Source organism: Rhodoferax sp. (genome assembly GCF_025354435.1).
Taxonomy (GTDB): Bacteria; Pseudomonadota; Gammaproteobacteria; order Burkholderiales; family Burkholderiaceae_C; genus Rhodoferax_B.
The window spans coordinates 1-56,017 of the sequence record NZ_JANXMU010000051.1; the positions used below are offsets into that span (position 1 = coordinate 1).

Below are 56,017 nucleotides of genomic sequence, written 5' to 3' on the forward strand. Positions count from 1 at the left end.
GGGGTGTACCGTCCAAATGAACAACTTTGGGAATCTGTCGCAAGCTGTGGATAACTGGTGGCTTATGCAAAAACTATCCACAGGCTTTGCCGGGCGCGGCCATTCCTGGGCTGCGCTATGCTGCGTTTTTTATCTGGAGGTGGCCTGATGCCCCGTTCGATCCTGGAAGAAGCCCACATCCACCCAGCAATCCGCGATAAGGTCACCACATCGCAGCGCAGCATCGTGCAAGAGGTACAGGCGGCAGTGGCGGCCCATATGGTGGTGGTGGTGGGGATGCGGGCCAATCCGTTTCCGCGTAAGGCCCGCAAAGCGCTGGATGCGGCGCAGGTGCCGCACCATTACCTGGAGTACGGCAGCTACCTGGGCATGTGGCGTGAGCGCGGCGCTCTGAAGATGTGGACCGGCTGGCCCACCTTGCCCATGGTGTTTGTGCGGGGCACACTGGTGGGCGGGTTCACCGATCTGGAAAAGCTCATCCAGACCGGCGAGCTGGCCAAGCTCTTGGCCCGCTGACGGTTACGTCCTGAAGGCTATAAAAATCAGCCCTTGTGCGGAGGGCGGCCATCGGGACCGCCGCCAGGGCCACCGCGCATGTGGGGCATGGCGTGCGCGTCAAACACTTTTTGCTGCTCGGGGCTGAGCGCGGCGTAGAAGACCTTGGTGGCATCGGCGCGTTTGTCCATTTCAGCATCGCGCTCGGTCCGCATGGCGCGCATTTTGTCGATGCGTTCGGGCGTGGTCAGCTTCTCAAAGTCGGCCTTGTCGGGCCGTGGGCCTTTGGCGGGCGGCTGCATGCTGGTGGTGAAGCTGGTCCACGCGCCCTCTTGGGCGGCTGTAATTTTCAGCTGCGCCTTCAACGCCGCCTGGCGCTTGAGCATGTGCTCTTGCATTTTGGCCGGATCGTGCTGGGCCATGCCGGCTGGCGGTGGTGGCGGTTCAGTGGCGGCGGCAAAAGCCATGCCGCCCAGGGAGGCCAACAGACCGGCTAAAACAAGACTTTTGAAAGGTGTACGGGGGGATGGCATGTGCGAACTCCTGAAAAATAATAAGGACTTTCGCCTGCTGCCGGGATTGGCGACAGGTTAGAGACGAGTGTGGATTCCTTATGTAAAGCCGCCATTGCCCCGGAATAGGCCTTTGTAAAGATGCACACCCCCAGGCTTGCCCACTGCGTGTAGCAGCGCCAACCCCCTTGCAGGGGGCAACACCAGCAGCTTGGCAAAGCCAGTTCTGCGGTGTTTCTAAAGGACGTGCATTCTGCCTATTGGCCTCAGGCATGAAAAGAACCTCGCCCCTGTAACGGCGACAATCACGGGCTCTTGTGAATCAACGCAGAAAGAATTCCCGTGTTTAAAAATGTGATGGTGTACCGCATTGGCCCTGGCTGGGCCGCTGACCTGCTGGCGATTGAAACTGCGCTGGACAAAGACCGTTTTGTGGAATGTGGCGCAAGCCAGGAAATGTCGGTCGGCTGGACCGAGCCGCGTGGCGCGGCGAATGGCCCGCTGCTGGAGTCGGTGGGTGGCCAGCTGATTTTGAAGCTGATGTTTGAAAGCAAGGCCGTGCCCAGTTCGGTGATCAAACGCAAGCTAGAAGAGCGCCTGGCCCAAATCGAGGCCACCACCGGCCGCAAACCTGGCAAAAAAGAGCGCAAAGAGATCAGCGAAGACGTGAAACTGTCGCTGCTACCCATGGCCTTTACCAAGCGCGGCGCAGTGCTGGTGTGGATCGACCCCGCCGCCCTGGTGCTGGTGGTGGATGCCGGTAGCCAGGGCCGCGCCGACGAGGTGATCACTGCGCTGGTCAAGGCGATTGACGGCTTTGCCGTGCTGCAAATCAACACCAGCCTGTCGCCCGCCACCGCAATGGCCAACTGGCTGACCACGCAGGAGCCGCCCGCCGGTTTCAGCATCGACCGCGAGTGCGAACTCAAGGCCGCCGACGAATCCAAATCGGTCGTCAAGTACGCCCGCCACGCGCTGGACATCGACGAGGTGCGCCAGCACGTGGCCGACGGCAAGCTGCCCACCAAGCTGGCTATGACCTGGGAGGGCCGAGTGTCCTTTGTGCTCACCGAGAGCCTGCAGGTCAAAAAGGTGACCTTCCTGGACGGCGTGTTCGACGGTACTTCGCAGGAAAAAGAAGACGGCTTCGATGCCGATGCGGCCATCGCCACCGGCGAAATGCGCCAGATGATCCCCGACCTGCTGATCGCCTTGGGTGGCGAAATGGCGTTGGGCGAGGCTGGCACCAAGCCGGATGCTGCACCGCTGCAGCCGGTGAACCTAGCCGAATCGCCTTTTTAAGCGTGATAATGTCTTATCCGCCGGTCGAATAAGCACGAGTAGCTATTATTTATATAGCATTGATGGCCTTTTTCACACACCGACCCGGGTTAGCAAAAGGACACCACGACTCCCAAGACGATTTTTATCACCGGCACCAATTCTAGCTTTGGCAAAGCCACTGTGGAGCGATTTGCCCAGGCAGGCTGAAGGGTGGCCGTGACTGTCAGAGACTTGGGCGCACCCCCCGGTCTGTTCAAGGACCTGCCCAGCGTCACGCTGTTTGCCTTGGATGTGACCGATTTTGCCCAGGTGCAAGCCGTGGCCAAGGAGGCCGTCCGCCAGTTCGGCAGCATTGACGTGGTGGTCAACTATGCCGGTTACTGCCTGATGGGGCCCACCGAGACCACCAGCATGGAACAAATCCAGTAGCAGTACGCCACCAATGTGTTTGGCGTATTTGCGGTGACCAAGGCCTTCACACCGCACTTTCGCGCCAACAACCAGGGCCGCTTCATCAACATCGCATCCGCCAGCGCGCAGTTCAAATACCCGTTTATTGCTGCCTAAGGCAGCAGCAAATGGGCGGTGCGCGGTATGACGGAAAGCCAGGACATCGAGCTGGCCCCCTACAACATCGAGGTCAAGACCATCTACCCCGGCCTGCATGCCACAAAGATATTTACCAAGCTCGACAGCGCCTCGGATGCCCACCACCCGGCCATGCGGTTCTATCAAAAATATTTCGATACCTTCAACTCCGCCCAGACTGCGCTGACCCACGCCACCGCGCCCAGCAACATCGCCAACGCGGTTTTTACCACTGCAACGATATCCCGGGGCCCGCTGCACATCGTCTTTGGCGGTGATGCCAAGCTGTATGCTTTCTTCAAGAAAATACTGTCACAACGCGCCTTCCAAAGCATTCAAACCCGCAGCACCCTGCAACCCTTGTCGAAGCTGGAAATCGCGTTCGCCAAATGGATGTTTGGCTCCAATACCCGCCCGCTTGAAGTGGTGCTGGACACCCCCGCGTAACACATGGCCATGGTGGCTGACAGAATCCCGCTCCCCTGCATCGGCTTGGCCCGGGTGGCCTACCTGGGGTTGAACGTAGACCAGGTTTTGCGCCTGGTCCATATCCCGCACAGCGTGCGCCAGCAAGCCCGGATGGCGCTGACCACCCGCCAACACTTCGCGCTGTGAAGCGCCATCGAAATGCTGGCGAGCGATGCCTTGGTGGGCCTGCGCATCGGTGGCCATGCCCGGCCCGACCAGTTCGACCCGGCCTCTTTCGCCGCCTTGCACTCGGCCAACTTTGGCGAGGCCTTGCAACGGCTGGCGCGCTATAAACGCCTGTCGTGCCCGGAAGACATCTGCATGGTGCAAACCGGCAACCAGATGACTATTTCCTTTCATTGGCTACGCGCACAGGGCCAGGCACCCTGGTGTTGACGGACGCTGCCTTTGTCGCCATCCAATTGCTCCTGCACAGCGGCACCGGCCAAGCGCTAGCGCCGCTGTGGCTAGAGTTGAGCCACCCGCCGGGCGACACGTCTGCCGACGCCCAGCACTATGCCCGGTACTTTGGCTGCGAGGTCCGCATGGGTGCGGTGCAAGACGTGCTGGTGTACCCCCGGGCTACGCTGGACAACACCCTTTGCCACGGGTAATCCTGATCTTGTGGCGGCCCTGCTGCCGGGTTTGGACCAGCAGTTGGATGCCGCCGCACCCCAGGCCTTGGACCAGCAGGTCAAGTCGGTGCTGGCCCAGATGATGCACGGCGAACGCCCCAGTATCGAGGCCACTGCCCGCCACCTGTGCCTGAGCCCGCGCACCCTGCAACGCCGCCTGACGGAGATGCACACCAGCTACCAACCCATCCTCGACGAGGTCCGCCTGGACGTAGCCCAAAGCTGTTGGCCCACACCCCGATGGACCCCGGAGAAATTGCCTTCTATCTCGGCTTTGAAGAGGTCAATTCTTTTCAGCGCGCCTTCCACAAGTGGCAGTGGATGACACCCACATAGTGGCGCATGGCGGTGCATAACCCCTGATGGAACAGTTTTAAATTCCAAGGAGAAATAGGACTTTGGAGCAAGCACTACATTTGCTAACAGCATTATTTACGATGGTGACTCGAGAATTCCCTCATTTTTAAGCTTCGACATAGATTGCGCGAAAGTCGTTGATGTTGGTGAAAGTGGGGCCAGTTAAAACCAGGCCTTCAATCGCAGCAAAAAAGCTGCCACTGTCGTTGTCGCATAGGGCGCTGTGTGGATCCAGGCCGCGTCTTCTTGCGCGGGCCAAACTGTCAGGTGCTACCCATGCGCCAGCAGCTCCAGCATTGCCGTCAAGGCCGTCTGTGCCCGCTGAAAGCGCGTGGATTCTTGGGTGACCATCGAGTGCGATTGCCAATGCCAGGGCAAATTCGGTATTGCGACCACCGCGACCCTTGCCTGTGACGGTCACGGTGGCTTCGCCGCCAGACAAAATCAGGCAGGGTGGTTTGAAAGGGTGGCCACGCTCCGCTACGCTCAGCGCAATAGCGGCGTGGGCTAAGGCCAGTTCGCGGGCTTCGCCCTCCATGGCATCAGATAGCACGTGACAGGGCACCTTGTGCTGCGTCGCCAATAAGCTAGCCGCAGCGAGTCCATCCCAGGCACAACTGACCAGATGACAGGTATGGCCTGACAGTCGTGGGTCTTCAGGTTTGATGGATTCCCAGTCGGCAGCCTCCAGGGCGCTACGGAGTTCGGTCGGTATTTCGATGCCGTAATGCACCAGCAAGGCCAATGCATCGTGGCAGGTGCTGGAGTCTGCCAACGTGGGGCCAGAGGCGACCAGGGCTGGATCGTCCCCCGGAATGTCGGAGATGACCAGTGACACTACCTTTGCGGGATAAGCCTGTGCCGCCAACCGTCCGCCCTTGATGGCCGAGAGGTGCCGTCGTACGGTGTTGATCTCACGGATTGGTGCACCTTTAAGCAGTAATGCACGCGTGATACGCTGCTTTTCTTGCAATAACAGGCCTGCCGTCGGCAAACAGCACAAAGCCGATCCTCCCCCTGAAACCAAGGCGATCACCAGATCATCTTTGGTTAAACCCGAGATCGCTTGAAGTAGTTGCTCTGCGGCCTGTATGCTGCTTGCATCGGGTACCGGGTGGCTGCCTTCGATGCACCGGATGTGGTTTAGCGGCAAAGATGCGCCTGTGGGCACTACCACTACGCCTTCAAGCGGCTTCGGGTAGTGCAGTTCAACCGCATGCGCCATGGCGGCGGCGGCCTTGCCAAGGCCCACCACCACGATGCGGCCCGATGGCGCGCTAGGTAAATATGCAGGAACGACTTTCAATGGATTGGCAGCAGCCAGTGCGGCTTGGTACAACTGAAGCTGCAATTCAATTTGGGACGGTATCTGTACAGGTGAAGTCATAGACTTTGCTGTTTGGAGGGAGTTGTGACCAAGTCGTTTAGGCCGATTAGCGCTCGCCAAACATCGTAGCAAGCGCCCATGTTGTGGTAATCGACCTTGCCCGCAGGACTCTTCTCGCGCGTAAGGTTGAAGTTCTCACCCGTCAAGATGCGAAACCACGCACCCTGTTGGTGGTCCACAAAATGTTGCCAGCAGTAATCCCAGATGCGCTCGTACCAAGTCCAGTACATCGGGTCTCCAGTGCGTAGCGCCAGGAGGGCGGCGGCGGCTATGGATTCGGCTTGTACCCAATGGTATTTAGCGGGGTCGCAAATGGCACCATCTGGAGCAAAGCCGTAATGGATGCCGCCATGCACGCCATCCCAGGCGGTGTGCATGGCGCGGTCAAACAGTTCGCGTGCTTTGGGGATGTGCCATGGACGGGGCATATGAACATCCAATTGGCATAGTAGCTTGCTCCACTCGGTGAAATGGCCCGGCTGGTATCCCCAGGGGCGAAAGATGTTGGAGCGGTCTTCCCGGTTGTAGTCCCAATCGGGTGACCAGTCTGCCCGGTAATGTTCCCAAACACCGCCGTCAGCCAGCGCAGCCTGCCGGACGGTGATGTTGTGCGCCAGCAATTCGGCCCGTGCCAGATAGTGTGGTTCACGGGTAGTTTCAAAGGCGGCAATGAGCGCTTCGCAGGTATGCATATTGGCGTTCTGGCCGCGGTAGCCGGACAGCACCCCGGCTGGCGAGGCGTCGTCTGCGTATAGCCCGGCATGCGCATCGAAAAACTGCTGCTCTGCCAGTGCGTAAGTGGACTGCAGCAACTCTGCCGCGCCCCCGATCCCTATGCGTTGGGCACGCGCCGCCGCCAACATGACAAAGGCCAGACCGTACATGTGGCGGGTTCGGTCGAGCGGCGCGGCTTGCCCATGGTCCCAACGGAGGGTCCAGTGGAAGCCTGGAGATTCGGCATCTCTGAATGCATTCTCCAAAAATTGCAAGGCGTGTGCGGCCCGTTCCTTGTACTCCGGTTTGCCACCGAGTTCAAAAGCCGTGGCGCAGGTGATGACAAAGCGTGTGGCACTGACAAGATGGCGCGTGGTACGGTCGTAGACCGTGCCATCGTCCAGATAGAAGTGGTACATGCCACCGCTGGGGTCAACAGACTGTGGACCATAAAACGACATGACATCCAGTACATGGGAACGCAGAAAATCCGGCGATCGGAAATCAGGGTGTGTGGTCATGGTTGCTGGGTTTTCTGGGTTTCGAACAAGATGAGCGCAATAGCGGCGGTCCAGGAGAAATCAGGGCCACCCAAGCCCTCACCGGTATTCGGGCAAAAGTACTCGAATGGTCCCGATTGCTGGATCAGCCGCAAGCAATCTGTGCGCAGACGTTGAGCCTGCGCTGCATGGCCGCATTCGGCCAGTCCCTCAGCCACCAGCCAATTGATATGCGGCCAAACCGCACCACGCCAATAGCGCCGGGGGTCCCAGCCTGGCTCACTCGGGTGGGTCGATGTCAGGCTGAAAAGGCTGGCATCTACATGCGCATCCAGGTGCTGCAGCAAAATGGCTGATTTTTGGGTATCGGCATCTCCGGTAAATACCTGGCCATACCAGGCCAAAAATGCCGCATGTGTTTTCTGCTCCAGACGCTGACCACTGCGCGTGTCCAGGCTGACGTGCCGCCCCAGGGGCGTTGACCACAAACGGTCGATGGCGATGCAACCACGTGCATGCCAGCCACGCAGTTCTTGCGCTTCATCTGCCAAGCCCAGCACGTCACACAGGTGTGCCAGATCCACATTGGCGCGCAGCAAAATGGCATTCAATGCAAAGTCAACAATACGCAGCGGACATTCATCGTAGATCTTTCGGGCATCGAATTTGCATTCGCGGAAGAAGTCCAGCAAGTACACAAAACGGTCGTACTCTGCCTTGTGCGGCCGCATGCTGGCATCGACGACACCGGTGTCACGGCGCTGGTAGGCGCGGGTAGCGGCGGGTACCGCAGCCAATGCCGCATCCCAGGCGGGAGAGTTGTCGCTACCGGTTTCCCAGGGGTGGTAGCTGACCACCAGGCCTGTGTTTTCGGGGTCGCGGTCGCGGTACCACCATCGGTGCCACGCCATGAGTTGGGGCACGATGGTGCGGATATGTTGGTCGGCCTCCCCAGTGCGACTACGCTCGTACATTTTGCGCACCATGGTGGCCAGCAACGGTGGCTGGGAGATGCTGGTTGTGGGGGGCGACAAGTGGCTGCCACCCCATTCCTTGGGACCGGGGAAGTAGGAGTCTGCGGGCTTGTGGAAGACAATGCTGGGTACCAGGCCATTGTCCCATTGGCCTGACAGCAGTAATTCGACTTCCTGCCAGGCGCGTGGCTCGTCAAAAGTTTGCCAGCCTACGGCGTTGATAGCGGCGTCCCAGTTCCACTGGAACGGATAGAGGCGCGCAGACGGCACGGTGTAACCACCACGGTCATTGTTGCGCAGGATCTGTTGGTATTGCGCGGCCAGCGATGCTTCTTCTGAAGTACGCGCAGGATTGGAAGCGGAAATTGGCGTGTTCATGGTGTGGGTCAATACAGGTTCTGGGTGCTAGTGGTGCGTTGCAGGTGTTGCAAGTAACTGGTCCTGAGCGTCATACCAACGCACATGTTCTGGCGCGACGGAAACGGGCAACAAGTCGCCTGCGCAGATGCGGTGGTGGTTGGGCAGGGACAGGCGTATTTTTTCGCCACCCAGCTCGCCATTGATTTGTTGTTTTTCACCCAGTGCCTCCACCACGCGGACCTTCACGCTGACTTGGCTTTGACCAGGTATGAAGTATTCAGGTCGAATACCTGCGCGCACTGCCTGGGCGGGGGCCGCGGTGGATGAGAGCGATACAGCTACATCGACTGGCATGAAGTTCATTGGCGGGTTGCCGATAAAGCTGCCGACGAAAGCCGTTTTGGGGTATTCATATACCTCCATAGGCGAGGCAAACTGCACGATTTCTCCGGCATGCATAACGGCGATGCGGTCGGCCAGACTCATGGCTTCGACCTGGTCATGGGTGACGTAGATGGTCGTGGTCTTGGTTTCTTGCAGCAGTGCCTTCAACTCGGTGCGCATCTCCAGACGCAGCAGGGCATCCAGGTTAGACAATGGTTCATCCATAAGCAGTACGTCGGGCGACATGGCCAGGGCACGGGCTACCGCTACGCGCTGGCGCTGGCCACCAGATAGCTGGCCGGCATAGCGGCCAAGCAGGTGTTCAATGTGCATCAGCTTGGCGGCCCGCTGAACCTGTACATCAATGTTGGCTGCCGATTCTTTTGCCATTTTCAACCCGAAACCGATGTTCTGGCCGATGGTCATGTGCGGGAATACCGCGTAGTTTTGAAACACCATGGCAATCTTGCGCTTGCCTGGCGACAAACCATTGACGCGGCGATCGCCGATCATGAGCTCCCCGGCCGATTCGGTTTCCAGCCCTGCCAGGATGCGCAGCAGCGTTGTCTTGCCGCAGCCCGAGGGGCCAAGCAAAACGCAAAATTCCTGGTCGCGTACATCGAGCGAAACGGATTTGAGGATGTGTGTGCTCATGAAATCTTTTTTCACGGCATTGATGGAAATGCGAGACATAAGCTCTGTCCTTGGAAATAGCGTTGTACGTTGGGACTAGGCCTGCGGGTCACCGGCCTGTTGCGATGCGGCAAGCCTTATCGGTTGCTGATGCCCCACATGCTGAAGAGGTACTTGCGCACCAAAAAGATAAACACGATCGGCGGCACGATCATCAAAAAAGCACCGGCAAACCGGAAATGCAGCGGTGCTTCCTCCAAGGTGGTGAACAGGAACGCTGTGAGCGTGCGTTCATGCAAGGTCAGCAGCGTGGCCGCAAAAACCTCATTCCACGAAATCACGAACGAGAAGATCATCGTGGCCACAATCCCTGGTAGCGCTAAAGGTACAACGATGCGGGCGAATGCCCCTAGCGAAGAGCATCCCAGGGTTAAGGCCGCTTCCTCCAGTTCACGTGGAATCCCCATGAACAGGCTGGATGTCACCAAGATCGCAAAAGGCAGAGCCAATGCGGTGTGTACCACCGCCACACCAAACACAGTGTCGTAAATGCCCCATTCAATAAAGCGGGTGATCAGCGGTAAAGCCAAGATCGCCAAGGGGAATGCCCGTGTCATCACGATGATCAAACGGTAGAGCTGGTCACCGCGAAACAAGTAGCGCGCCAGCGCATAGCCAGCAGGTGCACCCAGCAAGGTGGCCATCACCATAGTAAGGCTGGCGACTTTGACGCTGTTAAGCAACGCGGGCCACACACCTGCAAACCCAATGAAATACTTCAAGGTATCCAGTGTGTAAGCATCCGTGGCAAAAAAGCTTTTGGGCCATGACAGGATTTGCGCCTTGGTAGACAGTGCCGACAGCGCGATCAATACCACAGGCAGCAGCCACAGTGCTGTAAACAGAACTGCACCCAGCGTAAGCCATGAGGCCCGTCCGCCTGGCACCAGCACGGGTTTGGTCGGCAATGATGCGGTGCTCATGACAGGGTCTCCCGGCGTACGTTCAAGGTTTTCATAAACACCAACGTGGCAGCGATCGATAGACCCAGAATCACCATCGCATAAGCTGCGGCCACATGGCTGTTCTGGTAGGCGTTTTGCCACTGGTAGGCCTCGCCCACCAGGACCGAGTAGTCGCGCCCTGCAAGTGCAAAGACCACGGCGAAAACTTCAAAAGCCATCACCGTGCGCAAGATCAACGCGGTCTGCAAACTGGGTTTTATCAACGGCAGCGTAACGTGCCAGAAACGCTGCCATGCTGTCGCGCCGAAGACGCGGGCTGCCTCGTCATACTCTTTGGGAATCACCTGCAGGCCCGACACAATGATGATCAGCACGATAGGTGTGGCGCGCCAGACTTCGGCCACCACAATGGCAATAAACAAGGTCGTGGGCGACAGGTAGGACAGCATATCCAAAGGGCCAGTGGTGAGGCCTATTCCATTCAAAAAACTCGGTAAAAAGCCGCGTTGTGTAAGGATGGCTAGCCACACCAGGCCGGCGGCTAGGTCAGAGATACCCAGTGGCAAGGCCCAGGCATACAAAAATCCTTGGCGACCAAAAGGCAGCTTGCCCAGCATGTAGCCGAGCCCCAGAGAGAGGCTGATTTGCAAAGGCACTACCACCGCGACTAAGCTTAGCGTGTTGCGCATGGAGAGCGAAAAATTCGCATCGGTAGCCATTTTGGTCAGGAACGACAGTGTCCAGCCGCCATCGTCACCGCGCAGAGCAATCAGCACGGTTTCTGCCAGCGGCCATACCAGCACCAGCACGAGAAATAGTGCGCTGGGCAAAATCAGCGCATAGGGGGTGAATGAACGGTTCATAGCATTGCCATTCAGTCCACCGAGCAATGCGTGCCCTGTGTCTTGTCAGGTGCCCAGCAAGGAATTTTCACTTCGTCCAGCAACGCCTTCATCGCTTCACCCTGGGCCTTCAAGACACCCGCAATGTCTTCGCGGCGCAGCACGATGCGCTGGAAAGCGTCCAGGTAAATCTTGTTGAATTCACCTCCCTTCGCACCCAAGCCCACAGGCACCGTGGCGGCCCTAGCGTCCTTGGCGCCGGATTGTTGCTCCAGCGCATTAGCAACCATCGCAATACCTTCACCAAGTTTCACTTCTGTGGTTTTCACCACCGGATAAAAGCCGGTTTCTGCCAGGGTGATAGCCTGAGTGGTGGATCTCGTCAGGTGGTCAATGAGCCGGCCAGCAGCCTCCTTGTCGGGCGCAGACTTGGGGATCGACAGGCCCGCCAACACCAACATATAGCCACGTCCACGTGGTCCAGCGGGTGCGGGAAAAGCCACAAAATCACCGGGTTTTTCCTTCAAAGCAGGCAGTAGCCGCGCTGCATGGTCAAAGGCAATCCACACTTCGCCGCTGGCCATAGGTTCTTCCATGAAGCCGTAGGCGGTTGACCTTGCATTGGTGTATTGCCACAGATCCCTAAAGTCCGCCCACATCTTTTGCGCATCAACCGAGCGGAAAGTGCGTGCCATACCCCCCGTGTAGCTGGGGTATAGATAGCCCTGGAAGAAGCGGTGCATCAAACCCTTGGGGCCTGCGGGGAAACCCAGCTTGGCCTCACCCGTTGCATCCTTGATGGCTTTCGCCCATTGCTTGAGCTGGTCGTATGTCAAGGCGTTGATATCAGCACCCTTTGGCAGGTAGGGCAAAGCTTTTTTGTTGGCCATCATGATGTAGCTGCTGTACATCCAGGGAACCATCCGTTGGCGCTCGCCGCCGAAGGTGCCAACGCTGGTGAATGCACTGTTGAAGCTGCGGGTTTTGGCCAGACTGGCATACAACGCATCCAGATCGGAAAGTGCGCCTTTGTCATTCAGCGTTGCCAGGCTACTATCAAGAGCCCCCGCCACGCCAACCTGCCCTTTGCCGGCCGCCACTTCGGCAAGCAAGCGAGTCAGGAACGGCCCGTCGTCCTCTGGCGTGAACTTCACGGTATCGGACATGCCCTTGAGAATGACGTTGCGTACCTTGTCGGCCTCATCTACTGGCCTGAGTTGCGTGGATACAAAATTGACCTCTGCGGCCCAGGTAGGCTTGGCCACCGTACCGCAAAGAAGACTGACCGCCCATGCGCAGGCGATGACGTAGTTGCTAAATTTTTTCATAGCTGTCGCCGTATGGTTGTGTTGGATTAAAAAATGTAGATGGCACCAACACTGATGCCTCGCAGATCATTGCCTGGCTTGAGAACGCCATAGCCATTGGTGCCGAAGTTGTAGTTGGCGTTGGCTCCGTTACGCAGTTGGGTCATGAAGCCGTAGACCGAAAACTGTTTGTCAACGGCGTAGTCGTAACCCAGAACCAGTTGGCGGGCACCGCTATCGGGTCCCTTGACCAGGGCCAGCGTGCCACTGCAGGAGTTGAAAGTTGCGGAAGCGTTGGGTGTTCCGCAGACCACGGTGCCGTTCGGTGCGCTGCCTCCCACATTGCCTGCGTGGCCATAGCGCATCACTACTTTTCCAGAGCCTACATAGACGTTGCCCGTGATGGTTGCAAATGGTCGCGTCACCGTACTCCCTCCGGCCGCTTCATAGCGGAAGACATTGGCGCCAGCACCGATGTCACCAATTCCTTCAAACACGTATTTGGCGCCCAGACGGATGGCGCTGTCTCCTAGCCCTGTTGTGCCTGAATAACGCACATTCTGGTGAAGCTCATAACCCAAGCCTGCAGAAAACGGTCCCTTTGCGTAGGTTAGCGCAGTAGAAATGACCCGCCCCTTGCGCGCTGAGTTGGCAGGGGCATCACTCCCTACCGAGCCGTCTGCGTTCGGTAAGCCAAGTTGTACGGCCACACCAAAACCGGACATATTGGGACTGTCGTATCGCAACGACTTTTGCTGGCGCCGGGTGAAACCGATTAGTTTGTCTTCCCCACCCATCATCTGAATTTCACCGTCATCGGCAATCCCCGTGGCATAGAAGACATCGGTGTAAGAACCCATTTGCTTCACCGGCGTATCGATGCGTCCAGCCCGCAGTCGGCCAAACGCTCCCGTAGCGCCAAGCCAGTTTTCCCTGCCTGCCAGGTTGCCAGATCCGGCTGTAGGGTTCAGGCTGGAATCAATAAACACCTCACCCGTAATGCCGTTGGGCAACAGGCGACTGAAAGTGAAATTAATACGGGATGCATTAGCACCGAAGACGCGGTCTACGGAGCCAGCCAAACCAGGGTCGTTGGCCCCGCCAGGCGTGTAGCCGGACACGCTGGTGTGGTCGTACGACACATTCAAACGCCCACCGATCTGTAGCGTATTTCCCGCGTACTCCAATTTGAACTGGGCCTGGGCAAGCGCCGAGGCTGCTGCGAGTGCTACGCCAAAGGCGGATTGAATTTTTAGTTTGTTGAAAAAGTGCATTTTCTGGTCTCCTGTTGGATTTTTAACGTGTTTACAAAAACGTTTTTGGAATGAGGTGTATTGCACCTTTTTTGCTTATTTTTGTCATCCCCGTAAAAACCCGGGGATAGCGCCCCTCATACCAGCCGGAAGCAGTCTGTTCACCTCAACAGTCCCTTGCCCAGGCACTGCGTAAAATCCAAAAAGGTTTTTATTCTTCAGCCACCCACCACATTCATGTCCATCGTTCTACTCGCCAAGGCCCTAAATTTGTCGGTATCTACCGTCTCGCGGGCGCTGAATGGCTATGACGACGTTGCCGCCGATACACGCCAGCGCGTGGTAGCCATGGCCAAGGAGATGAACTACCGGCCCAATCCGGGAGCGCGGCGGCTGGTGTCAGGCACGACCCGGGCCATCGGTGTCACATTGCCGATGCTGGAGGCGGGCGACGAGTTCATTGACTGGATGTACTCGGGCCTGCTCGCTGGTGTATCAGCCGCACTGGATGGTTCTGGCTACTACCTGTTTGCCACCAGCGCGGGGAGCCGGGGCATGGAGAGTGAAATGGCGCTGTACCGCAACTTCATCGAAGGCCGCTGGGCAGATGCATTACTGTTTGTTCGAACCCACACCAATGACCCGCGCGTCAAACTGGCGCAGGAAGCAGATATCCCTTTTGTGACCTACGGGCGCACCGAAAGTACCGAGCCGTATACCTGGATCGATACTGACAACGAAGGCGCATTTGCTATGGCCGTCAACCGCCAGCTAGGTTTTGGGCACCGGCGCATCGCTTTGCTGAACGGGCCATCAGAATACTATTTTGCACACCTGCGTGCGTTGGGCTATAGCCGCACGTTACAGGCTGCTGGGGTTGAAGTGGACCCTTTACTTATCAAGGAAGGGCAATTAACAGTCCAAAGTGGCTACAACCTTACGATGCAGTTGCTCAACCACCCTAATCGGCCAACCTCCATCGTGTGCGCAGTGGACAGCATGGCCTTTGGGGCTATGGCAGCGTGCCGAGAAAGCGGGTTGGTGGTGGGGCGCGATATCTCCATCATTGGCTATAGCAACTCGCCCATATCGCCATTTTGCGACCCCCCTTTGACTACGATCGAACACCGAGTATTTGAAAATGGTCGACATGTCGGCGATGCCTTGCTCCGGCTTTTGAACGGTAACACTCAGGTAGCGAGCGGCTATTTGGAACGCGTAACCTTGGTTCCCAGGGCATCCGATGGGCCACGAAACAACGTACAAAAATAAGGCTCTAGCGTATGTACTACCTGCGCTAGTAGCTATATAAATAATAGCAATCCGGTTCAGCGCCCTGACAGCGCCATCAGCGCGGGTGACAGGCCGACCCACGCACCGGGCAAGCCGGTATCGGTGGGCATGCCATCAACCCACATCTGTGCCTGGCGGGCACCGGCCAGCACGCTGTCGATGACCGGCACGCTGACTTCGCTTTGGATCTGGGCGGCCATACCCGCCAGACCGGCACCGCCCAGAATCACGGCTTGCACACCGTGCTGCTCGGCCACCGTGCGGCAGGCGGTGGCCAGCAGGGCGCGGGCGGCGACCGGGTCGGCCGCCAGTTCGGCACCGGTGGCTTCGACCGTGTGGATGTGGACCAGTTGCTCGCCATAGCCCAGGCTGTGGGCCAGGCGCTGCAGCATCGGCTTCCAGGCCACACCGCCGGTAACCACGGCAAAGCGGCCATGCTGTGCGGCCTCGAAAAATGCGGCCTCGGCCAGGCCGGTAATCGGGGCGGCGCTGCATTCGCGCAAGGCCAGCAAACCCGGGTCGCCAAAACAGCCGATCAGCACCGCGTCGGGGGTCGGGCCGCCGTCCGCCCGCCACGCCGCCCAGGCATCCAGCGTGGCGTGTGCGGCAATGGCGTAGCTGGCCTCAGAGGAGATATAGCGGGCACCGAAACGTGCAGTCACCATGTGCACCGCCACATCCGGGCCGCTGGCCTGCAGGATGTGGGTGCGCAGCAGCGCGGTGACGCTGTCGCTGGTATTGGGGTTGATGACCAGCAGGTGGCGCATGGGGTCAAGCGGCCTTTCCAAACAACTCGATCAGGTCGGGGGAGGTGGTGGCGACCGCACCAAAATGCACCTGCGCCTCCAGGTGCGCCAGGTGTTCGCGCATCAAACGGGTGGCGGCTTCCACGTCGCGCAGGCGGATGGCATCCAGCACCGAGCGGTGTTCGCGGCAGCCGCAGCCACCGGCCCAGCTGTTCGGGTCGGCCACGCTGACCGGGCCCCAGGTCATCAAAATCAGCGAGGTGCGCGACACCAGTTCGCGCAGGATACGGCCCAGGGTTTGCTGCCCGGCGCGCTCGGCAATCGTCAGGTGAAAGTCGCCCGACATGCGGATGGCGTGGCGCATATCGCCCTTGGCCCGGGCGGCCTCTTCTTCGGCAATGAAATGGGCCAGCACGGCGATGTCGGCCGGGGTGGCGATGGCCATGAAGCGCTCCAGCAGCGGCGGCTCGACCAGGCGGCGGGCTTCAAAGACTTCACGGGCTTCCTGCTCGGTGGGCTGGGCCACGCAGGCCCCGCGGTTGGGGGTAAGGGTCACGATCTGCTCGTTGGCCAGCCGCACCAGCACCGGCCGGATGCGGGTGCGCGACACGCCGAAGGCGGTGCCGAGTTTGTCTTCCACCAGCTTGGTGCCGGGCTGGAGCCGGTGGTCCAGGATGGCGGAGACGATGCGCTCGTAAATTTCACTGTCGCTGAGCGTGGGAACGGGGGCTGTGGACACTATGAACGGCCTTTTTGTTTGCGTCCCAAGAACTTTACCAGCAGCAAGGTGATGCCCATCACGATGAGCGACACCACGGTGGTGACGGTGCCGATGGCGTAGATCGACGGCGTGGTGACGGTGGTGGTCAGGCCTTGCAGCTCCAGCGGCAAGGTGTTGACATCGCCAATCGCCTGCGAGGTGCGGGCAATTTCGTCCCAGCTCAGGGTGAAGCCGAACATGCCGATGCCGACCACCGAAGGCGCAATCAGCGGCAGCACCACGTGCTTGAAGCTCTGCCACGGCGTGGCACCCAGGTCGCGGGCGGCCTCCTCGTAGGCCGGGTTAAAGCGGTTGAAGATGGCAAACATGATCAGCAGGCCGAAGGGCAGGGTCCAGGTGAGGTGCGCGCCCAGCGCCGAGGTGAACAGGCCCAGGGCGGTGCCGTAATTGTCCAGCGTGTCCTGCATGCCCAAAAATTCCAGCGCGTGCTTGATGCCGCCGTCGAGCAGGCGGAACTCCAGCCCGATCCCTAACGAGACGATGATGGACGGCATGATCAGGCTGGCAATCACGATGAAAAACAGCGTATTGCCGCCGGCCAATTTTTTGCGGAAGGCCAGGCCGGCCAGCACCGAGAACACCACCGTGCAGGCCATCACCGCCAGGCCCAGGCCCAGCGAGCGGCGCAGAGCCGCGCCAATGTCCACCACGCCCAGGCCTTCGGCCAGCTTGGCAAACCAGTGCAGCGACAGGCCGCGCAGCGGAAAGGTCAAACCCCCTTCGGGGCCCTGGAAGCTGAGGATGAAGATGACGAACATCGGGCCGTACATGAACAGCACGAAAAAGGCGAAAACAAAGGCCAAAGGCACAAAACCGGGTGCGCGTTTCATCTCATAGCTCCTTACGGATATCGACCAGCCGGGTCAGCGCCCAGATGATCATCAACACGATGGCCAGCAGGATCACCGCATTGGCGGCGGCCAGGGGAAATTGCAGGTACGAGGTTTGCACCTGGATGATCTTGCCGATGGAGGCGATCTGCTGGCCGCCCATCACGCCTACGGTGACGAAGTCGCCCATCACAATGGTGATGACGAAGATGGAGCCGATGATGATGCCGGTGCGCGACAGCGGCACGATCACATTCCACAGGGTTTGCCAGCCGCTGGCACCGCTGTCGTTGGCGGCCTCCAGCAGGTTGCGGTCGATGCGCATCATGCTGTTGAAGATGGGCACGATCATGAACATGGTGTAGAGGTGCACAAAGGCCAGCGTGACCGAAAAGTCCGAAAACAGCAGCCACTCGATCGGCTGGTCGACCAGCCCGGCCCCCACCAGCCCTTGGTTCACCAAGCCGTTGCGTCCCAGCAGCGGCACCCAGGAGATCATGCGGATCACGTTGGAGGTCCAGAACGGAATGGTGCACAGCACAAACAGCAGCGTCTGCGTGCCCGAGGACTGGATGTGGAAAGCCAGAAAGTACGACACCGCAAAGCCCAGCACCAGGGTGATGAGCCAGACCATGAAGCAAAATTTGAAGGTGGACAAATACGTCTTCAGGGTGACGCACATCTCGCTGGTGTTGCCACAGCCGTCAAAAATCGAGATGTAGTTTTTGAAGGTAAAGCCGGGCAGCAACTCGTATTCGTTGAAGTCCCAAAAGCTGACCATGAGGATCAGCGCCAGCGGCACCAGAAAGAATACCGCAAACACCGCCGTCAGCGGCGTGGCCTGCCACCAGGCGGACAGGCTGCGGCCAGGCGCGGGGGTCGGTGAAGGAAGTGGGGCGCTAGGTGTGCTCATGGATGGTGGTCCGCGTTAACTATCAAAATCATAGCTAATGGCGTAGGTGGAACATATGCTAGAGGCCAATTTCTTATAAATCTTACCGGGGCGAATAAATACCCCGGTTTTCCTAAGGCAAGCGCAGCGATGCCCCTTCGCAAACAACCGCGGAACCGGCTTTGCCGGGCCGCTGGTTGTGCCCCCTCACAGGGGGTGGGCGCAGCGCAGCACAGCCTGGGGGTCGAATTTGTCTACGGCCTTCAGGCTGCGACAAATTCATTCCACTTTTGCACCATGTAGTTGTTCTCGTCCATCAGCGCGTTCCAGCAGGCGATGCCACCCATGCGGGCTTCGTAGCTGCCGCCATCGCGGATCGCGCCGGTCTTGGCCAGCACGTCGCCGTTCGGGCTCTTGATGTCCTGGGTGGCAGGCTTGCCTTCCATCCAGTAGGCCCACTCGTAGGCTTCCATCTTGGACTTGGCGGTGTCCAGCACGGCGCTGTAGTAGCCCTGGCGGTTCAGGTAGGCACCGGCCCAGCCGTCGAGGAACCAGTTGATGAACTCGTAAGCGCCGTCCAGGGTCTTGCCCTTCAAGGTGGCGGGCAGGCCGAAACCGGCAGCCCAGGCGCGGTACCCTTCCTTCAGCGGCTGGAAGGTGCAGGCGATGCCCTTGGTACGCACGGCGGTGACGGCAGGCGACCACATCGACTGGATCACCACTTCGCCGGACGACATCAGATTGACGGACTCGTTGAAATCCTTCCACAGCGCACGGAACTGGCCTTGCTTTTTGGCTTCGATCAGGGTCTTGATGGTCAGGTCAATTTCCTTCTTGGTCATGTTGCCTTTGTCCGGGTATTTGTAGATGCCCATGGCTTCGACCACCATCGCCGCGTCCATGATGCCGATGGAGGGGATGTTCAAAATCGCGGCCTTGCCCTTGAATTCGGGGTTCAGCAGTTCGGCCCAGGAGGTGATAGGGCGCTTGATCAGATCCGGGCGGATGCCCAGCGTGTCGGCGTTGTACACGGTAGGGATCAGCGACATAAACTGCGTCGGGGTCTTGGAGAACACCTTGGACTTTTCGCCCTCCAGATAGATCACCTTCTTGGGAGCCGTGCCCTGGTCGCCCACGACCTTGCCGTTGACCATGCCGGTGGTGAACAGGGTGGTGATCTTGTCAGCGTTTTTGATGCGCTTGACGTCGATGCCCTTGAGGTTGCCGGTGGGCACGATCTTCTTCAGCGAGAAGTATTCGGTGTCGATCAGGTCGAAGCTATTGGGTGCAGTCACGGCGCGTTTGGTCACGTCGTCGGTGGTCACGGCCACGTACTGGATGGTGATGCCGGTGTCGGCCTTGAATTTTTCGGCAATGGCTTTGTCCTGGTTCACCGCGGTGCCCAGGTAGCGCAAAACGATGGGTTCGGCAGAGTGCACGGCGGGGAAGATGCCGGTGGCCAAAATGCCTGCCGTGCCTTTGAGCAGCGAGCGGCGCTGCATGGTGGCCTTCAGGGCATTGGTCGTTTCTGGAAGTACGTCGGACATGGTCAAAACTCCTAAGGACAGCGGTTGAAAAGGAAAAAGGGAGCGCCTGAAACCGTCAGGCAGCGGTGAGAACGGGAATACGCTCGCCCAACGGGTGGGCGGCATCGGCAGCCCAGGCCAGTTGCACGGGCTCGGCAACGCGGTAGGGGCGGGCGGCAAACTGGGCTTCGGACACCATCACCGAGAACTCGGCGGTGGAGCTGGCGGTTTGCGCCACGCCGGGTTTTTGCAGGCCCAGCAGCACGTAGGTGCCCTGGTACTCCACATCGCTGATCACAGCGCGGATATTGTTGGGGCCGTCGTGCAGGGCGGCTTCGGCGGGGATGATCTGCATGTGGTCGGTGCGCACACCGATCTTGCCGCGCGGCGTGTCCAGCACGTTGTGTCCGCCCATGAAGCGCGCCACAAATTCGCTGGCCGGACGGTTATAGATCTCATGTGGGCTGCCCACTTGCTCGATCAGCCCGTGGTTCATCACCACCATGGTGTCGGCCAGGGCCATGGCTTCTTCTTGCGAATGGGTGACGTGGATGAACGTCAGGCCCAGCTCCTTTTGCCAGCGGCGCAACTCGGCACGCATTTGGATCCGCAAGAAGGGGTCGAGGGCCGACAGGGGTTCGTCCAGCAGCAACACTTTGGGCTGGGTGATCAAGGCGCGGGCCAGGGCCACGCGCTGTTGCTGGCCACCGGACAGCTCGCTGGGCGTGCGTTCGGCCAGGTGGCCCATGGCCACGCGGTCCAGCAGGTCTTTGGCCTTGGCATGGCGCTCGGCCTTGTCCATGCCCTTCATTTTTAAGCTGAAGGCCACATTGTCCAGCGCGCTCAGGTGCGGGAACAGTGCAAAGCTCTGGAACATCATGGCCGTGCCACGCGCGGCGGCGGGCAGATCGGTGATGTTGCGGTTTTCCAGCAAGATGTCGCCGCTGCTGACGGACTCGTGTCCGGCCACCATGCGCAGCGTAGTGCTTTTGCCGCAGCCGGACGGCCCCAGCAAACAGCAGTAGCTACCGCTGGCAATACGCAGGTTGATGCTGTCGACAGCGGGCTTGGCCGATCCATAGCGCTTGGTCAGCGCGATGATTTCGATGGCCGAAGGTGCGGGGTAGGGGGTATTTGCGGACATGCCGCTGCCTTATGCATAGATCGTGCCAGCTTTGTTGGCAATTTGGCTGATTTCCGTATACAAAATGGCACCGGCGCTGTAAGGCGACCCCAAAGCCGGTTTATTTTGGTGCGTGGCGGCCCTGTGCTGGCTTGTTTCTACCCCGGGCAACACCGTGTTCTCTAGAACTGCGCCAGATACGCCAGCAGCGATGCCTCGATGGCCGAGGGCTCCAGCCCGTGGACGATAAAAACCAGGCGCGACTGCCGGTCGTCGTCGGGCCAGCGGTCCAGATGGGTGGGCGGATACACCATTTTCTGCACCCCGTGCAAGACCACCGGCGTGTCCGCGCCTTCCACATTCAGCAGGCCTTTAACCCGCAGGACTTTGTCGCCGTGGGCATGGAGTAACAGCGACAGCCACACGCCAAAGACCGTCCAGTTGATGGCCTCGGGCAGGCTCAACACAAACGACTGGATGCCCCGCGGGTGCATAACGGGTTCGGCCAGGTCTTGAGACGGCGTTCGCCCTGCATTTCCTATGGCCAGGTACTGGCGCTGGTGTGCAAACTGCAGCCAGCGACCGACTTCCTGGCTCTGGATGGCACTGTCAAACACATTGTCTCCCAGCAGCTGGGCCGCGCTCAGGTCCACATTGTCGGCTCTGACGGTGTCCGCGGTGGGGTTGACGGCGTGCAGCTGCTGCACCAGTGCGTCCACCGCCTCCGGGGCGGCTAGGTCCAGCTTGGTCAATACCAGCCTATCGGCCACGGCGGCCTGTTTCAGGCATTCCGGGTACTGCGCCAGATTGCGGCTGCCGTTGAGCGCATCCACAGTGGTGACCACATTGCCCATGCGAAAGTGGTGTTGCAAAACCCGGTCATACAGGATGGTGGCGACCACCGGTACCGGATCGGCCAAGCCCGTGGTTTCGATCACCACGCGAATGAACGGGGGCACCAGACCGCTTTCACGCCGCTCAAACAGGCCGCGCAGGGCACTGGCCAGGTCGCCCCGGATGGTGCAGCAAATGCAGCCGGATGCCAGCAGCACCATGTCGCCGTCGATGCGATCCACCAGATGGTGGTCGATGCCGATGGCGCCAAACTCATTGATCAGCACCGCACACTGGCTGAACAAGGGGTCGCGCAGCAAGCGGTTGAGCAAGCTGGTTTTGCCCGAGCCCAAAAAGCCGGTGAGGACGTTGACCGGGATCGCGCTTGTCACCCGACAGCACCCGGTACCGGCAGGACCAAGGGGTCGATGCCGCGCCCGGTCATCTCCTGCACGGCTTGCCAAATGTGCGGCAGGCTGTCCACCACCTGCTGCTTTCCTGTGGGGCCCAGCACCAGAAAGAAGCGCCCTTGCCAGTCGCTGACGGTCACCCGGGTGGGGCGCAACACTTGGTTAATGACCTTGATGCGCTGGGCCCGTTCAGCGCGCCGGGTGGGTGCAGAAGCGGTATGGATGCGGCCCGTGCCACTGCTCCAATGCTCTTCACCGCCCAAAGACCCACAGATGCCGCACATATCGCTTTGGCCTCGCCTTACCTCGCCAGCATCAGGCTTTGCTGCGGGGGAAGCGCGCCGCAAAGTCGTCGGCCATGGTGTCCATGGTGACAAAACGCACGCCGGGATGCGACTTGATGTACGCAAACAGCCGCTCCAGCATCAACAACACCTGCGGCCGACCCGCCACATCGGGGTGGATGGTGATGGGGAACACGGCGTAGTCGCATTCGCGGTAGACCCAGTCAAACTGGTCGCGCCACATTTGCTCGATGTCGCGCGGGTTCACAAAGCCATGGCTGTTGGGCGATTTTTTGATGAACATCATGGGCGGCAAATCATCCAGGTACCAGTTGGCCGGGATCTCGATCAGGTCGGTCTCGACCCCGCGCTGCAGCGGCACCATCCATTCATACGGCTTTTTGCCATAGTCAATCGGGGTCCAACTGTCACCTACCCGCACGTAGTAGGGGTGGAAGTCGTTGTGCATCAGCGAATGGTCGTATTTGATGCCCTTCTTGACCAGCAACTCGTTGGTCACTTTGGAAAACTCCCACCAGGGCGCCACATAGCCCGTGGGGCGGCGGCCAGACAGCTTTTCCACCAGGTCTATGCATTTGTCCAGCACGACTTCTTCCTGCGCGGGGGTCATGGCAATTGGGTTTTCGTGGGAATAGCCGTGGATACCGATCTCGTGCCCGGCATCGGCCACCGCCTGCATTTGCGCCGGAAAAGTCTCGATCGAATGGCCTGGAATAAACCAGGTGGTCTTGATATCCATGCGCTCAAAAAGCTTCAGCAGCCGGGGTGAACCCACTTCGCCCGCAAACAGCCCGCGTGAAATGTCATCGGGTGAATCCTCCCCGCCGTAAGAGCCCAACCAGCCCGCTACCGCGTCTACATCCACACCAAAACCACACAAAATGTCTTTTGCCATTGCGCTTATCTCCTTGCGTTTGCCTGAAACAACGGCCCCAGCAGGGGCCGGACGAAAAACGGGCCGACAGAGAATGCCGCCATACAGGCTACTAAGCATAGCCTGTGCCAGGCAAGACGCTAAGCCTTGTTAAATTGCGTACAAAAATGCACCTGTAATGTGCGCAAAATTAAGCCGCGCGTGGATTCGGCTCAGGTTTGGTGCAAATGTGCGGGTCAAGCTGCCGCGATTTGCCGCAATGCCTGCTCAAACACCTCGGGCGGCTGACCGCCGGAGATCAGGTGCCGGTCATTGATGATGATGGCGGGTACCGAGTGGATACCTTGGCTGGTGTAGAACTGCTCGCGTTCACGCACGGCATCGGCAAATTCATTAGATTCCAGAATGGCCTGTGCCCGCACTGGGTCCAGCCCCACTTGTTCGGCCACCTGCACCAGCAAGGTATGGTCGCTGGGGTTTTGGCCCAGGGTGAAGTACGCATCGAATAACGCCTGCTTCAAAGCGTGCTGGTGGCCTTCAAGCTCGGCCCAGTGCAGCAATCGGTGTGCATCGAAGGTGTTGTAGATGCGGTTGCGCTGGCCCAGGTTGAACGTAAAGCCCAACTCGGCCCCACGGGCCCGGATGTTTTCTTTGTTGGCGGCCGCCTGCGCTGGGGTGGAGCCGTATTTGCGCGCCAAGTGCTCGGTGGTGTCTTCGCCTTCAGGGGCCATCTGGGGGTTGAGTTCAAACGGCTGGAAGTGCAATTCGGCCGTAATGCTGTCACCCACACGCGCCAGCGCCTGCTCTAGCGACTTCAAACCCACCACACACCAGGGGCAGGACACATCCGAGACGAAATCAATTTTGAGTGAAGTAGCCATATTTTTTCCTTGTCTTGAAAAGCTGTGGATAGAGCTGGCATAACCAGGCAGTTATCCACAGGCAACGCGATAACTTAAAAGTTGTTCATTTTGGCGTGACACCAGAAAAGCAGGGTCACGCACACCTGGCAACACGGGATAAGCTGTTGATTAAAAAGGATAAAACAGGCTTACCCACAGAAGAGCCGTGTGCTTACTACTACTACTATGTATTAATAGAACCATTAGAAGAATAGCCAAACACAAAGTCCGTTGGGATTCAGTGGATTTTTAGCTTACCCAATGTAGTTTTCAGGCCCCTTTCTTTGCAAAACAGGAAAGTCGCGGCCGCCATTCCATCTCGTACGGCTTTGTGCACCTGTTGGTACATACTTTTGCACGCCCTTGATTTGGGGTTAAGAGCTTTTTTTTGTAAATTGTTGATATAAAACAACAAATTAGTACAAATACTTAGTTCAGCTAAGTAACTAAATTACTACAGTTCTTTTTGTCCGAAAGTGCTCCACAAACCGCATATAAAGCGAATTTTGTGAGTGAAAGAGGCGGGGATTTCTGCGTTCTCCTGTTTCGTCTTGTTTCTTTCAAGAACGTAAAAACTGTACGTACGATGAAATTTTTGTAACAAACTTACATAATCTTCAAAGAAATTTACAGAGCGTTTACACAACCAGTCTGAAAGACCTTGTGGTGAGAAAGTAGGTGGCAGCGGGGATTGGTTTTGTGCCACGAAGGGCAAAAGCAAAGGGTGCAGTTCAGTAAGCCTGAATTTTCAGGATTTCGTGGCTGGGGGTTTCCTCCGGTCAACTTTAGCCACACCCAGTTGGGTGTTCAAAGTCGTTACTTAAAAGACCAACGGAGATAACAAAGATGAAGTTCTTTACATTACGTGCCACCGTCGCCGCAGCGTCGTTGTTGGCGGCAGGTGGCCATGCTTTTGCCCAGGCGGCGAACGATGTGCCTGTGGATGCCACGCTGGAAAAGCAGATCACCCAGGTGGTCAAGAAGGTCACGGACGCCACGGGTCTGGAATTCACCGGCTACTTGCGCAGCGGTTTTTATTCGTCTGCCAATGGCCAGGCCAAAGGCCAGTACCAACTGGGCGGCAGCTTGAGCCACTACCGCTTGGGCAATGAAGGCGACAACTACTTTGAAGTCTTGATCGGCAAAAACTGGGATCTGGGCGGAGGCGTGAAGTGGGGTGTCCATTGGATGCCCAACTACTACAACGGCACCACCGGTACGCCGCAAATCTATTCTGACATCACCGGCCTGAGCTTTGCGCCGAACGTCAGCTTTTGGGCTGGTCAGCGTTTCCACCGTGTCCAGGACATCCACATCATCGACCAATGGCTGATGCAGGATGGTGACAACTACGGTGCGGGTGCCGACGGTATTGATGTCGGTTTTGGCAAGCTGAACCTCGCGGTGTACAGCGATGGCAACTCTGACAACAAAAACAACACCACCAACAATGCCCGCCGTGCCAACTTCCAGTGGCGCGATCTGCCGGTTAATCCCGGTGGCAAGCTGACCCTGACCGGCGGCATTGTGAACGGTACGTTTGCCCAGGGCTCCAACGGTGGCGCATTGGGCCTGTTGCATAACCAAGCCGACTTCATTGTTCCGGGTCTGACCAACTCCTTCTTCTTGCAGGGATCGACTGGCCATGCGGACATTGATGGCAAGTTCTACAACCTGGACACTGCCGGTGTGCCTGCCCTGGGTGCCAAACAAAGCCGTATCATTGAATCCATCAATTGGCAAAGCGGTGTATTTGGTGGCCAGGCTCTGGTGGGTTATCAAACCATCAAGCCCGACAACGGCGTAACCACCAAAGACGTATCTTTGGGTGGACGTGTGTCCTACGGCGTGGCCAAGAACGTCAAGCTCTTGGGTGAACTGGGTCTGACCCAGCGCAAGATTGACGGGCAAGACAAACAAAACCTGACCAAGGGTACGTTTGCCGTGGCCTTCTCGCCCAATACCGACTTCTGGACCCGTCCTGAGTTCCGTATCTACGCTACCCGTGCCAACTGGAACGATGCAGCCGCTGCTGCGGCACCCACCGGTGGTGCTCTCTTTGGCCGTACCAAGGCCACTACGGTTGGCGTGCAAGTGGAAGCTTGGTGGTAAGCCCTTAGTTTTGTGAGAAGCTGAGTCGGGCCCAGGTGCATGCTGTTGGAATCAACGGTGTCCACCTGGGCTTTTTTGTGTGTGCCGGGACTGATGTAAGTCCCGAGTGAAATGGAACCTATGAGAAAAGCCAAGCAATGGATCGCCACGGCGGTCTGCGCCGCAAGCCTGGTGGCTGCGTCCGGTGCCAATGCGGGTCTGTTCGATGGGCTGTTTGGTGGCGGTAAGGCCGGTGATGCCAGCCAGCCAGACCAGCGGACCGTCTGGAACATCCACGACTTCTCCAGCATCCAGCTGGTGGCACGCGAAGCCGGTGCCCCCGACAATCGGCATCCAGCGGTGATGGACACCAGAACCCTGCAGCAATTGCTGGAGTCGGTCCGTATTCCGGGTGCCAAGGTCCCTGTGGAGCTGGTGACGGGCTCCGAGGCCGAGCAACTTGCCGAACCCCTGTCGCAGGCCCTGGCCAGTGCTACGCCGGGCCAGGACGTGTTGCTGGTCAGCAGCGAGCGCCGCGTCCGTAACTCGATTGAACCTCCTACGGCAGTTACTGCCCGCATTTTTGTCAATGCCGAGGGTTTGCAACTTGTGGTGCGCGACGCGCGGTTCAATTTTTATGACAACTGGCGCGGTACCGGCGTGACGCCGACCTTCCGTTACGGTTCGCGCAATGGCGCGGGTTCTGCCCAGCTGCAAAGCGTGCTGGCGACCAGCCACCGTGCCGACTGGCTGACGTTCCCGCTCACTGCGGGCATGACATCGGCCATTGCCCCCACCCTGGTGAAAGCTGCCGCGCCTGTAGTCGCTGTGGCCCCAGTACCCGTTGTGCGCAACGCGTCTTTCTTTGATGCACAAGAACTGCGCCTGCAGAAACTGAAAAGCCTGCGCGAAAAAGACCTGATCACCGACCAGGAATACCAGCAAAAGCGCCAGGAAATCCTGAAAGACATGTGAACCTGACTGCTATTTTTTATATAGCTACTAGTGCAGGTGGAACATGCGCTAGCAGCCTAAAAAGCAATAGAAGTCCAGGTTAAATGGATTCAGGTTGGGTCGCGATTTCCAGTTGCGTCAGGTAGTGCATGGCGTGAAGGTTGCTGCTGCCACACATGTCTTGCGCGGGCTGCAGCTGGCCGCATACCGCCGGGCGCTCTGGCTGGCCAAAAATACGGCACAGGTTGGTCGCGTCGAGTTGCACGCAGCGCACCCCGGCCGGTTTGCTGATGCCATTGACTACCGGCATGCCGGGGATGGGCGAGCTGATGCTGGGGGCAATGCAGCAGGCACCGCAGCCTAGTCTGCATTCCATGGGGTTACTCTATATTTGATAGCCGCTTGTGCTGATTGGACCAGCGCAAGAAGCTTATTCGGCTTGAAACTTACGGGCGGCCCACAGGACCTGGTCGATCACGGCTTGCACGCTGGCGCGATGGGCTTCCTGCTTTAAATTGCCGTCTTCGGCAAACGCATCGAACGCCCGGCCCAGCGCGAATTGCTTGGGGGCCACCCAGCATTGCATATTGGCCATCAGCGGCGACAGGTGGGTTAGCGAGCGCAAACCCCCCAGCCCGCCCGGCGAGGCGCTCAACAGGCCCAACACCTTGCCAGTGAAGGAGCGGAAACCGTCTTTCCACACCGGGTCGGTCTTGACAGGACTGGAGGCCCAGTCGATGGTGTTCTTCAGCAGCGCGGGATAGCTGCCGTTGTACTCAGGCGCGCAAATGATCCAGGCCGGGTGCGCGAACATGATTTCTTTCAGGCGCAGCACGTCGGCGGGCGTGCCCTCGGCCTCCAGGTCGGCGTTGTACATGGGGATGTCGAAGTCGGCCAGCTCGATGTGGGTGACCTCGGCACCCGCTGTCGTGGCGATGCGGGCGGTGGCCTGGGCCAGTTGGCGGTTGTACGACTGTTTGCGGGTGCTGCCCGCGAATAGGAGTGTTTTCATACAGCAGATTGCACCATAGTTCGGGCCAAACCCTGCAACGCCGGGCTGACCTGCGGGTGCTCGGCCAGCAGCGACCAGAACTGCTGGGCAGCGGCCATGGCGTTAGCATTGGCCCAAAAGCCATCGGTGGCAAACGCGGCGTAGTCCAGAGCGCCGGTCTGGGCATCGGGCTGGTAGCGCATGGGCAGCATGCCGTAGACCGGGGCCAGGGCGAAGCGGCCTTTGGCGATGTCTTTCAAGCTATCGCCAAGGGCCAACAGGCCCAGGTTGCCGGCATGCATAGCGGTATTGCCGACCAAGCGGCCAAATTGCAGCCGGAACAGCGCCTGCAGCGCATCGTCTGCCGACAGCCGCCCTTGCCGCGCCAACGCATCGCAGGTGGCGGCCCAGTGCTGGTAGCCGCCGGGCACAAAGGCCGCGTGCGCCGCACCCACCGAAACCACATGCTGGCGGCCCGCGCTGCCGATGCGGTCAAACCTTTGGCTGACCAAATAAGTGCGGTTGTGGCTGTGCACCACCTCGCAGGCCGCCACCTGCTGGCCGTAGCTTTGCAGTACCTGCAGACACAGGGCTTCGGCATGCAGCAGGTCGTGCCAGCGCTCGCCAAACGGCGTGCCACGCGGGGGCGAGAACTTCACCAGCACCGGTGTGCCGAGGTGGTTGGTGGCCAAAAATTTGGGTTGACCGCCCGCTATGGACGAGCCCGCAGGCAAGGTATGGGCGATGCTGTGGGCCAGCGCGTCCAGCGCCAGGCCCAGGTCGGGCCCGGGTGGGGGCAGGGCAGGCAAAGCGGTGGCTGCGTGCAGGTGCCCCAGCACCAGGGCCCCTGGCGCGTCGTGTAAATGCAAGGCGGCGGTCAGCGTGGCCTGCAGGTCCCAGTGGTCGGGGTTGCCGGGCACGCCGTAGCCCGTCAGGCTCTGCGCCAGCAGGCGGCCTAAAAACCCCTGCGCTTGCAGTGGCAACAGGTACCACGGCAAGCCGGTGGTGGACAGCACGTCCAGCCCAGGTGCCTCGATATGGATATGGTCCCGGGCCAGCAGGCTCAAATGCCCCAAGGGTTGGGCCCGGCCTGCGCTGTCCACCCGCCACAGCGGTTGCTGTGCGGCACTGCCTGCAATCGGCTGAGGTAGAGCGTAGCGGGCGCTTTTGCCCTGGCCTAGGGTGAGCACCTGGCCCGGTAACTGGCCCAGCAGGCGCGACACCGTGGACTGGCTTTTGCCCAAGGCCTTCTGGAGATCCGCCGAGCGGGACGCGCCATGGCTTTGCAAATGCAATAAAAGTGCTTCGGTATCGGCTGACATGATAAATAAAAAAATCGTATGAATTATCTTTTTAATCAACAGGTTACACGTATTTTAACTACCAAGTAAATAGTATTTGATAGGATAAACAGGATTGTCACGCCCTTGCCGGTAGCCCTTGGGCGTCTGCCCGTACTGCGCCCTAAAGCTATGGATAAAGTAGCTGGGGTTGGCGTAACCGCAGGCCCAGGCCACCTCTTTCACCGCCAGCGCGCTCTCGGCCAGCAGGCGGGCGGCGCGGGCCATGCGCATGCGGTTGATGTAGGCCACCAGGGCTTCCTGCGTCTGTTGGCGGAACAGGTGTGACAAATAGTCTGCCGTGCAGCCGCATTGCTGGGCCAGGCCGCGCACGCTCAAATCCGCATCGCCCAGTTGGTTTTGCACCAGTACCCGCACCTTGGTGACCCAGGCGGATTCGGGGGCGGTGTGCGGGTCGATATCGGCCAGCGCGCGCAGCACCCCGGCAGTGGCTGCGGCCACCAGGGCGCGGATTTGCAGCGTGGCCCATTCGGGCTGCATGTTCTGGCCCAGCCGGGCCGCGTCGGCCAGCCAGTCGTGGATGTGGCGGGCCTGCGGGTGTTGGCGCATCTCTAGGTGGCGTATGCCGGGCTTGCCGGTGTGGATTTCTTGCGCCAGATGGCAGGTGAGGGCGTGGGCCTCGGCGTAGACCACCAGGTTGGCAAACGGCTGGGCGGGCGCGGCGCGCACCTGCTCGGCATGCAGCAACTGCGGCGGCATCAGCAGCGCCTCACCGGGGCCCAGGGTCAGCGTGCCGTGCGGCAGGCAAAAGTCGGTCCAGCCGCCGGTTTGCAGGAACAGCTCGGGGCCGACGTGGAAGTGGCCCTCGCCGCGCTCCACTGGGGCCCCCCCGGGCAGGTGCACCACCAGGCTGCCCACCATGGCGCGCCTTAAGAAGTCGCCCAGGTGCTGGCGCATGGCCACTGCGTCCTGTGCCGCAGATGCTGCCGGGGCGGCGGCATACAGGGGCGAGTCGACTTGCAGTCTATGTTCCATGTTTTTTGCTATTCATTGCGGATTTTTGGCAGCATTTTGGCTGGCAGCAGGGTGCTGGCAGGCTTAGAGTCTAGGCCACACAACCCATTACCCCACGCCAGGAGCACCCTAGTGAAAACCCGTATTTCTGTTATTGTCTGGAACGAATTCCGCCACGAACGCGAAAACGCCGCCGTCGGTGCTATCTATCCCGAAGGTCTGCACACCACCATTGCCAACGCACTGGCCGCCACCCCCGGCCTGAACCCCGGTGCCCTGCCGCTGGACACCAGTACCGCCACGCTGGATGAGGCCGAGCACGGCCTGAGCGAAGCCCGCCTGGCCAGCTGTGACGTGCTGATTTGGTGGGGCCACAAGGTGCACAATCTGGTGGACGATGCGGTGGTCGACCAGGTGCAAAAGCGCGTGCTGGAAGGCATGGGTTTGATCGTGCTGCATTCCGGCCATTTCAGCAAAATCTTCCGCCGCATGATGGGCACCAACTGCTCGCTGAAATGGCGCGAGGCGCACGAAAAAGAACGTCTGTGGGTGGTCGAACCCTCGCACCCTATCGCCGCCGGTCTGGGCGAATATTTCGAGTTGCCCAATGAAGAGATGTACGGCGAGCGCTTCGACATTCCGCAGCCCGACAGCACGGTGTTCATCTCGTGGTTCGAGGGTGGCGAGGTGTTCCGCTCCGGCTGCTGCTGGGAGCGCGGCCATGGCCGCATCTTCTACTTCCGCCCTGGCCACGAGGCCTACCCCACCTACCACGACAAAAACGTGCAGCGCGTGATCGCCAACGCCGTGCAGTGGGCCGCGCCCCGCGTCAACATCGTGGACGTGTGCCCTAATGCTGCGCCGCTGGAGACCATCAGCCCCAAAGCCGGTTTCACCAACGTCGGCATCACCCAGACCAAGGCGGATTTGGTATGAGCGAAACCATGAAAAAACTGCGTGTTGGCGTGATCGGTCTGGGCATGGGCCGCGCCCACATCAAAGGCTGGCAAGAGCACCCGAACGTGGAAGTGGTGGCCTTGGCTGACCCCGACGCGGCACGCTTGACCAAGGTGGGTGACGAGTTCAGCGTGGCAGGCCGTTATGCCTCTGCCGAAGAAATGCTGGCGACCGAGCGGCTGGACGTGGTCAGCGTCTGCACCCCCAATAAGTTTCACATGGAACTGACCTTGGCCGCGCTGGCCGCAGGCTGCCACGTGCTGTGCGAAAAGCCCATGGCCATGAACGCCCAAGAGAGCCGCCAGATGCTGGAAGCCGCCAAAGACGCGGGCAAGCGGCTGATGATCAACTTCTCGTACCGCTTCAGCGCCGCATCCCGGGCCCTGAAGGCCCAGGTGGATGCCGGCTTGTTTGGCGACTTCTACTTTGGTCGCAGCGTCTGGCACCGCCGCCGTGGTATGCCTGGCTTTGGTGGCTGGTTTGGCACCAAGGCGCTGGCCGGGGGCGGCCCGTTGATCGACCTGGGTGTGCACCGCCTGGACCTGGCCCTGTGGCTGATGGGCTACCCGCAACCCACCTGGGTGATGGGCAGCACCTACAACCCCATCGCCAGCGGCCTGGCCCAGAAGGCCGGCAAGACCTTTGATGTGGAAGACCTGGCTGCTGGGTTCATCCGCTTCGATACCGGTGCTACGTTGGCCCTGGAGGCCTCCTGGGCCGCCAACATCCAGGAGGCTGAGCTGATGGAAACCCGGCTGCTGGGCACCAAGGCTGGGCTGCTGCAAAAGAATCTGGGCGGTGGCTACACCTTCGACGCGCAGGTGTTCACCGAAGTCAACGGTGCGCCGGTGGACATGCACCTGTGCCCGCCCACCTTAGAGGCCCAATCGGCCATGTTCGATTACGCCGAGGCCATCCTCACCGGCACGCCGCACCCGGCGGGCGGCGACGAGGGGCTGGTGGTAATGCAAATTCTGGACGCGCTGTACGAGAGTGCGCGCACGGGCAAGCCGGTGCAGATCCACCCTGGCGCTGGCCAATAGCCTTGTTACACGGTGGTCATGGGATCGGCTTAACATGCGCCTTTATTTTGCCACACCCCCACAGGAGCACCTCCCATGACCACCGCCCACGGCTACGCCGCTACCTCCCCCACGACCCCTCTGGCCCCCTTCAGCTTCGAACGCCGCACCCCTGGCGCACAGGACGTGGCGCTGGATGTTTTGTACTGCGGGGTTTGCCATTCCGACCTGCACACGGCCCGCAACGAGTGGCAGAACACCGTGTACCCCAGCGTACCCGGCCATGAAATCGTCGGCCGCGTCACGGCGGTGGGCGATCTGGTCAGTAAATTCAAGGTGGGTGACCTGGTCGGTATTGGCTGCATGGTCGATAGCTGCCAGCACTGCGCACCCTGTGTCGAAGGCCTGGAGCAGTACTGCGACAACGGTTTTACCGGCACCTACAACGGCCCGGTGTTCCCCAACGGCACCAACACCTATGGCGGCTATTCCAACCACATGGTGGTGCGCGAATCCTTCGTGCTGCGCATCTCCCACGGGCTGGACGACCTGGCCGCGGTAGCCCCGCTGTTGTGCGCGGGCATCACCACCTATTCGCCACTGCGCCAGTGGAAAGTGGGCCCCGGCCAGAAGGTCGGCATCGTTGGCCTGGGTGGCTTGGGCCATATGGGCGTGAAGATCGCTGCCGCCATGGGCGCGCACGTGGTGCTGTTCACCACCTCCGAGAGCAAGCGTGCAGATGCCTTGCGCCTGGGCGCCAAGGAAGTCGTGGTGTCCAAGAACGCCGACGAGATGGCCGCCCACGCCAACAGCTTTGACTTCATCCTCAACACCGTCGCCGCTGCGCACAACCTGGATGCCTTCTTGGGCCTGCTCAAGCTGGACGGCACCATGACCCTGGTCGGCGCGCCAGAAACCCCGCACCCGTCCCCCAATGTGTTTGGCCTGATTTTCAAGCGCCGCCGCCTGGCCGGTTCGCTGATCGGCGGCATTGCAGAGACCCAGGAGATGCTGGACTTCTGCGCCCAGCACGGCATCGTGTCGGACATCGAAACCATCCCCATGGACCAGATTGAAACCGCCTACACCCGCATGCTGAAAAGCGATGTGAAGTACCGCTTCGTCATTGACATGGCCACGCTATAGTTTTCAGGCCTTTTTTCAGGCATAAAAATAGCTGCTAGCGTAAATTTAACCTACGCTAGCAGCTATCAAAATATACTAATTTTTCTATTTTTTCCGATATACGTACAACCCGGCCAGCGCGGTAAACACCACGATGATCGCCACCACCACGAAGAAGCCGTGCTGGTGGTCGGCCAGGGGGATGCCGCCCACATTCATACCCAGCAGCCCGGCCACGATGTTGATCGGCAGGGCCAGCATGGTGACCACGGTCAGGGTGAAGACGCTCTGATTGGTCTGCTCGCTCACCTGGGCGGCGATTTCTTCCTGCAGCAGCTTGATGCGTTCTTTCAGCTCCGACATGTTGCGGATGGTCAGCGAAAACTCTTCGGTGGCCTGGCGCACCGCTTCCAGGTCGTGCTCGCTGATCCACGGCGGCGGCAGGCGCAGCAGCCGAAACAAGGCCCCCGGTTCGGGCGCCAGCAGGCGCTGCAGGCGCACCAACACGCGGCGCAGTTTGCCCAGGTCGGCGCGGCGGTTGTGCAGGCGACCCACCAAAAACTTGTCTTCGATGGCATCTACCTGCACCGTGGTTTCGCGCACGATGTGCACCAGCACGTCGCCTTGCTCCATCAGCAACTGGTTCAGAAACGCCACCGACGAGGCCAGCGGCTTGCCGTGCTTGACGGCATCGCGCATGCGGTCGATGGAACGCAGCGGGTGCGAGCGGGCGCTGAGGGCCATGTGCGGGCCCACGTTGAGCCACAGGCTGGCGATCTCGGCTGGGTCGAAGGCGAACTCGAACGCCACATCGTTGACCACCGCGATCAGCGTGTCGTGCGCGTCCTCGATGCGGGTAGAGCGGGAGCCCGCGTGCAGCGCCTCGAAGAACTCGGGCACGGCATCCAGGTGCTTGCGGATGCAGGCCTCGGCCGCCGCGTCACTCAGGTTGAAGTGCAGCCACACGAAATCGGCCACGCCCTTGGGGGTGTCGCTGCGCAGCCAGGCCGCGGCTTCGGCCAGGTCCACTGGCACGCCGGGCGCACCATTTTCAAACCGGTAGCCGCAGAGCAGGCCGGTTTTGTCGGCACCGTAGGTGATTTGCACGGTGCTAGGCCGCCAGGGCCAATGTGCCACGTGGAACACATCGCACCGGGGTGGTTACTGGAGTCATGGAAAAGCACCGTGGGTAAACTGCCCAGTGTCTTACCGCTGCGTGACAAAGGCGTGACAGGCGTATGGCAGCGAATTTGTAAAAAATCGGTTTCTTGTGTTGGCCGGGCCAGCACAAGCAGCTATTTTTTACATAGCAAACCTCAGTACGGTTTAGTGCGCCTTCTTGCCCCGCACGCGCTGCACCAGCAGTACCCCGGCCAGCACCACCGCACCGGCCACCACCCCGGCGATGCCGTCCAGCAGCGTTGGAGCCACGGTTTGCAGCAGGCCGCCCACACCCGGCAGCGCCGCAGCCGACTGGGTGATGGCTTCAATGCCATGGTGCAGGGCAGGCCAGCCGTGCGTCAATATGCCGCCGCCCACCAGGAACATGGCGGCGGTGCCCACCACCGATAGCGTCTTCATCATCCAGGGCGCAAACGCCAGAATGCCGCGACCCAGGCTGCGCTGCCAGGCGCTGTTTTGCTGCGTGAGGTACAGGCCGCCATCGTCCAGCTTGACGATGGCGGCCACCAGGCCGTACACGCCCACCGTCATCACCACCGCAATGGTGGTCAACACGCTGAGCTGGGTGCTGAAGCCGCTGCCCTGCACCGTGCCCAAGGTGATGGCGATGATCTCGGCCGACAGGATGAAGTCGGTGCGCACCGCGCCTTTGATCTTGTCCTGCTCCAGCGCCACCAGGTCGATAGCCGGGTTGGCCACCGCGGCCACCAGCGCGCTGTGTTCTGCGGCCACGGCATCGGCGCTGTGCATGAAGGGATGGGCTAGCTTCTCAAAGCCTTCAAAGCACAGATAGGCACCGCCCACCATCAGCAGCGGGGTTACTGCCCAGGGGGCAACGGCGCTGATGGCCAGCGCGGCGGGCACCAGAATCAACTTGTTGCGAAACGATCCCTTGCACACGGCCCACACCACCGGCAGCTCGCGCTCGGCGCGCACGCCGCTGACCTGCTGCGCGTTTAGCGCCAGGTCGTCGCCCAGCACCCCGGTGGTCTTCTTGGCCGCCACCTTGGTCAGCAAGGTGACATCGTCCAGGATGGAGGCAATATCGTCGATCAGCGCAAGCAGGCTAGAGGCCATGGGGGAGTTTTCCAAACAGGGCCGCTGCACCGCGCGGCGGCATGGAGAGATTGTCGCTGGACGGTAAAGTCATATGCCAAATAGACTATTGGTGCATATTCCGCCTACGCAAGTAGCTATGAAAACAGGAGCTAAGGCTATTTGCGCTGTTTATCGGCCTTGTGCCAGTAGGTGAATGCGTCCTCGTGCACCTCGATGTCCACCTCCATCACCCGCGCCTGCAGCTGGGCCTGCACATCGGCCACCGCCTGGTTGTAGACCAGCGGCCCGATTTCTTCGAGGAAAAAGCCCAGCAAACCCCCAGCGGCCACATTGCCGATTTTCTCGTCCATGTGGGTCAGAAAGTAGCGCTCGATGGAGGCGATGGCCTGCTGGCGGGTGTCGGGGCGGATGGTGATGGGCATGGGTTTACTTGTTTGCAGCCAGATATTCTTGGGCTTTCTGGCCCACAAACTGCCGCCCCGGATTGCTGCCGCTGCACCATTCTGCGGGGCTGAACAGGGCAAACAGACCGATCTTGGCCAGGGTGGGGATGGCCAGCTCCAACTCGCGTTCGATCTCGCCGCGCGCGTCTGCGCTGGCTGCGTTGTACAGCGCCACGTTGTGCAGCATGGCGGCGACGGTGCCGGTCTGCACCTGGCTGCCGTCCTGCAGGGTCACGCGTGGCAGGGTTTCGCCCGCTGCCAGAATCTTCTGGTTGACGCGGGCCAGGATGATGGCTTCGGTAGAGGAGGGCATGGGTTTCCTTTCAGCGATGGCGGTACGCCAATGATAAGAGCCGGTGTTGCCGCAGGAAACCAGGGGGTTTATTAAAATGCTGGATTCCCCACCTGCCCGTGGACCCGCTATTTTGGCGCGGTTTGCCAGTGCTGGGGCTGGCACTGACAGAGGAAGAGCGTATGTTGTACCCCCAAGAATTTGATGTGATCGTGGTTGGCGGTGGCCATGCCGGCACCGAGGCCGCGCTGGCCGCTGCGCGCATGGGCTGCAAAACCCTGCTGCTCACGCACAACATCGAGACGCTGGGCCAGATGAGCTGCAACCCGTCCATCGGCGGCATCGGCAAGGGGCATTTGGTCAAAGAGGTGGATGCGCTGGGCGGGGCCATGGCCTTGGCCACCGACGAGGGCGGCATCCAGTTCCGCATCCTCAATTCCAGCAAAGGCCCGGCCGTGCGCGCCACGCGGGCCCAGGCCGACCGGGTGCTGTACAAGGCCGCTATTCGGCGCATGCTGGAAAACCAGCCGAATCTGTGGCTGTTCCAACAGGCCGTGGACGACCTGATGATCAAAGGCGACCGGGTGGTAGGCGCGGTGACGCAGGTCGGCATCCAGTTCCGCAGCCGCACCGTGGTGCTGACGGCGGGCACCTTCTTGGACGGCAAGATTCACGTCGGCCTGAACAACTACGCCGCAGGCCGCGCAGGCGACCCACCGGCGGTGTCGCTGAGCGCCCGGCTCAAGGAACTCAAGCTGCCCCAGGCCCGCCTGAAAACCGGCACGCCGCCGCGTATCGACGGCCGCAGTATCGACTACAGCCAATTGGAAGAGCAGCCCGGCGACGGCATGCCCGGCGGCATGGGCGCGCAGATTCCGGTATTCAGCTTCATGGGCAACCGGGCGATGCACCCGGCGCAAATGCCGTGCTGGATCACCCACACCAATGCGCGCACGCACGAGATCATTCGCGCAGGCTTTGACCGCAGCCCCATGTTCACCGGCAAGATCGAGGGCGTGGGCCCGCGCTACTGCCCCAGCGTGGAAGACAAGGTGAACCGCTTTGCGGATAAGGACAGCCACCAGATCTTCCTGGAACCCGAGGGCCTGAACACCCATGAGATCTACCCCAACGGCATCTCCACCAGCCTGCCGTTCGACGTACAGTACGACCTGGTGCGCTCCATGAAGGGCATGGAAAACGCCCACATCCTGCGCCCCGGTTACGCCATCGAATACGACTACTTCGACCCCCGCGCCTTGAAAACCAGCTTCGAAACCCGCGCCATCGGCGGCCTGTTCTTCGCGGGCCAGATTAACGGCACCACCGGCTACGAAGAGGCGGCGGCCCAAGGCCTGTTCGCCGGTATCAACGCTGCGTTGCAATGCCGTGGCGAAGCCTCCTGGCTGCCGGGCCGCGACCAGGCCTACCTGGGTGTGCTGGTCGACGACCTGATCACCAAGGGCGTGACCGAGCCCTACCGCATGTTCACCAGCCGCGCCGAGTTCCGCCTGCAGCTGCGCGAAGACAACGCCGACATGCGCCTTACCGAGATGGGCCGCCATATGGGCCTGGTAGACGATGCCCGCTGGGAGTCATTCAACCGCAAGCGGGAGGCTGTTTCACGTGAAACAGAGCGCCTGCGCAGCCTGTGGATCAGCCCCAAGAACCTGGCGGTGGCCGAGGCCGAGCGGGTGCTGGGCAAAGCCATCGAACACGAGTACAGCTTGGCCGAGCTGCTGCGCCGCCCGGATGTGCACTACGACGGGTTGATGTCGCTGGCCGGTGCCAAGTTCGCCGTGCCCGAGTTCGCCCCCGGTGTTCCACGTGAAACAGCCGAGGCCGACTTTGTAGCCGCCGTACTGGAGCAGGTGGACATCAACGCCAAGTACTCGGGTTACATCGAACGCCAAAAGTCCGAGATCGACCGCGCCGCCCACTACGAGCACCTGAAGATCCCCTCCGACCTGGACTACCTGCAGGTCAGCGCCCTGAGCTATGAGGTGCGCCACACCCTCAACAAACACCGGCCCGAAACGCTGGGCCTGGCCTCGCGCATGTCGGGCGTGACCCCGGCGGCCATTTCGCTGCTGCTGGTGCATTTGAAGAAGCTGGGCTGGAAGGACCGGCCTACGGTGGAGGAGGCGGTTGCATGAGCGATCGTTTGGAGATACTGACCCGCAGCACCGCGCAGCTCGGTCTCACCCTGTCGGACGCACAGCACCAGACCCTGCTGCGTTATCTGGACCTAATTCTGAAGTGGAACAAGGTTTACAACCTGACCTCCCTGCGTGACCCAGCCGAAGCGCTGACCCACCACCTGATCGACAGCCTGGCCGCCGTGCCGCCGTTGCTGCGCCATTTGGCGGGACGCGAAGATGCCAAGCTGCTGGATGTAGGTTCCGGCGCTGGCCTGCCCGGCGTGGTGTTCGCCATCTGCTGCCCGCAGTTGCAAGTGCGCTGTGTCGACACCGTCGGCAAGAAGGCCGCATTTGTGCAGCAGGCCGCGCTGGAACTGAAGCTGCCTAACCTGCGTGGCGTGCACGCCCGGGTCGAGAGCCTGACCGAAAAGTTCGACGTGGTCAGCGCCCGGGCGTTTGCCTCGCTGGTCGATTTCACCACTTGGTCGGTCGGCGCGCTGGCCGGGCAGGGCGTGTGGCTGGCCATGAAGGCCAAGCACCCCGACGCAGAAATCGCCGCGTTGTCCGCTTCGGTAGAGGTGTTTCACGTGGAACAACTCAGCGTGCCAGGGCTGGGCGCAGAGCGTTGCATTATCTGGATGCGCTCTAAAAATACTCTCGCGTAAACTTGCCTCCTCACACGCGAGGAGTTCCCCATGTTCGGCATTGCAAATTACGCCGCGTTCGTCGCGGCCATCATCGTTTTTTTGATGATCCCAGGCCCGGGTAATTTGGCGCTCATCACCTCCACCAGCAAGGGCGGCATCCGGGGCGGCCTGGCCGCTACCCTGGGCGTGATCCTGGGCGACCAGGTGCTGATGTGGACGGCGGTGGCCGGAGTGGCGGCCTTGCTGGCCAGCTACCCGGTGGCGTTTGCGGCGGTGCAGTGGCTGGGTGCGGCTTACCTGGCCTACCTGGGAGGCAAGATGCTGCTGGCCAAGGCGGGCGATGCGCCTATTTTGAACATCAAGCCATCCCACTTTCTGCGCCAGGCCCTGGTCATCACCCTGCTGAACCCCAAGGCCATCGTGTTCTACATGGCGTTTTTTCCGTTGTTTGTGGACCCGGCCCACCACCAGGGCTTGCTGACTTTTGCGGTGATGGCATTGACGATTGCCGCGCTGACCTTGGTCTACGGCCTGGTCGCCACCTTGTTGACCCATTTTCTGGCCGAGCGCATACGTGCGAACCCGGTCGTGTCCCGCGTGCTGAACAAGCTGGCGGGCGTATTCCTCATTGGCTTTGGCGTGAAGCTGGCGCTGTCTAAATAATTTGAAAGTGCCGCATGGCTAAAGTTTTTTGTGTTGCCAACCAAAAGGGCGGGGTCGGCAAAACCACCACCACCGTGAATCTGGCCGCGGGTCTGGCCAAGGTGGGGCAGCGCGTGTTGATGATCGACCTGGACCCGCAGGGCAACGCCACCATGGGCTCGGGTGTGGACAAGCGCACGCTGGAGCTCACGGTGTACGACGTGCTGCTCGAATCCAGCAGCATTGCCGAAGCCCGCGTAAAAGCCGAGAAGTGCGGCTACGACGTGCTCGGCTCCAGCCGCGAACTCAGCGGCGCCGAGGTCGAGCTGGTGACCATGGAGCGCCGCGAAAAGCGCCTGCAGGCCGCCATCGCCACGGTGGCTGCCGAATACGACTTTGTGTTGATCGACTGCCCGCCTAGTTTGTCGATGTTGACGCTGAACGGCCTGTGCGCCGCCAACGGCGTGATCGTGCCCATGCAGTGCGAATACTTTGCGCTGGAAGGCCTGACCGACCTGGTCAACACCATCAAGCAGGTGCACGCCAACCTGAACAAAGACCTGCAAATCATCGGTCTGCTGCGCGTGATGTTCGACCCCCGCATCACCCTGCAGCAACAGGTGAGCGAGCAGCTCAAGGCCCACTTTGCCGACAAGGTGTTCAACACCGTGATCCCGCGCAACGTGCGCCTGGCCGAAGCACCCAGCTACGGTTTGCCCGGCGTGGTGTTCGACCCGGCGGCCAAGGGCAGCGTGGCCTACGTCGAATTCGCCCAAGAGATGGTCGATCGGATCAAGGCCTGAATTTATAAAAAATAGGCCTCTAGTGCAAATAACATCTACGCTAGTAGCTATATAAATAATAGCAAATGACAATTCCTTGCGTTCTGCTCCTTCCCGGCTGGCAAGACTCCGGCCCTGGCCACTGGCAAACCCTGTGGGAAGCCGAATTTGGTGACCTGCGCGTCACCCAGCACGACTGGATGCGCCCGCTGCGCGGTGATTGGATCACCCGGCTGGAAGAAGTGGTGCAGGAGCAAGACGGGCCGGTGTGGCTGGCCGCGCACAGCCTGGGCTGCCATTTGGTGGCGGCGTGGGCGGCGGTTTCCCACAGTACGGCCAAGGTGCAGGGGGCATTATTGGTGGCACCGCCCGATACGGCCCAGCCCGACTACCCGCCCCAGCTGCACCGTTGGGCCGTGCCGGTGCTGGGCAAGCTGCCGTTTGCATCCACGCTGGTGGCCTCTACCGACGACCCGTACTGCAGCCTGGCAGCCGCCGAAAAATACGCCCAGCACTGGGGCGCGGCGCTGCACAACATCGGCCCGCGCGGCCACATCAATGCCGAATCCGGCCTGGGCGACTGGCCGCAGGGCAGGGCGCTATTGCTCGCAAATATTTAGAAAGCACAAGACTATGGCAACCCCCAAACGCAAAGGCCTGGGCATGGGCCTGGATGCCCTGCTCGGCCCCAAGGTCGTCGATCCCACGCCACTGGAAACGGGCTTGCCCACCGTCTTGCTGCTGAGCGACCTGGTGCCTGGCCAGTACCAGCCGCGCACCCGCATGGACGAGGGCGCGCTGTACGAGCTGGCCGAGAGCATCAAGGCCCAGGGCATCATGCAGCCGATTTTGGTGCGCCAACTGGCCAGCGGGGACAACGCTGGCAAGTACGAGATCATCGCCGGGGAGCGCCGTTTCCGCGCCGCCCGCATCGCCGGGCTGGACCGCGTGCCGGTGCTGGTGCGCGACGTGCCCGACGAATCGGCCGCGGCCATGGCGTTGATCGAAAACATCCAGCGCGAAGACCTGAACCCGCTGGAAGAAGCCCAAGGCCTGCAGCGCCTGGTGAAAGAATTCGCCATGACGCACGAGCAGGCGGCCCAGGCCGTGGGCCGCTCGCGCAGCGCCGCCAGCAACCTGCTGCGGCTGCTGAACCTGGCTGACCCGGTGCAGACCATGCTGATGGCGGGCGACCTGGACATGGGCCACGCCCGTGCCCTGCTGGCACTTGACCGGGCCACCCAGATCAGCGCGGGCAGCCAGATCGCCGCCAAGAAAATGTCGGTGCGCGAGGCCGAAAGTCTGGTCAAAAAACTCAGCGCCGAGTTCTCGCTCACGCCCTCGCCCAAGGCTGCCAAAGAGAAGTCGCGCGACCTGAAACGGGTGGAAGAAGAGCTGTCGGACCTGCTGATGGCCGAGGTGGACATCCGCATTAAAAAGCGCGTCAAACGCCACGGAAAGTTCGAGGAAATGGGCGAAGTGGTGCTGCAGTTTGGCTCGCTGGACGAGCTCAACGGCCTGGTCGAAAAACTCACGCGCAGCGCGGCGCACTGAACCGGTGTTGCGCTGGCCCCTGCCCGCGTTGCTCGCCTGGGGCGGTGCCTGGGCGCTGTTCACCACGCTGCTGCAGCTGGGTCTGCCAGGCATCGCCGCGCTGCTGCTGGCTACCGCCGGGGGCGCGGCCTGTAGCCTGCTGGGTGCCACCTGGTGGCGGCGCGGGCTGATTGCGGCGGGTTTTCCGCTGTCGCTGGCGCTGTCGGGCACGGCGGCGCTGCCCGCTTGGGCCTGGCTGCTGCCACTGGCCTTGCTGCTGCTGGTTTACCCATTGAACGCCTGGCGTGATGCCCCGCTGTTTCCCACGCCCGTACGGGCTTTGCAGGGCCTGGCGGCGGCGATTCCCTTACCCGAGGGTGCCCTGGTGCTGGATGCTGGTTGCGGCCTGGGCCACGGCCTGCAGGCCCTGCGCCTGGCCTACCCGCAGGCCCGGCTGCACGGCCTGGAGTGGAGCTGGCCGCTGCGCGCTGTGTGCGCCCTACGCTGCCCCTGGGCCCGCGTGCGCCAGGGCGACATCTGGCGCGCCGACTGGGCACCTTACGCGTTGGTCTACCTGTTCCAGCGGCCCGAGAGCATGGCCCGTGCCTTTGCCAAGGCCCAGGCGCAGATGCAGTCGGGCGCGTGGTTGGTGAGCTTGGAGTTTGAGGTGGTGGGCGTGGTGGCTACCGGGCGGTTGCATGCCCCGGACGGGCGGGCGGTGTGGCTGTACCGGGTGCCGGCCTAAAACGGCATAGGACAACGCTGAGCTACGGGCCATGAAAAAAGCCTCCCGCAGGAGGCTTTTTAAAAGGGCGGCGGTGGTTTACTGGCTTACTTTGAGTACGCCCCCTTTGCCCAGGCCGCCCTTGACTTCTTGTGCCTTGTAGTTGCGCAGTGAAATTACCATGCTGTTGTAGGCATCGACAAAAGCCGATACCGTGGCTTTGCCCGCTGGCGTGCGTGAAAAGCCGCCCAGGCCGGCTGCTGCACCGCCGCCAAAGGCACCCAGCGCGGCACCGTAGTTGGTGGCGGTGGAGTTGCCTTCGGAGATGGCGATTTACACCGACGACCGGATGTCGAACAGCGACAGCGTAACGACTGAGGACTTGCTTTCCAGTGAGCCCGCGACGGCACCCATCCCACGGCCGAGCAGGCCGCCCAACGCGCCTGCGATCTTGCCGGTGGATTCGTTGTCAATAACGATGGCCGGGTCCAGGAAGTAATCAGCCGCTACGCGTTGGCCTTTTTGTTGTTGCGAACCGGCGCGGAACTCGCCCGAATTGCGTTGCTTGTCGGTGATTGCCGAGAGCTTGCTTTCCATGCGGTTATTGCCGATGGAGGTGATCACGAAGCAGTTGGATTGCTGTACCGCCAGGTGCAACAGGGGTTCGATGCTGGTGACTTGGGTGGCTGCGCCAAAGCTGGCATACCAATCCTTGCCACGGCCATCGTCTACCGCCAGTGTGCCCAATGGTGCTGCGCAACGCTCCAGGCTGGAACTGGCCCCTGCGCTGGTACCGCCAGCTGCACCGCCCTGGACGGCAGTGGGGGCATTGCCCGCGGTGATTTGGCCGCCGCCGCACCCAGCGAGCGCGAGGCTACAGGTCAGGGCGGCCCAACGGAAGATTTTTTGCGATGTGTGCATGGCTAAGTCTTTCAAAGCGAAGGTTGCAGGTTGGAAAAATAAATCCAGATCAACGGTAGTACCAGCCGGAAGGGCCCCAGGCCCAGTAGTAGACGTAACCGGTTGCCCACCAGCCGTACCACGATTGGCGGTAGGTTTCGCGCCACCAGTAGTTCTCTTGGTCGGTCTTTTTGGCAGCCTGGGCTTCGGCCAGCAGCTTTTTGGCTTCTTTGTTACCACTGCCCGAGGCGAGCAGCAGCCATTTTTCAGCCTCTTGTGGATCGGAGCCCATTTCTTCCAGGCCCATCAGGTAGAAGCGGCCCAGGGCCAGTTGCGCCTGCTGGTTGCCATGGTCGCCGGCCTCGCGCACCCAGCGCAGTGCCTGGTAACTGTCGCGCTTGATGCCGTCACCTCGGAAGTAGCGCAGACCCAGGTCGAAGGCAGCTTTGGGGTCTTTGTTTGCCAGTTGCGTCAGAGCGGCAATGCGGCGGGTCTCTTCTGGATTCGCATCAAAGGTGGCATCCAAAGTGGCCGAATTGCGGGGCCGGTCGGAGCAGCCCATATCGTCACAAATGCGGATGGTTTTCTCGGCCGTCTGGGCACCTGCGGCCAGCGAGGCCAGCAGGAACGAAAGGAGCAAAAATTTCATAAAAATTCCTTCAACTTTATTATTGTATTCAAAACAGATACTAAAGTTTACATGCCTGGGCTTCCCGGGGGGAGAGTAAGTTTCTGATTAACCGGGTTGCAAACCACTACGCCGACAAACCAATAGGCTGGCGCGCGCAGCGGCGCAATGCGGGCCCAGGGCCGCTGGATAGAATTAGCCTATGGAAGAACCCCACGCCCCCCACCTGGTCGCTGAATGCCCCGCATTCTGATCGCGACGCGGGGCTCGTTCGGCGACTTTCATCCCTTTTTGGGCGTGGCCCAAGTGCTGCGCCAGCGCGGGCACGCGGTGGTCTTTGTGACCAATGCGCACAACCTGGACGGCATCTGCAAAGAGGGTTTCGATGCCCATGCCTTCGATGCCCACGATGCGCTCACGGATGCGCCGCGCCCGGAAACCGCAGGTCTTCCGATAGATGGCAGCAGCCGAGGCAGTCAGCGCATGCTGCGCCGACTCGGCGGCCAGTTGCTGGCCGAATACACCCTGATCCACCGTCTGGCCCGAAGCGCCGACATGCTGGTGGGGGCGCAAACCAGCCTGGCCTTGCCTTTGGTGGCCCGGGTGCTGCAGCGGCCCTGGGTGTTTGCCGCGGTGTCGCCCATGGCGTTTTTGTCGATGGATGATCCACCCTACGTGCATGGCCTGCGCACCGTGCGGCGTGGTGGGCCGTTGCCGGATTGGCTGCGCAGAGCTTGTATGCATTTGCTGCGCTTTGCCACCGCACAAAATATCCTGGGTTACCGTCCGCTGGAAAAGCGCCTGGGCCTGGAGCCCCGGCATCCGCTGTTTGAAGCGCGCTATTCCCCGCACGGCAATCTGGCGCTGTTTTCTTCCTTGCTGGCGGCACCCCAGGCCGACTGGCCGGTGCCGGTCGTCCCATGCGGATTCACCTTTTTTACGCCGCAAGGCAACGCTCCCGAGGATGCGGCGCTGGCCGACTTTTTGGCTGCCGGGCCGCCGCCGGTGGTGTTCACCCTGGGCTCGGTATCGCGCGCGTCACCACGCGGGTTTTACCGCCACGCGATGGCGGCCTGTGCTGCGTTGGGCTTGCGCGCCGTGCTGGTCAAAAAAACCTCGGTAGATCTGGGGCCGCTGCCCGATACCGTGTTTGCCGCCAACTTTGCGCCGTACGCCCAGTTGTTTGCCCAGGCCCGCGCGGTGGTGCACCACGGCGGTGTTGGCACGATTGCGCAATGCCTGCGCTGGGGCCAGCCGCAGCTGGTAGTGCCGCTGGCGCTGGACCAGTTTGACAATGCCTTTCGTACCCAGGCGCTGGGATGTGCCCGCGTGCTGCCGTTTGGCCAGGTGAACACCGAGCGCCTCACGGCCGAATTGCAAGCCCTGCTGGCCGACCCTGCACCCACCCACCGTGCCCAGCACCTGGCGCGCGCGATGGCGCAAGAGCACGGTGCCGAGGTGGCGGCGGATGCAATAGAACGGCTGTGTCCAAGCCCGGCGGCGTCAACATATTCTTAGATATCGCCCTGGTGGTAGCGCCTAAGATGTGGAGTACGTTGAAAGACTTTTCCATGCATTACCTCCAATTTGCATTGTGGGCAGTGGCTGGGGTGGTGGCGAGCGGTGTCCAGGCGCAGAGCCTTTTTTCTGTATCCACACTGCCCGGTTTATCCCCGGCACATCCGGTGCCCGTGCTGCAGCGCGGGCCCTTGCAGCCACCGCTGCGCTACCGCGTCATCGTGTTGGCGGGTGCGGGCTGCTCCGGCATGGCACCGGTGGCGGGCACCTACTTTGCCGGTTTACCGCATGCCCAAGTGTTGGTGCTGCACAAGCCGGGCGCCGACCCGAACGCAGGGCTGGAGCCAGCGGTCTGTCCCACCGGCTTTAACCAGCGCGACCAGCTGGTCCGTTGGCAGGAAAGTGCCCGTGCCGCCCTGCGTGCCGATGCCTCGAAACAGGTGGGCAGCGCCCCGGTGCGGCAGCTGCTGGTGGGCATCGCCGACGGTGTGGATTTGTTACCCGCGCTGGCCACCGAGGTGCCCCATCTGGCCGGGCTGGTGCTGCTCTCCGGCTCTGGGCTGGACCCGCGGGAGGCGGGTCTTCTACAGGCGCAGCGCAGCGGCCAGCTCGCCGCCTGGCAATCGCTGGACCAGGCCCAGCGCTCCGATTCCGCCGACAGCACCAAAGTGCAGGGCCATAGCCTGCGCTACTGGCGGGACCAGTGGCGCTGGCATACGGCCAAGCCCTTGATCGACTCGCCCTGGCCCATCTTGCAGATTTGGGGCGATGCCGATGCGCGGGTGCCAGCGGCCGCTTACCTGCGTTTCGCCGAACGCGCTGCGGGCCGTGTCGCACCCCTGTGCACCCGCCAGGTTGCCGCTGGCGACCCCGGTTTACAGCAGGTCTGGGCATGGCTGGAGAAGTGGGCGCAGGTGCCGGCGCAAGGGTTGTGCGAAGCCACGCTGCCTTGATGCGGTTACTCCTGATTTAGGAGCGATTAGTGTAGGTTTTATCTACGCTGGAGGCCTATTTGGCACTTATAAATAGGGCCTTACAGCCTGAAAATCTTACCCGGATTCAGGATGTTCAGCGGGTCCAGCGCCTGCTTGATGGCGCGCATCATGGCCACTGCGCCATCTCCGGCTTCGGTGACCAAGAAGTCCATCTTGTGCAGGCCGATGCCGTGCTCGCCGCTGCAGGTGCCGTCCAGCGCCAGGGCGCGGGTCACCAGGGCGTGGTTCAGGGCTTCGGCTTTCTCCCTTTCCTCGGCGCTGTCGGGGTCGATCAAATAGCCGAAGTGGAAGTTGCCGTCGCCCACGTGGCCGACCAGAAAGTAGGGGATGCCGGACGCATCCGCCTCGGCCACCGAATCCAGCAGGCAGTCGGCCAGCCGCGAGATGGGCACGCAGGTGTCGGTGGAGATGGCTTTGCAGCCGGGGCGCGACTGCACGGCGGCAAAGTAGGCGTTGTGCCGGGCCGTCCACAGGCGGGTGCGTTCCTCGGGCGTGCTGGCCCACTCGAACGCTTGGCCACCATGGTCGGAGGCAATCTCTTGCACCAGCTCAGCCTGCTCCTTGACGCCGGTGGGCGAGCCGTGGAACTCCATCAGCAGCATGGGTTCTTCGCGCAAACCGAGTTTGGCGTAGGCGTTGACCATGCGCACGGTGTTGGCGTCGATCAGCTCCACCCGGGCGATGGGTACGCCCAGTTGGATCACCTGGATGGTGGTGCGCACGGCGGCTTCGATGCTGGGGAACGAGCAGATGGCCGCCGAGATGGCCTCGGGCAGCGGGTAGATTTTGAGGGTGACTTCGGTGACCACGCCCAGCGTGCCCTCGCTGCCCACCATCAGCCGCGTCAGGTCGTAGCCCGCGCTGGATTTTTTGGCGCGGGTGCCGGTGCGGATGGTGTCGCCGCGGGCCGTCACCACCTCTAGCGCCAGTACGTTTTCGCGCATGGTGCCGTAGCGCACGGCGTTGGTGCCGCTGGCCCGGGTGGCGCACATGCCACCAATGGACGCGTCCGCGCCGGGGTCGATGGGGAAGAACAGGCCGGTGTGTTTGATGGCCTCGTTGAGCTGCTTGCGCGTCACGCCGGGCTGCACCGTGACGGTGAGGTCGTCGGCATTGATGCTCAGGATGGCGTTCATGCGGGCCACATCCAGGCTGATGCCACCTTGCACCGCCAGCAAATGCCCTTCCAGCGACGAGCCCACGCCGAAGGGGATGATTGGCACAGCGTGGCTGGCAGCGAGTTTCACCGCATCGGCCACGTCGGCCGTGCTCTGGGCAAACACCACGGCGGCAGGCGGCGGCACCGAGAACGCCGATTCGTCGCGCCCATGGTGCTCACGCACCGCCAGCGCCGTGCTGAACTGTGCGCCGAAGCGGCTTTGCAAGGCATCCACCAGAACGTCGGGAAGAGGGCGGATAGCGAAGGTCGGAGCATGCATGGGGGTATTCCGGTTAAAAGGATTTCACAGACAATTCTCCCCCTATTCACACGAAGGACACGCTATGGCGAATCGCCTGACACAGATCGCCACCCGCACCGGCGACAACGGCACCACCGGCCTGGGCGACAACACCCGCGTCTCCAAAAACAGCCTGCGCGTACACGCGATGGGCGATGTGGACGAGCTCAACAGCCACATCGGCCTGCTGCTGTGCGAGCCCATGCCCGAGGGTGTGCGTGCGCTGCTGGTGGAGGTGCAGCACCAGCTGTTCAACCTAGGCGGCGAGCTGTCCATCCCCGGCTTTGAGCTGCTCAAGCCCGAGGCTGTGCTGGCCCTGGACCAGGCCCTGGCCGAGCACAACGCCACGCTGCCCCGGCTGGCCGAATTCATCCTGCCCGCAGGCACCCGTGCCGCGTCGCAAGCCCACGTCTGCCGCACCGTGGCCCGCCGTGCCGAACGCACCGTGGTGGCGCTGGAGCAGCAGGACGCATTGAAAGACACGCCCCGGCACTACCTGAACCGCCTGAGCGACCTGCTGTTTGTGCTGGCCCGGGTGCTGAACCGCGTGGACGGGGGGGATGACGTGTACTGGAAGAGCGAACGCCTGGCGCGGGATGCGGCGGTTTGAATGCTCTTATATTAGTAGCTACTAGCGTAGATTGAATATGCGCTGGAGGCACTTTTTACTTAAATTTTTGGTGCAAGCACCTCTACCCTAACCTGCGTGCGCCAACCGCAAGCACTCCTGCAGCGCCCGTGTCGCCCGTGACGGCTCGGGGGTGCGCCGGGCGATGGCCAGAAACTGGCATTCGTAGCGGAACAGCGTGGGCTGCACGGCCCGCATCTGGCCTTTTTGCACAAAGCCTTCGGCGTAGTGGTCGGGCAGAAAACCCAGGTACAGGCCTGACAGGATCAGCGTGGCGATGGACTCCTGGTCGAAGCCAGTGGCCTTGCGCGGCAGGCGTTCACGCTGGCTGATTTCCATGTTCGGGGAGTGCTGGCCCAGCCCGGCAAACGGGTAGCGGCGCAGGTCGTCCCAGCCCATGCCCTGCATGTCCTGGCCAAACAGCGGGTGCTGCACGCTGCAGTAGAGGTGCATGGTTTCGCCAAACAGCGCGTCGTAGGCCAGGCTGTCGGAGTGGCGGTGGCTGGGGATGATGCCCAGGTGAAAGCTGCCGTCCATCACCCCGCGCTCGATGGCGTGGATGGTGGCCACGTGCAGGCACAGGCTGACCTCTGGGGCCAGCGCTGCAAACCGGGCAATCGCCGCACTGATGCGGGCCTGCGGGTTGCTGGCGGTCTTGTCGAACACCGCCAGGTGCAGCTCCCCGCCCATGCGGTGGTGCAGCGCATCCACGCTGGCGCGGAAGGCATCGGCCCCGGCCAGCAGGCGCAGCGTCTCGGTGTAGATCTGCTGGCCCTCGGGGGTCAGCGCAAAGCCGCTGCGGCCGCGTCGGCACAGGGTCAGGCCGAGGCGGGTTTCCAGGTCCTTGACGTGGCGACTCACGGTGGAGGTGCCGATGTTCAGCTCCAGCTCGGCCGCCGCCATGCCCCCGCACTCGACCACGCTTTTGAACACCCGCAGCAGGCGGATGTCCATGTCGGTCAACTGGCCCAGCACGGCTTTGTTCTTTACTTGCATATTCTGCTAACTACAGAGTGGTATTTAACTCTTTATGAGAGTAACAGGGGCGGCCAGAATCCGCCTATTCTTTTTCAATCTGGAGCGCGCCATGGACATGACCGATACCCAACAACTGCAGCAAGCTGTACGTCCCCGTACGGATGCCGCATGGCTCAACGCGCACTGGATGCCCTACACCGGCAACCGCAACTTCAAGGCCGACCCGCGCATCATCACCAGCGCCAAGGGTTGCTACTACACCGACATCGACGGCCGCCAGATTCTGGATGGCCTGTCGGGCCTGTGGTGTTCCGGCCTGGGCCATGGCCGCGCCGAGTTGACGGCCGCCGCCACCCGCCAGATGGCCACGCTGGACTACGCGCCTGCGTTCCAGTTCGGCCACCCGTTGTCGTTCGAGCTGGCCAACAAGCTGGTCGAACTAACCCCGGACGGCCTGGACCACGTGTTCTTCACCGGCTCCGGTTCCGAAGCCGCCGATACCTCGCTGAAGATGGCGCGCGCCTACTGGCGCACCAAGGGCCAGGCCAGCAAGACCCGTTTCATTGGCCGCGAAAAGGGCTACCACGGTGTGGGCTTTGGCGGCATCTCGGTGGGCGGCATCGGTGCCAACCGCAAGATGTTTGGCGAAGCCTTGCAGGCCGACCACCTGCCGCACACCCAGCTCAAAAGCAACGCGTTCTCGCGCGGCATGCCGAAGACCGGCGTGGAACTGGCCGACGAGCTGCTGGACCTGATCACGCTGCACGATGCCAGCAACATCGCGGCGGTGATCGTCGAACCCATGTCCGGCTCGGCCGGTGTGGTGGTGCCGCCGGTGGGCTACCTGCAGCGCCTGCGCGAGATCTGCACCGCGCACAACATTCTGCTGATTTTTGACGAAGTGATCACCGGCTTTGGCCGCATGGGCGCGATGAGCGGTGCCGAGGCCTTTGGCATCACGCCCGACATCATGAACGTGGCCAAGCAGATCACTAACGGCTCCCAGCCCATGGGCGCGGTGCTGGTCGGCAAGGAAATTTACGACACCTTCATGCACGCCGGTGCGCCCGACTACATGCTGGAATTCGCCCACGGCTACACCTACTCGGCCCACCCCGTGGCCTGCGCCGTGGCCCTGGCCACGCTGGACATTCTGGTGAAAGAGGACATGCCCCAGCGCGTGCGCGCCATCGCCCCGCGTTTCGAAAACGCCGTGCACAGCCTGCAAGGTGCCAAGCATGTCACCGACATCCGCAACTACGGCCTGGCCAGCGGCGTTACCCTGGCCGCCTACCCCGGCGAGCCCGCCCGCCGCCCGTATGAAGTGGCGATGGCGATGTGGAAGAAGGGCTTCTACGTGCGCTACGGTGCGGACACCATCCAGATGGCCCCGCCGTTTGTCATCACCGCGGCCGAAATCGACAGCATGGTGAATGCACTGGGCGAAGTTCTGAACGCGAACTGAGCGTACAGCTCTGGGGCTGTGTATGCCGTAGGCGGCTATAAAGCCCCAAGTCTTTTAGGCAGCCCGTGCAGATAGCGTGGGCGTAAATGGCTACGTTTTTTGTAGTTTTTATGCAGAAGGATGGGCCCTTGGGTGGGTGTACTTAAAGTTACATCCGCAGTATGGTGGAGCCCCGCGTGGTGATACCAGGCCGCGCCACTCCAGCCCACTGCATGCCCATCGACCCACCGCCTTCCGCGGACCTCCGGCCTCGCACGGTGGCCACGCCTTCTGTGATACAGGCCTTTGAGGTCCAGCTGCGCCTGCTCAACCGCTGGACTGGCATTTGCGCCTGCCTGTGGCTGGTGCTGGTGTTTACCGTGGCGCAGTGGCTGTCGGGCCGCATCGTGGACGCGCAGATTGCCGACAACGTGGCGGTGGCCCAGAGCGATGCCTTCAGCACGGCCCGCATCATCGACCGCAAGTTTTCCGAGGTGGCCACGGTGGCCGCGCTGCTGGCCCAGCAGACCGCGGTACAGGAGTTGCTGGGCGAGGCCAACCCGCAGGCGGCGCGCCTGCTGGGCATGTCCGAGGCCGACCGGCAGGCCAAGCTGGCCGGCGACCCGTATGTGCGCTTTCTGGGCGATAGCCTGGAGCAGACCCGCCAGCGGCAGGAGTACAGCCATGTGTTTGTTGTCAACGTGGCGGGCCTGGTGGTGGCCACCAGCGACTGGCGGCAGCCCGGCAGCCTGCTCGGCCAAACCTACCTGGCCCGCAGCGACTTCAACGATGCCATGGCGCATGGTGTGGGCGAGCTGTTCACCGTCGGCCAGGGCCTGAGCAGCTATGCCAACCAGCCGGGATTTTTTTATGCGCTGCGGGCCGACCGCGACGAAGTACCCCAGGGCGTGGTGGTCATCAAGCACGATGCCAGCGCGCTGGCCTCCTTGTTGTCAGGCCACCAGATTGCCCTGGTGGTGGACCGCGCGGGCACCGTGGTCAGCGCCTCGCGCAGCGACTTCATGCTGCGCCACGTTGGCCCGCTGGCACCGGTGCCGCCTGCCACGGCGCAAATGGCCCGGATCCCGGTGCTGCGCCCGGCCCACCTGCTGCATCCCAGCCATTGGGAGGTGGACGGCAACCCCTACTTGGTTAACCGCGTGCCGCTGGCCGAGCCCGGCTACCAGATGCTGGCCCTGGACCCACTGGATGCGGTGGAGCCCATGGTGCGCTGGCACTACTCGCTGGCGGCCCTGGTGGCCGCCCTGGGGTTGGGCCTGATCTTGCTGCTCAGCCGCATTGCCAGCCAAGTGATGCGCCATCGCCACACCGGCCTGCGCTTGGCGGCCGAGCATGCGGCCACCCTGCAGGCCATGCTCGACAGCATCCCGACCCCGGTGTTCTACAAAGACACCGAAACCCGCTTTCTGGGCTGCAACCAGGCCTACGAACATGCGTTTGGCCTGTCGGCCCAGGCCCTGCTGGGCACCACGGTGATCGAGCTGGAATTCATCCCGCTGCCGCGGCGCCAGGTGATCCAGAGCGAGCAGCTCACCATCATCGCCACCAACTCTGCGATACGCCGGGAAGAGACTTTTCTGTTTGCCGACGGCAAGCCGCACACCACCCTGTACTCCATCAACCCCTTCCACCACCCCGATGGCCGGGTGGCCGGGCTGGTGGGCGTGCTGGTGGACGTGAGCGAACTCACCCAGGTGCAGGCCGAGCTGCGCCAGGCCAAGGAAGTTGCCGAAGAGGCCACCCAGGCCAAGTCCATGTTCCTGGCCAATATGAGCCACGAGATCCGCACCCCGATGAACGCCGTCATCGGCCTGTCGCACCTGGCGCTGAGGACGCAGTTGAACACCACCCAGCGCGACTACATCGGCAAGATCCACCGCGCGGGCGTGGCGCTGCTGGGCATCATCAACGACATACTGGATTTTTCTAAACTTGAGGCCGACAAGCTTGAGGTGGAGCAGGTGCCGTTCCGGCTTGACGAGGTGCTCAACCACAGCTCCACGTTGCTGGCCGAGCGCATGGCCGACAAAGGCCTGGCCCTGGTGTTCGACGTGGCCTCTGAAGTCGCTCCGGCCCTGGTGGGTGATCCGTTGCGTCTGGGCCAGATACTGACCAACCTGCTCAGCAACGCCGCCAAGTTCACCGACAAAGGCCTGGTCACTGTGGCCGTGCACACCGTGGACAAGGCCCCCGAGCGGGTGCAACTGCGCTTTGACGTGCGCGACACCGGCATCGGTATGACCGCCGCGCAGACGGCCAAACTGTTCCAGGCCTTCAGCCAGGCCGACGGCTCGGTGACCCGCAAATACGGTGGCACCGGCCTGGGCCTGGCCATCACCCGCGGCCTGGTGGAACGCATGGGCGGCGACATTAGCGTGCACAGCGAGCCCGGCGTGGGCAGCTGCTTTAGCTTCCACATCTGGTTCGGCCTGGCCGACCCGGCCACGCTGCCCGCCACGGTGGATCCGGCCCAGGCCCGGCTGGACGGCTTACGCCTGCTGCTGGCCGAAGACAACGACATCAACCAGCAAATTGCGGTGGAGCTACTGCAGGCCGCCGGGGCCGAGGTGGTGGTGGCCGACAACGGCCGCATCGCACTCGACCTGCTGGCCGCCGCTGCGCCCGACCATTTCCACGCCGTGCTGATGGATCTGCAAATGCCAGAAGTGGGCGGGCTGGAAGCCACCCAGCAGATCCGCGCCAACCCCCGTTATGCCGACCTGCCCGTCATCGCCATGACCGCCCACGCTCTGCGCGAAGAGCGCGAGCGCTGCCTGGCGGTGGGCATGGTGGAGCACCTCACCAAGCCACTGGACCCGCCCACGCTGTTGCAGACCGTGCTGCGCTGGGCCAGGCCTGCCAGCGCAGGGGCCAGCACTGCCCCGCGCCCGGCAGCCGCCCCCGCCGCCGTGCCGACCTGGTCTGCCATGCCCGGCCTGGACACCGCCGCTGGCATGCGCCGCGTGGCGGGCAATGAAAAGCTCTATCTGCGGCTGCTGCAGCAGTTTGTGCAACACCACGCCAATGCCCCCCAGCGTGCCCAGGAGGCACTGGCCCAGGGCGACATGGCCACCCTGCAGCGCGTAGTGCACACCGCCAAGGGCGTGGCGGGCAACATTGGCCTGACCGACCTGGCTGCCGCCGCGCTAGCGCTGGAAGAGGCGCTGCACCAGGGCGGTGATGTGGCTACCGCCATGGCCCGCCTGCAGACCGAAAACACCCGCGGTCTGGCCGCCCTGCGCAGCTTGCTGGTCGAGCGCGTGGCCGAGCCGGCGGTGGAAGAGGCCGTACCTGCCGTCGCCAGCGCCGATGCCCGTGCCCTGGGCCAGCAACTGCTGCGCCTGCTGGCCGACAGCGACGGCGATGCCGTCGAACTGGTGCTGGAGCACGCCGCCAGCCTGCGCAGCCTGTTCGCCCCCGGCAGCTACCCGGCCTTCCAGACGGCCGTCACCGGCTTTGACTTCGAGCTCGCCGCCGACCAGCTACAGGCGGCGCTGGCGCGAGGGGCCTGAGACCATACTTTTTATAGCTTCTCATGCTGATCCAATCAGCACAGGATGCCGATTTGGTTCATGATTTTTACGGTGTAACCACCAGCTCTTTGGTGCGCTCCTGCCGCACCACCCACAGCCCGAAAGCGATCACGATGGCCCCGCCCAGCAGGGTGCTGTGGTCGGGCGCGGTGTGCCACAACACGCCGTCCAGCGCCATGCCCCAGGCCAGCGCGGTGTACTCGAACGGCGCCACCACGGCCGCCTGCCCGTAGCGGAACGCCTGGGTGATGGCCAGCTGCCCGGCAAAGCCGCTCACGGCAATCACCGCCAGCACCGGCGCGTCGGTGGGCAGCACCGCCACCCAGTGCGGCCAGGCCAGCACCCCGGCCCCCAGCGCCAGTCCGCTGGTGCCCCAGAACACCAGGGCTGCGCTGGAGTCGGTGCGGCTCAGCACCCGCCCGGTCACGGCCGATACCGCGTAGCACACGGCCGAGCCCAGTACCGCCAGCGCGCCCAGCGACAAAAAGGCCTCCTGGTCGGGCCGCAGCGCCACCACCACGCCACACAGCCCGCCCGCCAGCGCCCACCAGTGGCGGGGCCGCACGCGTTCCTTCAGCACCGGAATCGACAGCACCGTGATCAGCAGCGGGGCGATAAAAAAGATGGTGTAGGCCTCGGCCAGCCCCAGCGTGCGCAGCGCCGTCACAAACAGCGACAGCATGGTCACCCCAATGACCATGCGCAGCAAATGCAGTGGCCAACGCACCTTCCACAGGCTGGGCACCTCCTTGCGCCACAGCACGTACAAGGCCACCAGCGGCAGCGCCACCAGCCCGCGCATCGAGGCCACCTGCAGAGGCGGGTAGTGGTGGCTCAG

Annotated in this window: 55 protein-coding genes and 2 pseudogenes (1 of these 57 cut by a window edge); 25 read left to right on the forward strand and 32 right to left on the reverse strand. The window is 61.6% G+C overall.

Features of this window, described 5'->3' with window-relative positions; all coding sequences use genetic code 11:
* The first annotated feature begins 147 nt into the window (after positions 1–147).
* Positions 148–516 carry a glutaredoxin gene (locus Q0T48_RS13870; RefSeq protein WP_295957212.1) on the forward strand — a complete coding sequence of 123 codons (369 nt, stop codon included), beginning with the start codon at positions 148–150 and terminating at the stop codon, positions 514–516.
* A gap of 26 nt (positions 517–542) precedes the next feature.
* Here the strand turns inward: Q0T48_RS13870 and Q0T48_RS13875 are convergent, their stop codons facing one another.
* On the reverse strand, positions 543–1,028 hold the full coding sequence (locus Q0T48_RS13875) for a Spy/CpxP family protein refolding chaperone (protein WP_295957213.1): 486 nt from the start codon (positions 1,026–1,028) through the stop codon (positions 543–545).
* Between the two features lie 321 nt (positions 1,029–1,349).
* On the opposite strand from Q0T48_RS13875, the gene Q0T48_RS13880 reads away from it, so the two are divergent.
* From Q0T48_RS13880 to Q0T48_RS13905, 6 genes and pseudogenes are all read left to right on the forward strand, one after another.
* Positions 1,350–2,309: a recombination-associated protein RdgC gene (locus Q0T48_RS13880; RefSeq protein ID WP_295957214.1), complete on the forward strand. Its 960-nt coding sequence runs from the start codon at positions 1,350–1,352 to the stop codon at positions 2,307–2,309.
* A 198-nt stretch (positions 2,310–2,507) separates the two neighbouring features.
* Positions 2,508–3,326: pseudogene (locus Q0T48_RS13885) on the forward strand (SDR family NAD(P)-dependent oxidoreductase).
* A 9-nt stretch (positions 3,327–3,335) separates the two neighbouring features.
* Positions 3,336–3,494: a hypothetical protein gene (locus Q0T48_RS13890; RefSeq protein WP_295957215.1), complete on the forward strand. Its 159-nt coding sequence runs from the start codon at positions 3,336–3,338 to the stop codon at positions 3,492–3,494.
* 12 nt (positions 3,495–3,506) lie between these two features.
* Entirely contained in the window at positions 3,507–3,743 is a 237-nt protein-coding gene (locus tag Q0T48_RS13895; protein WP_295957216.1) for an AraC family transcriptional regulator ligand-binding domain-containing protein, read from the forward strand.
* Positions 3,737–3,961: an AraC family transcriptional regulator ligand-binding domain-containing protein gene (locus tag Q0T48_RS13900; RefSeq protein WP_295957217.1), complete on the forward strand. Its 225-nt coding sequence runs from the start codon at positions 3,737–3,739 to the stop codon at positions 3,959–3,961. The genes Q0T48_RS13895 and Q0T48_RS13900 overlap by 7 nt, the downstream gene beginning before the upstream one ends.
* A 10-nt stretch (positions 3,962–3,971) precedes the next feature.
* Positions 3,972–4,307 carry a hypothetical protein gene (locus Q0T48_RS13905; protein ID WP_295957218.1) on the forward strand — a complete coding sequence of 112 codons (336 nt, stop codon included), beginning with the start codon at positions 3,972–3,974 and terminating at the stop codon, positions 4,305–4,307.
* 138 nt (positions 4,308–4,445) lie between these two features.
* Here Q0T48_RS13905 and Q0T48_RS13910 read toward each other — a convergent pair whose 3' ends face one another.
* From Q0T48_RS13910 to Q0T48_RS13945, 8 genes are all read right to left on the reverse strand, one after another.
* On the reverse strand, positions 4,446–5,726 hold the full coding sequence (locus Q0T48_RS13910) for a glycerate kinase (RefSeq protein WP_295957219.1): 1,281 nt from the start codon (positions 5,724–5,726) through the stop codon (positions 4,446–4,448).
* A complete protein-coding gene (locus Q0T48_RS13915; RefSeq protein WP_295957220.1) occupies positions 5,723–6,961 on the reverse strand; it encodes an AGE family epimerase/isomerase in 1,239 nt (412 codons plus the stop codon). The genes Q0T48_RS13910 and Q0T48_RS13915 overlap by 4 nt, the downstream gene beginning before the upstream one ends.
* A complete protein-coding gene (locus Q0T48_RS13920; protein WP_295957221.1) occupies positions 6,958–8,292 on the reverse strand; it encodes a trehalase family glycosidase in 1,335 nt (444 codons plus the stop codon). Before Q0T48_RS13920 ends, Q0T48_RS13915 begins: the two co-directional genes overlap by 4 nt.
* A 27-nt stretch (positions 8,293–8,319) precedes the next feature.
* Positions 8,320–9,351 carry an ABC transporter ATP-binding protein gene (locus tag Q0T48_RS13925; RefSeq protein WP_295957222.1) on the reverse strand — a complete coding sequence of 344 codons (1,032 nt, stop codon included), beginning with the start codon at positions 9,349–9,351 and terminating at the stop codon, positions 8,320–8,322.
* Positions 9,352–9,428: 77 nt separating this feature from the next.
* Positions 9,429–10,274: a carbohydrate ABC transporter permease gene (locus Q0T48_RS13930; RefSeq protein WP_295957223.1), complete on the reverse strand. Its 846-nt coding sequence runs from the start codon at positions 10,272–10,274 to the stop codon at positions 9,429–9,431.
* The gene (locus tag Q0T48_RS13935; RefSeq protein WP_295957224.1) at positions 10,271–11,119 is read right to left on the reverse strand and encodes a sugar ABC transporter permease; all 849 of its coding nucleotides are present in this window, start codon (positions 11,117–11,119) and stop codon (positions 10,271–10,273) included. Before Q0T48_RS13935 ends, Q0T48_RS13930 begins: the two co-directional genes overlap by 4 nt.
* A gap of 11 nt (positions 11,120–11,130) precedes the next feature.
* The gene (locus tag Q0T48_RS13940; protein ID WP_295957225.1) at positions 11,131–12,426 is read right to left on the reverse strand and encodes an ABC transporter substrate-binding protein; all 1,296 of its coding nucleotides are present in this window, start codon (positions 12,424–12,426) and stop codon (positions 11,131–11,133) included.
* Between the two features lie 26 nt (positions 12,427–12,452).
* Positions 12,453–13,745: a porin gene (locus tag Q0T48_RS13945; RefSeq protein ID WP_295957226.1), complete on the reverse strand. Its 1,293-nt coding sequence runs from the start codon at positions 13,743–13,745 to the stop codon at positions 12,453–12,455.
* Positions 13,746–13,895: 150 nt separating this feature from the next.
* Between Q0T48_RS13945 and Q0T48_RS13950 the strand changes: the two genes are divergently transcribed.
* Positions 13,896–14,930: a LacI family DNA-binding transcriptional regulator gene (locus Q0T48_RS13950; protein WP_295957227.1), complete on the forward strand. Its 1,035-nt coding sequence runs from the start codon at positions 13,896–13,898 to the stop codon at positions 14,928–14,930.
* A gap of 56 nt (positions 14,931–14,986) precedes the next feature.
* Here the strand turns inward: Q0T48_RS13950 and Q0T48_RS13955 are convergent, their stop codons facing one another.
* From Q0T48_RS13955 to Q0T48_RS14000, 10 genes are all read right to left on the reverse strand, one after another.
* The gene (locus Q0T48_RS13955; RefSeq protein WP_295957228.1) at positions 14,987–15,718 is read right to left on the reverse strand and encodes an aspartate/glutamate racemase family protein; all 732 of its coding nucleotides are present in this window, start codon (positions 15,716–15,718) and stop codon (positions 14,987–14,989) included.
* A gap of 4 nt (positions 15,719–15,722) precedes the next feature.
* The gene (locus Q0T48_RS13960) at positions 15,723–16,436 is read right to left on the reverse strand and encodes a GntR family transcriptional regulator (protein ID WP_295957229.1); all 714 of its coding nucleotides are present in this window, start codon (positions 16,434–16,436) and stop codon (positions 15,723–15,725) included.
* A complete protein-coding gene (locus tag Q0T48_RS13965) occupies positions 16,436–17,308 on the reverse strand; it encodes an ABC transporter permease (protein WP_295957230.1) in 873 nt (290 codons plus the stop codon). Before Q0T48_RS13965 ends, Q0T48_RS13960 begins: the two co-directional genes overlap by 1 nt.
* A 1-nt stretch (position 17,309) precedes the next feature.
* Positions 17,310–18,221 (reverse strand): ABC transporter permease, encoded by a 912-nt coding sequence (locus tag Q0T48_RS13970; RefSeq protein WP_295957231.1) that lies wholly within the window; start codon positions 18,219–18,221, stop codon positions 17,310–17,312.
* A 242-nt stretch (positions 18,222–18,463) separates the two neighbouring features.
* Positions 18,464–19,747, reverse strand: a complete 1,284-nt coding sequence (locus tag Q0T48_RS13975; RefSeq protein ID WP_295957232.1) for an extracellular solute-binding protein — start codon at positions 19,745–19,747, stop codon at positions 18,464–18,466.
* A gap of 55 nt (positions 19,748–19,802) precedes the next feature.
* On the reverse strand, positions 19,803–20,870 hold the full coding sequence (locus Q0T48_RS13980) for an ABC transporter ATP-binding protein (RefSeq protein WP_295957233.1): 1,068 nt from the start codon (positions 20,868–20,870) through the stop codon (positions 19,803–19,805).
* A gap of 161 nt (positions 20,871–21,031) precedes the next feature.
* Positions 21,032–22,075, reverse strand: a complete 1,044-nt coding sequence (locus Q0T48_RS13985) for a GTP-binding protein (RefSeq protein ID WP_295957234.1) — start codon at positions 22,073–22,075, stop codon at positions 21,032–21,034.
* Positions 22,072–22,377, reverse strand: coding sequence for a hypothetical protein (locus Q0T48_RS13990; protein WP_295957235.1), 306 nt, complete (start codon positions 22,375–22,377; stop codon positions 22,072–22,074). The genes Q0T48_RS13985 and Q0T48_RS13990 overlap by 4 nt, the downstream gene beginning before the upstream one ends.
* A 31-nt stretch (positions 22,378–22,408) precedes the next feature.
* The gene (locus Q0T48_RS13995; RefSeq protein WP_295957236.1) at positions 22,409–23,293 is read right to left on the reverse strand and encodes a polysaccharide deacetylase; all 885 of its coding nucleotides are present in this window, start codon (positions 23,291–23,293) and stop codon (positions 22,409–22,411) included.
* Between the two features lie 215 nt (positions 23,294–23,508).
* Positions 23,509–24,153 carry a DsbA family oxidoreductase gene (locus Q0T48_RS14000; protein WP_295957237.1) on the reverse strand — a complete coding sequence of 215 codons (645 nt, stop codon included), beginning with the start codon at positions 24,151–24,153 and terminating at the stop codon, positions 23,509–23,511.
* A gap of 867 nt (positions 24,154–25,020) precedes the next feature.
* Here Q0T48_RS14000 and Q0T48_RS14005 point away from each other — a divergent pair.
* The gene (locus tag Q0T48_RS14005; RefSeq protein WP_295957238.1) at positions 25,021–26,286 is read left to right on the forward strand and encodes a carbohydrate porin; all 1,266 of its coding nucleotides are present in this window, start codon (positions 25,021–25,023) and stop codon (positions 26,284–26,286) included.
* A 120-nt stretch (positions 26,287–26,406) separates the two neighbouring features.
* On the forward strand, positions 26,407–27,240 hold the full coding sequence (locus tag Q0T48_RS14010; protein ID WP_295957239.1) for an SHOCT domain-containing protein: 834 nt from the start codon (positions 26,407–26,409) through the stop codon (positions 27,238–27,240).
* 79 nt (positions 27,241–27,319) lie between these two features.
* Here the strand turns inward: Q0T48_RS14010 and Q0T48_RS14015 are convergent, their stop codons facing one another.
* Genes Q0T48_RS14015 through Q0T48_RS14030 form a run of 4 tightly spaced genes read right to left on the reverse strand, consistent with a single transcriptional unit; the run spans position 27,320 to position 30,546 of the window.
* The gene (locus Q0T48_RS14015; protein ID WP_295957240.1) at positions 27,320–27,595 is read right to left on the reverse strand and encodes a YkgJ family cysteine cluster protein; all 276 of its coding nucleotides are present in this window, start codon (positions 27,593–27,595) and stop codon (positions 27,320–27,322) included.
* A 54-nt stretch (positions 27,596–27,649) separates the two neighbouring features.
* Positions 27,650–28,231 (reverse strand): NAD(P)H-dependent oxidoreductase, encoded by a 582-nt coding sequence (locus Q0T48_RS14020; RefSeq protein ID WP_295957241.1) that lies wholly within the window; start codon positions 28,229–28,231, stop codon positions 27,650–27,652.
* Entirely contained in the window at positions 28,228–29,532 is a 1,305-nt protein-coding gene (locus Q0T48_RS14025; protein WP_295957242.1) for a HipA domain-containing protein, read from the reverse strand. Before Q0T48_RS14025 ends, Q0T48_RS14020 begins: the two co-directional genes overlap by 4 nt.
* 54 nt (positions 29,533–29,586) lie before the next feature.
* Entirely contained in the window at positions 29,587–30,546 is a 960-nt protein-coding gene (locus Q0T48_RS14030; protein WP_295957243.1) for a helix-turn-helix transcriptional regulator, read from the reverse strand.
* 111 nt (positions 30,547–30,657) lie between these two features.
* Between Q0T48_RS14030 and Q0T48_RS14035 the strand changes: the two genes are divergently transcribed.
* From Q0T48_RS14035 to Q0T48_RS14045, 3 genes are all read left to right on the forward strand, one after another.
* Complete coding sequence (locus Q0T48_RS14035; protein WP_295957244.1) at positions 30,658–31,461, forward strand: ThuA domain-containing protein; 804 nt, start codon at positions 30,658–30,660, stop codon at positions 31,459–31,461.
* Positions 31,458–32,525 (forward strand): Gfo/Idh/MocA family oxidoreductase, encoded by a 1,068-nt coding sequence (locus tag Q0T48_RS14040; protein WP_295957245.1) that lies wholly within the window; start codon positions 31,458–31,460, stop codon positions 32,523–32,525. The genes Q0T48_RS14035 and Q0T48_RS14040 overlap by 4 nt, the downstream gene beginning before the upstream one ends.
* Before the next feature lie 75 nt (positions 32,526–32,600).
* The gene (locus Q0T48_RS14045; RefSeq protein ID WP_295957246.1) at positions 32,601–33,650 is read left to right on the forward strand and encodes an NAD(P)-dependent alcohol dehydrogenase; all 1,050 of its coding nucleotides are present in this window, start codon (positions 32,601–32,603) and stop codon (positions 33,648–33,650) included.
* Between the two features lie 84 nt (positions 33,651–33,734).
* On the opposite strand, the gene Q0T48_RS14050 is transcribed toward Q0T48_RS14045, so the two are convergent.
* From Q0T48_RS14050 to Q0T48_RS14065, 4 genes are all read right to left on the reverse strand, one after another.
* The gene (locus Q0T48_RS14050) at positions 33,735–34,736 is read right to left on the reverse strand and encodes a transporter (protein WP_295957247.1); all 1,002 of its coding nucleotides are present in this window, start codon (positions 34,734–34,736) and stop codon (positions 33,735–33,737) included.
* A gap of 219 nt (positions 34,737–34,955) precedes the next feature.
* Complete coding sequence (locus tag Q0T48_RS14055) at positions 34,956–35,888, reverse strand: DUF808 domain-containing protein (protein ID WP_295957248.1); 933 nt, start codon at positions 35,886–35,888, stop codon at positions 34,956–34,958.
* A 137-nt stretch (positions 35,889–36,025) separates the two neighbouring features.
* The gene (locus Q0T48_RS14060; protein ID WP_295957249.1) at positions 36,026–36,292 is read right to left on the reverse strand and encodes a DUF2164 domain-containing protein; all 267 of its coding nucleotides are present in this window, start codon (positions 36,290–36,292) and stop codon (positions 36,026–36,028) included.
* A gap of 4 nt (positions 36,293–36,296) precedes the next feature.
* A complete protein-coding gene (locus tag Q0T48_RS14065; RefSeq protein ID WP_295957251.1) occupies positions 36,297–36,626 on the reverse strand; it encodes a hypothetical protein in 330 nt (109 codons plus the stop codon).
* Between the two features lie 161 nt (positions 36,627–36,787).
* On the opposite strand from Q0T48_RS14065, the gene mnmG reads away from it, so the two are divergent.
* From mnmG to Q0T48_RS14100, 7 genes are all read left to right on the forward strand, one after another.
* Positions 36,788–38,761 carry a tRNA uridine-5-carboxymethylaminomethyl(34) synthesis enzyme MnmG gene (mnmG, locus tag Q0T48_RS14070; protein ID WP_295957253.1) on the forward strand — a complete coding sequence of 658 codons (1,974 nt, stop codon included), beginning with the start codon at positions 36,788–36,790 and terminating at the stop codon, positions 38,759–38,761.
* Positions 38,758–39,411 carry a 16S rRNA (guanine(527)-N(7))-methyltransferase RsmG gene (gene rsmG, locus Q0T48_RS14075; protein ID WP_295957254.1) on the forward strand — a complete coding sequence of 218 codons (654 nt, stop codon included), beginning with the start codon at positions 38,758–38,760 and terminating at the stop codon, positions 39,409–39,411. Before mnmG ends, rsmG begins: the two co-directional genes overlap by 4 nt.
* A gap of 30 nt (positions 39,412–39,441) precedes the next feature.
* Positions 39,442–40,056: a LysE family transporter gene (locus Q0T48_RS14080; RefSeq protein ID WP_295957256.1), complete on the forward strand. Its 615-nt coding sequence runs from the start codon at positions 39,442–39,444 to the stop codon at positions 40,054–40,056.
* Positions 40,057–40,070: 14 nt separating this feature from the next.
* Positions 40,071–40,838 (forward strand): AAA family ATPase, encoded by a 768-nt coding sequence (locus Q0T48_RS14085; RefSeq protein ID WP_295957257.1) that lies wholly within the window; start codon positions 40,071–40,073, stop codon positions 40,836–40,838.
* A gap of 65 nt (positions 40,839–40,903) precedes the next feature.
* On the forward strand, positions 40,904–41,437 hold the full coding sequence (locus Q0T48_RS14090; RefSeq protein ID WP_295957259.1) for an alpha/beta hydrolase: 534 nt from the start codon (positions 40,904–40,906) through the stop codon (positions 41,435–41,437).
* A 13-nt stretch (positions 41,438–41,450) separates the two neighbouring features.
* Positions 41,451–42,371: a ParB/RepB/Spo0J family partition protein gene (locus tag Q0T48_RS14095; protein WP_295957261.1), complete on the forward strand. Its 921-nt coding sequence runs from the start codon at positions 41,451–41,453 to the stop codon at positions 42,369–42,371.
* A gap of 7 nt (positions 42,372–42,378) precedes the next feature.
* Positions 42,379–43,095, forward strand: coding sequence for a class I SAM-dependent methyltransferase (locus Q0T48_RS14100; protein ID WP_295957280.1), 717 nt, complete (start codon positions 42,379–42,381; stop codon positions 43,093–43,095).
* Between the two features lie 78 nt (positions 43,096–43,173).
* Here Q0T48_RS14100 and Q0T48_RS14105 read toward each other — a convergent pair.
* Positions 43,174–43,995: pseudogene (locus Q0T48_RS14105) on the reverse strand (hypothetical protein).
* A gap of 49 nt (positions 43,996–44,044) precedes the next feature.
* Positions 44,045–44,623, reverse strand: coding sequence for a sel1 repeat family protein (locus tag Q0T48_RS14110; RefSeq protein ID WP_295957263.1), 579 nt, complete (start codon positions 44,621–44,623; stop codon positions 44,045–44,047).
* Between the two features lie 216 nt (positions 44,624–44,839).
* Between Q0T48_RS14110 and Q0T48_RS14115 the strand changes: the two genes are divergently transcribed.
* Both Q0T48_RS14115 and Q0T48_RS14120 read left to right on the forward strand, forming a co-directional pair.
* Positions 44,840–46,120, forward strand: coding sequence for a nucleotide disphospho-sugar-binding domain-containing protein (locus Q0T48_RS14115; protein WP_295957265.1), 1,281 nt, complete (start codon positions 44,840–44,842; stop codon positions 46,118–46,120).
* A gap of 53 nt (positions 46,121–46,173) precedes the next feature.
* On the forward strand, positions 46,174–47,073 hold the full coding sequence (locus Q0T48_RS14120) for an alpha/beta hydrolase (protein ID WP_295957267.1): 900 nt from the start codon (positions 46,174–46,176) through the stop codon (positions 47,071–47,073).
* Positions 47,074–47,153: 80 nt separating this feature from the next.
* Here Q0T48_RS14120 and Q0T48_RS14125 read toward each other — a convergent pair whose 3' ends face one another.
* On the reverse strand, positions 47,154–48,554 hold the full coding sequence (locus tag Q0T48_RS14125) for an FAD-linked oxidase C-terminal domain-containing protein (protein WP_295957269.1): 1,401 nt from the start codon (positions 48,552–48,554) through the stop codon (positions 47,154–47,156).
* A gap of 64 nt (positions 48,555–48,618) precedes the next feature.
* Between Q0T48_RS14125 and Q0T48_RS14130 the strand changes: the two genes are divergently transcribed.
* Complete coding sequence (locus Q0T48_RS14130; protein ID WP_295957270.1) at positions 48,619–49,185, forward strand: cob(I)yrinic acid a,c-diamide adenosyltransferase; 567 nt, start codon at positions 48,619–48,621, stop codon at positions 49,183–49,185.
* A gap of 87 nt (positions 49,186–49,272) precedes the next feature.
* On the opposite strand, the gene Q0T48_RS14135 is transcribed toward Q0T48_RS14130, so the two are convergent.
* A complete protein-coding gene (locus Q0T48_RS14135) occupies positions 49,273–50,199 on the reverse strand; it encodes a LysR family transcriptional regulator (RefSeq protein ID WP_295957272.1) in 927 nt (308 codons plus the stop codon).
* 91 nt (positions 50,200–50,290) lie between these two features.
* Here Q0T48_RS14135 and Q0T48_RS14140 point away from each other — a divergent pair, with 91 nt between their 5' ends.
* Together Q0T48_RS14140 and Q0T48_RS14145 are read left to right on the forward strand one after the other, a co-directional pair.
* Complete coding sequence (locus Q0T48_RS14140) at positions 50,291–51,646, forward strand: aspartate aminotransferase family protein (RefSeq protein ID WP_295957273.1); 1,356 nt, start codon at positions 50,291–50,293, stop codon at positions 51,644–51,646.
* Between the two features lie 257 nt (positions 51,647–51,903).
* Positions 51,904–55,158, forward strand: a complete 3,255-nt coding sequence (locus tag Q0T48_RS14145) for an ATP-binding protein (RefSeq protein ID WP_295957274.1) — start codon at positions 51,904–51,906, stop codon at positions 55,156–55,158.
* Between the two features lie 67 nt (positions 55,159–55,225).
* Here Q0T48_RS14145 and Q0T48_RS14150 read toward each other — a convergent pair whose 3' ends face one another.
* Positions 55,226–56,017 carry the 3' portion of a DMT family transporter gene (locus Q0T48_RS14150; RefSeq protein ID WP_366887958.1) on the reverse strand. The gene runs 102 nt beyond the window's last position, so 792 of the gene's 894 nt are visible here — the last part of the coding sequence; the start codon falls outside the window, past its right edge; the stop codon is at positions 55,226–55,228.

Excerpts from the sequence above, each read along its gene's own strand:
- Q0T48_RS13870 (WP_295957212.1), top strand. The coding sequence starts at position 148 with ATGCCCCGTTCGATCCTGGAAGAAGCCCACATCCACCCAGCAATCCGC.
- Q0T48_RS13875 (WP_295957213.1), bottom strand. The coding sequence starts at position 1,028 with ATGCCATCCCCCCGTACACCTTTCAAAAGTCTTGTTTTAGCCGGTCTG.
- Q0T48_RS13890 (WP_295957215.1), top strand. The coding sequence starts at position 3,336 with ATGGTGGCTGACAGAATCCCGCTCCCCTGCATCGGCTTGGCCCGGGTG.
- Q0T48_RS13895 (WP_295957216.1), top strand. The coding sequence starts at position 3,507 with ATGCTGGCGAGCGATGCCTTGGTGGGCCTGCGCATCGGTGGCCATGCC.
- Q0T48_RS13910 (WP_295957219.1), bottom strand. The coding sequence starts at position 5,726 with ATGACTTCACCTGTACAGATACCGTCCCAAATTGAATTGCAGCTTCAG.
- Q0T48_RS13915 (WP_295957220.1), bottom strand. The coding sequence starts at position 6,961 with ATGACCACACACCCTGATTTCCGATCGCCGGATTTTCTGCGTTCCCAT.
- Q0T48_RS13920 (WP_295957221.1), bottom strand. The coding sequence starts at position 8,292 with ATGAACACGCCAATTTCCGCTTCCAATCCTGCGCGTACTTCAGAAGAA.
- Q0T48_RS13925 (WP_295957222.1), bottom strand. The coding sequence starts at position 9,351 with ATGTCTCGCATTTCCATCAATGCCGTGAAAAAAGATTTCATGAGCACA.
- Q0T48_RS13930 (WP_295957223.1), bottom strand. The coding sequence starts at position 10,274 with ATGAGCACCGCATCATTGCCGACCAAACCCGTGCTGGTGCCAGGCGGA.
- Q0T48_RS13935 (WP_295957224.1), bottom strand. The coding sequence starts at position 11,119 with ATGAACCGTTCATTCACCCCCTATGCGCTGATTTTGCCCAGCGCACTA.
- Q0T48_RS13940 (WP_295957225.1), bottom strand. The coding sequence starts at position 12,426 with ATGAAAAAATTTAGCAACTACGTCATCGCCTGCGCATGGGCGGTCAGT.
- Q0T48_RS13950 (WP_295957227.1), top strand. The coding sequence starts at position 13,896 with ATGTCCATCGTTCTACTCGCCAAGGCCCTAAATTTGTCGGTATCTACC.
- Q0T48_RS13955 (WP_295957228.1), bottom strand. The coding sequence starts at position 15,718 with ATGCGCCACCTGCTGGTCATCAACCCCAATACCAGCGACAGCGTCACC.
- Q0T48_RS13965 (WP_295957230.1), bottom strand. The coding sequence starts at position 17,308 with ATGAAACGCGCACCCGGTTTTGTGCCTTTGGCCTTTGTTTTCGCCTTT.
- Q0T48_RS13970 (WP_295957231.1), bottom strand. The coding sequence starts at position 18,221 with ATGAGCACACCTAGCGCCCCACTTCCTTCACCGACCCCCGCGCCTGGC.
- Q0T48_RS13975 (WP_295957232.1), bottom strand. The coding sequence starts at position 19,747 with ATGTCCGACGTACTTCCAGAAACGACCAATGCCCTGAAGGCCACCATG.
- Q0T48_RS13980 (WP_295957233.1), bottom strand. The coding sequence starts at position 20,870 with ATGTCCGCAAATACCCCCTACCCCGCACCTTCGGCCATCGAAATCATC.
- Q0T48_RS13990 (WP_295957235.1), bottom strand. The coding sequence starts at position 22,377 with ATGTGCGGCATCTGTGGGTCTTTGGGCGGTGAAGAGCATTGGAGCAGT.
- Q0T48_RS13995 (WP_295957236.1), bottom strand. The coding sequence starts at position 23,293 with ATGGCAAAAGACATTTTGTGTGGTTTTGGTGTGGATGTAGACGCGGTA.
- Q0T48_RS14000 (WP_295957237.1), bottom strand. The coding sequence starts at position 24,153 with ATGGCTACTTCACTCAAAATTGATTTCGTCTCGGATGTGTCCTGCCCC.
- Q0T48_RS14005 (WP_295957238.1), top strand. The coding sequence starts at position 25,021 with ATGAAGTTCTTTACATTACGTGCCACCGTCGCCGCAGCGTCGTTGTTG.
- Q0T48_RS14010 (WP_295957239.1), top strand. The coding sequence starts at position 26,407 with ATGAGAAAAGCCAAGCAATGGATCGCCACGGCGGTCTGCGCCGCAAGC.
- Q0T48_RS14015 (WP_295957240.1), bottom strand. The coding sequence starts at position 27,595 with ATGGAATGCAGACTAGGCTGCGGTGCCTGCTGCATTGCCCCCAGCATC.
- Q0T48_RS14020 (WP_295957241.1), bottom strand. The coding sequence starts at position 28,231 with ATGAAAACACTCCTATTCGCGGGCAGCACCCGCAAACAGTCGTACAAC.
- Q0T48_RS14025 (WP_295957242.1), bottom strand. The coding sequence starts at position 29,532 with ATGTCAGCCGATACCGAAGCACTTTTATTGCATTTGCAAAGCCATGGC.
- Q0T48_RS14030 (WP_295957243.1), bottom strand. The coding sequence starts at position 30,546 with ATGGAACATAGACTGCAAGTCGACTCGCCCCTGTATGCCGCCGCCCCG.
- Q0T48_RS14040 (WP_295957245.1), top strand. The coding sequence starts at position 31,458 with ATGAGCGAAACCATGAAAAAACTGCGTGTTGGCGTGATCGGTCTGGGC.
- Q0T48_RS14045 (WP_295957246.1), top strand. The coding sequence starts at position 32,601 with ATGACCACCGCCCACGGCTACGCCGCTACCTCCCCCACGACCCCTCTG.
- Q0T48_RS14055 (WP_295957248.1), bottom strand. The coding sequence starts at position 35,888 with ATGGCCTCTAGCCTGCTTGCGCTGATCGACGATATTGCCTCCATCCTG.
- Q0T48_RS14060 (WP_295957249.1), bottom strand. The coding sequence starts at position 36,292 with ATGCCCATCACCATCCGCCCCGACACCCGCCAGCAGGCCATCGCCTCC.
- Q0T48_RS14065 (WP_295957251.1), bottom strand. The coding sequence starts at position 36,626 with ATGCCCTCCTCTACCGAAGCCATCATCCTGGCCCGCGTCAACCAGAAG.
- mnmG (WP_295957253.1), top strand. The coding sequence starts at position 36,788 with ATGTTGTACCCCCAAGAATTTGATGTGATCGTGGTTGGCGGTGGCCAT.
- rsmG (WP_295957254.1), top strand. The coding sequence starts at position 38,758 with ATGAGCGATCGTTTGGAGATACTGACCCGCAGCACCGCGCAGCTCGGT.
- Q0T48_RS14080 (WP_295957256.1), top strand. The coding sequence starts at position 39,442 with ATGTTCGGCATTGCAAATTACGCCGCGTTCGTCGCGGCCATCATCGTT.
- Q0T48_RS14085 (WP_295957257.1), top strand. The coding sequence starts at position 40,071 with ATGGCTAAAGTTTTTTGTGTTGCCAACCAAAAGGGCGGGGTCGGCAAA.
- Q0T48_RS14090 (WP_295957259.1), top strand. The coding sequence starts at position 40,904 with ATGACAATTCCTTGCGTTCTGCTCCTTCCCGGCTGGCAAGACTCCGGC.
- Q0T48_RS14095 (WP_295957261.1), top strand. The coding sequence starts at position 41,451 with ATGGCAACCCCCAAACGCAAAGGCCTGGGCATGGGCCTGGATGCCCTG.
- Q0T48_RS14110 (WP_295957263.1), bottom strand. The coding sequence starts at position 44,623 with ATGAAATTTTTGCTCCTTTCGTTCCTGCTGGCCTCGCTGGCCGCAGGT.
- Q0T48_RS14115 (WP_295957265.1), top strand. The coding sequence starts at position 44,840 with ATGCCCCGCATTCTGATCGCGACGCGGGGCTCGTTCGGCGACTTTCAT.
- Q0T48_RS14120 (WP_295957267.1), top strand. The coding sequence starts at position 46,174 with ATGCATTACCTCCAATTTGCATTGTGGGCAGTGGCTGGGGTGGTGGCG.
- Q0T48_RS14125 (WP_295957269.1), bottom strand. The coding sequence starts at position 48,554 with ATGCATGCTCCGACCTTCGCTATCCGCCCTCTTCCCGACGTTCTGGTG.
- Q0T48_RS14130 (WP_295957270.1), top strand. The coding sequence starts at position 48,619 with ATGGCGAATCGCCTGACACAGATCGCCACCCGCACCGGCGACAACGGC.
- Q0T48_RS14135 (WP_295957272.1), bottom strand. The coding sequence starts at position 50,199 with ATGCAAGTAAAGAACAAAGCCGTGCTGGGCCAGTTGACCGACATGGAC.
- Q0T48_RS14140 (WP_295957273.1), top strand. The coding sequence starts at position 50,291 with ATGGACATGACCGATACCCAACAACTGCAGCAAGCTGTACGTCCCCGT.